Source organism: Bacillus massiliigorillae (assembly GCF_000380245.2).
GTDB lineage: Bacteria > Bacillota > Bacilli > Bacillales > DSM-1321 > Bacillus_AD > Bacillus_AD massiliigorillae.
Genome location: NZ_HG428741.1, coordinates 159,642 through 217,312, shown reverse-complemented (window position 1 = coordinate 217,312; position 57,671 = coordinate 159,642). Strand labels below are relative to the sequence as shown.

Here is a 57,671-nt window from a genome sequence, read left to right as displayed (position 1 = left end):
CGATCTTCTAGCTGTAATTTTCTTTTGCTTCATGTTTGGTATTGCATTAGTAAGTATTCATAAAGAAGCTAAGCCTGTTATAGACGTTTTAGAAGTAGCATCAAAAGCTTCCTTCAAATTAGTTAGTATGGTAATGGCAACCGCTCCAATCGGTGTATTTGCTTTAATGGCAGCAACAATTGGGAAATACGGAATTACTCTATTAATTCCGCTATTAAAATTAATAATCGCAGCCTATGTTGGACTAGCCATTGTACTATTTGTTCTTTTCCCTATTATTGCTTTCTTCTTAAAAATAAAAATTGTCGACGTTTATAAAATGATTTGGGATCTAATGCTGCTAGGCGCCGCAACAGGTAGCACTGAAACTGTAGTACCTGAACTAATGAAAAGACTGGAGAAATTTGGCGTTCCCAAATATATCACTTCATTTGTTATTCCATCTGGAATGCCATTAAACTCTGACGGTACAACATTATATTTAACGATTGCAGCACTTTTTATTGCCCAAGCCTTCGGTATCGAAATGAGTTGGACTCAACAAATAACAATGCTTTTATTATTCATAGTAACAAGTAAAGGTGTTGCTGCTGTTCCTTCTTCTTCAATGGTAATCCTTTTAGCTACAGGTACTGCAGTTGGACTTCCCCCAGAAGGTGTTGCTCTCATTATCGGAATCGATAGAATAATTGATATGGCACGAACTGCTATTAATGTAATTGGTCACGTCTTTTCTTGCGTTGCAGTTGCAAAATGGGAAAAAGTTTTCAATAACAAATTAGCAAATTCTTATTTCTTGAATCCTCCCACTAACAACGATAACAAGGAAATACCTTCCTGATTTGAGATTTTAGCCCTTATATCTTTAAATTGATGATGTAACAATATCAAATTTCTAAAACGGTCATATATTAGGTATCAAAAAGACTTCGGATTAACACCCGAAGTCTTTTTGATACTCTATTATCCACGCAATTCCGCGCCAGCTTTTTCTTTAACTGCATCTAAAACTTTATTATGTGCTTTTGTAATATCTTCGTCTGTTAATGTTTTAGTAGGATCGAAGTATTTTAATGAGAACGCGATTGATTTCTTTCCTTCTTCCATGCGCTCACCTTCGTATAAGTCGAATACAGAAACCTCTTTCAATAACTTGCCACCGGCTTCTGTAATGATTGCTTGAATTTCACCAGCTACAGTTGCTTTATCAACAACAAGTGCGATATCACGAGTGATAGATGGGAAACGTGGAATGCTTGTATAAGCAATCGGTGCTACAGCCGCTTCTAGTAACGCTTTTAATGAAAGTTCGAACACATACGTTGCTTTAATATCATGGTTTTGTTCAACAGTTGGATGTACTTGACCAACATAACCGATATATTCTCCATTAAGTGTTACACTAGCTGTTCTTCCTGGGTGCATTCCTTCAACAACAGCTGCTTGGAATGTAATTTGGTCAGTTAAACCAAGCTTTTCAAACATTCCTTCTAGAATACCTTTAGCTACGAAGAAATCAAGTTGTTTCTTCTCACCTTGCCATAATTGAGAATGCCATAAGCCAGTAATTGCTCCAGCTACATGCTCTCTTTCTGTAGGTAATTCACCAGCATTGTTGTTTAAGTATACTGTACCTGTTTCATATAACGCGATTGTATCGTTTTGACGAGCTACATTGTATTGTAACACTTCTAATAAATGAGGTACTAAGCTTTGACGAAGTACGCTGCGCTCCTCACTCATTGGCATTGCAAGCTTCACTGTATCCGCTTTTTCGATTGCGAAAGTTGTTGCCTTCGCTTCAGAAGTTAAGCCGTACGTTACTGCTTGATAAAGACCAGCACCTTCTAAATAACGACGAACAAGACGACGTTTCGCTTGGTAAGGCGTTAATTGTCCTACTGTTCCAGTTGTATAAGGAAGAGTTTTTGGAATATTATCATAGCCATAAAGACGTGCTACTTCTTCTACTAAGTCTTCTGGAATTGTAATATCTCCACGACGAGTAGGTACTGTTACAGTAATTGTGTTACCTTCTATCGCACTCTCGAATTTCAATGCTGCGAAGATAGCTTCTACTTCAGACATAGTTAAAGAAGTACCTAATAGTGTATTGATTTTATCAATTGTAATTGAAACTACTGCTGGCTCAACAGCTAAAGTATCTACTTCTACTGAACCTGCTAATACTGTTCCACCTGCATATTGCTCCATTAGAGCTACTGCACGATCAGCTGCTGCACGTACACGAGCTGGATCTACACCTTTTTCATAACGAGCGCTTGCCTCACTACGTAGCGCATGATCTTTAGACGTTCTACGCACAGAAGGACCAGTGAAGTATGCTGACTCAAGAAGTACAGTAATAGTTGTATCACTTACTTCTGAATTAGCTCCCCCCATTACACCTGCAAGTGCAACTGGCTCAGTACCATTTGTAATAACTAATTGATGATCTTGAAGCGTGCGCTCTGCATCATCAAGAGTAACCATTTTTTCTCCAGCTTTCGCTTTACGTACAACAATTTTCTTAGAACCTAATTTGTCATAATCGAAAGCATGAAGTGGTTGCCCGTATTCTAATAAAATATAGTTTGTAATATCAACTACATTATTATGTGGACGAATACCAGCTGCCATTAGCGTTGTTTGTAACCAAAGTGGTGATGGACCAACTTTTACATCTTTAATCACGCGAGCTGTGTATAGTGGATTATCTTCGTTCGCTTCCACTTCAACAGCGATGTAATCAGAAGCTTTTTCAGCACTTTCCGTTACGTTGATTTCAGGCCATTTTACTTCTTGACCAAGAATCGCTCCAACTTCATATGCTACACCTAACATACTTAAGCAATCTGCACGGTTTGGTGTTAAGCCAAGCTCTAACACTTCATCATCTAAGCTAAGTTGAACTAATGCATCTGTCCCAACTTCAACATCACTTGGGAATACGAAAATACCAGTGCTGTATTCTTTTGCAATTAATTTCGTTTCAAAACCAAGCTCTTGTAATGAACAAATCATTCCGTGTGAAGCTTGACCACGAAGTTTTGCTTTCTTAATTTTGAAGTTACCCGGTAATACTGCACCTACAGTCGCTACAGCAACCTTTTGTCCAGCATCTACGTTTGGAGCACCACATACGATTTGTACTGGCTCTTCTGCCCCGATATCTACTTGACATACATTTAGTTTGTCAGCCTCTGGATGCTTCACTTTTTCCAAAACGTGTCCAACGACTACGCCTTTGATGCCTTCACTTTTCTTTTCGACACCTTCAACTTCAATACCGCTCTTTGTAATTTTATCAGCTAATTCTGCTGCTGAAATACCGTTTAAATCTACATATTGTTGTAGCCATTTATATGAAACAAACATTGTATAACCCTCCTCTTATTATTCTTCGTTACGCTCGAATTGTTTTAAGAAACGAATATCGTTACTGTAGAAATGTCTAATATCATCAATACCATATTTCAACATTGCAATACGTTCTACACCAATCCCGAATGCGAACCCAGAATATACTTCAGGATCGAAGCCTGACATTCTTAAAACGTTTGGATGAACCATACCAGCTCCAAGTACTTCAATCCAACCAGTTTGCTTACAAACGTTACAGCCTTTACCGCTACAGATTTTACATGAAATATCTACTTCAACAGAAGGCTCAGTGAATGGGAAGAAGCTTGGACGTAAGCGGATTTCACGCTCTTGACCGAACATTTTCTTCGCGAAAACTTCTAATGTTCCTGATAAGTCGCTCATTGCGATGTTCTTATCGACAACTAAACCTTCAATTTGCATAAATTGATGAGAGTGAGTCGCATCATCATTATCACGGCGATATACTTTACCAGGGCAAATGATTTTTACTGGTCCTTTACCAGCGTGCTTCAGCATTGTACGTACTTGAACTGGTGAAGTATGCGTACGCATTAACGTTTCATCTGTAATATAGAAACTATCTTGCATATCGCGAGCAGGGTGACCTTGTGGTAAGTTCAACGCTTCAAAGTTGTAGTAATCTTGCTCTACTTCTGGACCTTCCTCTACTGTATAACCCATACCCATGAATAAATCTTCTGCTTCTTCTACAATTCTTGTTAGTGGGTGAGCCGCTCCAGCTTTCACTGTATAACCAGGAAGTGTCACATCAATTGTTTCTGATGCTAATTTTGCGTTAATCGCCTCTTCTTCCAATACAGCTTGTTTGCTTTCAATACTCTTCGCAATCTCTTCACGGATCACATTGACTAAAGCTCCCATTTTTGGACGCTCTTCAGCTGATAATTTACCCATACCTCTAAGTACTTCAGTAATTGGACCTTTCTTTCCAAGGTACGCTACACGCACATCGTTTAACTCTTTCAAATCCGATGCAGCTTCAATTTTTTGAAGCGCTTCTGCTTGTAGTTGCTTTAACGTTTCTTGCATAACTTTATTTCCTCCTTTATCCGATTCATAATCGGTAATCATCACTTGGAACGATATTAGAAAAACACGACTTGTCGTCCGTAATGGCGAAAGTCGATGTCTTTTCTTATACTTTAAAGAAGTTAATCTTTATTAAAGTACAAAAAAACCTCATCCCTAATAAAAGGGACGAGGTTATCGTCGTGGTACCACCCTTGTTTATGTACAGCTATTCTGTACAATACTTCATTGGAATAACGGTCTTCTAAACCGGAGCATCTTTACGCAATACGCGGTCCCGATGTCAGCTCGAGAGGTGAACTTCACTCTTTCTCTTGATAAAAATGCTTGCAGTCTAAGGCATTTTCTCCCTTAATCATTCAAAAAAAGTTACTTTTCTCTGTCATTGCTTTTCATTTTTAAATTATACTCTCATATTATAGAGACTTTTCCTACTGTATGCAAGAACGGTTCATAAAGTTCTCATCTATTTACAAAATTGATATAACAATATACCCGTTGCTACTGTAACATTTAATGATTCAGCTTCACCTAAAATCGGAATATATAAGTTTTGATTACATTGCTGCAATACTACAGCACTCACACCATTTCCTTCGTTGCCCATTACTAATGCATACCTCTCAGACAACTCTACTTCTCGATAATCCCTCGCATCTTGCAATGATGTTCCATATACAGTAATGCCTTGCGCTTGTAGCTTTGGAATCCACTCTTGTAAATCCCCCTTTATCACTGGTATATGAAAGATAGATCCTTGTGTAGAACGCAAGGATTTTCCATTATACACATCTACGCATCCATTTCCACAAACAATGAGCTCAACACCAGCTGCATCAGCTGTACGAATAATCGTTCCAATATTACCTGGGTCCTGTACACCATCTAATAATAAGACGCGTGAATACGATGACGCATCTAACTGCTTTTGATCACAAATCGCAAAAATACCTTGCGTTGTTTCTGTTTCAGCCAATGCTTTTGCAACCGCCGAAGATACATGATATATTTCCTGATTATCTACATTCCATCCATGTGGGATTTCAATATGTTCGTCTACAATAAGTACACTCACATAATCTTTTTTCAATGCTTCTTCTACTAAATGAAATCCTTCTACGATAAATTGACCAGCTTTATCTCGTCCTTTTTTCGCAGTTAGTTTTTTCCATTCTTTCACTTTTTCATTTTGTACAGATTGAATGAACTTCACGTTTTCATTCACTCCTTTTCTTCTGTCCGATTTTCCTATTATAGCCTAAACATTATACATAATAAATCAACACTTGTGAAAAAATAAGCAGGAGAACTGTGTAAGGAGGAAAAAAGATGAATTTAAACTTGCGACATGCTGTTATTCAAAACGTAGCTGGTAATAGTCAAGATCAATTACAAGATACGATTGTAGATGCCATTCAAAGCGGTGAAGAAAAAATGCTTCCAGGGCTCGGCGTTCTCTTTGAAGTCATATGGCAAAACTCTACCCCTGAAGAAAAGAAAGAAATGTTATATGCATTAGAAAGCGGCTTAAAGAAATAATATGAATTTTAGCTGTACGAAAAATGATTTTTCATCATTTTTTGTACAGCCTTTTACACTTTTTTCACCATTCGAAATCGTTATCAATTAAATCTAATTTTTGCTTAGTAGACTACACAAGATAAATTTTGGTGCTTTTGGTCAAGATAAAACTCGCAAACTCCTTAAAACAACAAAGAATTCCTTTTCCGCACATAATAACTAATAATACGGTCTTGACTTATCAGACAGCCTAATTCTAAAACGTTGGTGATGATTTACATTGCAAAAATATTTGTAAAAGCGTGTCTCTTACGTGAACACCTAACTCTTTCTCTACTAATTGAATCATTTTCTTCGCTATTTTATTTGCTTGTGAGACTAAGTTTTGCTTCAATAACAATTCGATGTATTCAAAATATCCGGTTTCATGATACGGATCTTTCCTCAATATCTTCTCAAAGTACTCAAAACATTTACTATAATCGCATTGCTGATAATAATAACGTGCCAATATCGTCATTGCCTTCATATAAGTGGATTGAAGCTGATTGCGTTCTGGTTCCAAAAATATTTCATATGGGTACTCTTCAAAGAAATCACCTTGATATACTTGTTCCGCTTCCAATAATCGCTGTATATTTCCAGGCGAAAATTCATCACCTACCAACGTAGTTAACACTTGAAAGCGATCCACATCAAGACTCACTTCTGCTGTATTAAACTGATAATGATTATCTAGACGCTTCACATAGCGAGAATGTATTCCTGAAATTAAATTTGGTTCTAATGATTTCCTGAGCACAGATAAAGATACATGAAACTGATTTTGTAGAGAGCGCAAATCTCCATCAGGAAATACTTCTTCTAATAAAAGATCTTTATCAATTTTCTTATTTCTATACGTTATGAAATACTGAAATAATCGTAGACTCGCATTTCTTTTTATCACAACAGGTGTATTTTGATATAATATTTTCAAAGTTCCAAGTGTTTGAATCATAAGTTCTCTCTTCATTTCTTCTTTTACGACTACTTTTGAAGAATGTGAAGGTTCCATAATCCAATGATAATCATGCTCTTCACAAAGCTGCATTAGCTCCATACGTTTAAGCTTCTCCAATTTTGAATTGCCATTTCTAATAAACAAAATGATTTGAGCACTAATTACCCAACATTTATAATACGTATGCAAAGAAAAAGCACGATAAGCTTTCGACAAACATTCCTCTGCTTCTTTCCATTGATTATTACTGCAATAGCTTTTCCCCAATTCTAAATTTGACCATCCTATATCAAAATCAATTCGATTATTTTCTGATATAAAAGTTGCTTTCTTTCCCCATTCAATCGACTGTTCTAACTCACCTTTTTTTCGATATGTTCTACTTAGTGTTGGATACACAAAAATCAACGAAGATAAATCATATTGCAACGCCATATCCAATGCTTGTTCAATGTGAGGAACCGTTTCATCTATTTTGTTCTGATCCAAATAAATCGTGGCTATTGTATCAAGGGCGTGAAGCTGTGTATGTTTATTACCGATTCGATCCGAAATAAATAATGCTTTTCGTACATATTGCAACGCTTTCTCATATTCACCAAAGTATCGATAAATCTCGCCAATTAAATTCAAATTTAATGCACTCATAGGTTGATTATGAAAACGCTCAGACCCTTTTAATGATTCTAAAAAAAGATGCTTTGCTTTTAATACATCTCCTCGCATTAAATAAATAGTGGCCAATCGATGTTGTAGGTTACATAACCATAATTCATTATTCTCTTTTTTTAACATCGCAATATTTTCTTCAAAATGAACTGTTAATTCTTTAAGAATCGTTAATGGAATACATCTTATTAAAAATAATGTATTGTTCGCTAAAGACTCGCCAAGACAAATCTCCTCTAACCAACCATCTAATAAAACAATTGATTCCACTGGATTATAACGATTGCTAATCAGCCCCATTAATTTTGTAGCCCGGACATAATCATTCCCAATCGTCGAATGAGCAAAGGCATACACGAATTGATACCGTTCTTCATAAATAACTGCTAGTTTTAGATGTTCATTCACAATAACATCATTATGTACTAGCTCTTTATATTTCTGATAAAGAAACTGGCGAAATAGATTATGATAACGAATATAACCTTGCTCATCTCGATAAATGAATAAATGTTGTTTTAATAATTGTTTCAAAATCGATTTAGAGTGATTAATATTTAAAAACTGATCAATCACTTGTTCATCTAATTCGGAAAGCAAGCTAGTTCTATATAAGAAGTCCTTTATTTCTTCTCCTTGCGCTTCTAATACTTCGGTTGAAAGATAGTCATAAATGTCTTGAACTTTAGGAAACTCCGACCAGAAGAAAGAGCGTTCCACTACATTCATTTTATTAATGATTTCTAACAAAAGCTGGTAACTAGCAATCCATCCTTCCGTTCTTTTAAAAATTAATAATAATTCTTGATGTTCAAGTAATAAACCATTCATTGTATTAAAAAATTCTTTTGTTTCTTCTAATGTGAATGCTAAGTCAGAGGTAGTTAATTCTTTGTAGCGTTTTTCTAATTTGAGTTTTGTTGTAGATAAATGAGGCTGAACTCGACTGATGATAATAAAAGTAACTGCTGATGAACAATGTGCGAGTATCTTATGAATAATTGTTTCTATTTCTGGGCTTTGATCGACCCACTGATAATCATCTAAAACGATGAATAAAGGCTGCTCTCTTTTAGATAACAATTGAATAATAATCTCTATTTCTTCTTCTATACTATTCGGCTCTATTACATCTCCAGAAATATTTTGATATATTTCCTTATAAAGCCCTGCTTTAAGATGGCTAGTGAAAATTTGTACATATTGGTCCGAAGAATTTAATTGATACCATACTGTAGGTATATTATTCTCTTGAATATAACTGGAAACTAATGTTGTTTTTCCATATCCTCCATCCCCGACCACTGATATAAGTGATAATTGCGGATGATACTCGATAGCTTGAAACAAACGATTTCTAATTATATAAGGAGAGTAATTAGGCACTTTCAACTTGATTTCATCTAATTTCATCGTATCCCCCTCAATCCCCTAAAAAACATATTTCTAATTATATTTTATCTATTTGTAAGAATAATTCCTATCATTTGTAAGAAATCAGTAAGTTTCTCACTTTAACATTGAGTTTATAATAAATTTTCTGATAATTCAAACTTACAAAATAACGAAGGATGATTTATCACAATTTCAAAATTATTAACGAGAAAGGCATTACCCTTTATAATTTCAAATTAAATTCTAGGAGGAATAAGAATGACTAATAATTCTACTATTAGCAAGATTAGTGCTGAAACTTTAAAAGAAATGGATAAGAAGTATTATCTTCATCCAACAACACCATTAAAAGAACAACAAACAAACGGACCTGCTTTTATCTTTTCTGAAGCTCAAGGTATTCATGTAACTGATGTAAATGGAAATCAATATATTGACGGTGTTTCTTCATTATGGAATGTTAATATCGGATATGGTCGTAAAGAGATTGCCGAGGCTGCAAGTGAACAAATTTTAAAACTATCCTATAGCTCTTCTTTCTTTAATCACTCCCATGAAACAGTAATCCGCCTCTCAGAAAAATTAGCAAGCATCGCTCCTGGAGATTTAAATGTTAGCTTCTTTACTTCCGGCGGTTCAGAGTCAAATGAAAGCGCCATCAAAATTGTTCGCCATTATTGGAAATTGAAAGGTCAACCAGAGAAGAAGAAAATCATTACTTTAGATTTAAGTTATCACGGAGTAACAATGGGAGCAACAAGTGCAACAGGCGTTCCTGAATTTAAAGCAATGATTACAGCTATTGCACCTGATTTCCTTCATGCTCTACCTCATCAAACAGAATGTGAACGTGGTGATAAAACAGCACCAGGCTATGAAAGAAGTATTCGTGGCATCATTGAAAAAGAAGGAGCAGAAAATATTGCTGCTGTTATCCTAGAGCCAGTTCAAGGTGTTGGAGGAATTAAAATTCCACCTGCAGGATACTTACAAGCAGTTCGCGAATTATGTACTGAAAATAATATTTTAATGATTACAGATGAAGTAATTTGTGGTTTTGGAAGAACTGGTAAAATGTTCGGCGTAGAGAATTGGGATGTTGTTCCTGATTTAATGTCGATTGCAAAAGGTATTACAAGTGGATATGTACAATTGGGAGCTGTTATGATGACAGAGAAACTTCGTGATGAACTAGCGGAGCTATCTGATAATGTTTTCTTCCACGGCTTTACGTATAGTGGTCATCCGACAGCCTGTGCTGTTGCATTAAAAAATATTGAAATTCTTGAAAATGAAAATCTAGTCGGCAATGCAGCTGAAATGGGCAAAGAATTACTAAAAGGTCTTAAATACTTAGAGCAAAACCATAAAATCACAGCCAAGCCTAGAGCTATTGGCTTAATGGGAGCTATTGAACTATTAAAAGATCCAGAAAATGATGTTGCATTTGATCCATCTATTTACGCTGCTCCAATCGTTGTAGATGAATGTGCAAAGAGAAATCTTATTTTACGCCCACTTGTATTTGGTGGATTAAACGCAGTTGCTATCGCGCCACCACTAATCGTCACGAAACAAGATGTGGAAAAAATTATCGAAACATTATCTGATTCTATTAAAGCTTTCGAAAAGCAGGCTTTATAAAGTGAAATTTTGCTCGGTGGAAAACCTCCACCGAGCACTAGTTGAACCTATCGGGTTCTTACTGTCCCATTTAAACGCTCCTGCTTTTACTTCTAATCTCAGTGCGAGTTTGAACGGGATAAATAATTTGATTAACTAACACTCACATTCTAACTCTAAATAGGTATCCTCCTGTATTCGAGGATACCTATTTGTCTCTCAACTACTTTGCCATGTATTCTTATTTCCTATTTTTAATTGGAGGAGGTACTTAAAATGAAAGACGTCGATGTTACAACAAATGCTCATACTACTCTGTCAAGCAATGGGCAATCTCTTAAAAAAGTATTAAAAACACGAGATTTAGTAATCTTCGGAATGGTATTTATGGCTCCGGTCTCTGCACAAACTCTTTTAGGAGAACTATCTCAAGTATCGCAAGGGCATGCCGTTTTATCTTACTTATTTGGATTAATAGCCATGATTTTCACAGCGGTTTGTTACGGAAAAATGGCGGGTGCATTCCCGAAGGCTGGCTCAACCTATAGCTATACCTCTCAAGCTATTCATCCAAAACTCGGCTTTGTTGCAGGATGGGCTATTTTACTAGACTATTTATTGCTACCGATTCTTTTATATAAAATAAGTGCTGTGTTTCTTATGGAGATTCTTCCTGGCATGCCATTATGGCTTACTGTCCTTTTCTTTGTTGTCACAGTAACACTCACAAACTATTTCGGGGCACACGTGTCTTCACGAGTAAATATTATAATGACCGTTATCATGCTACTAAGCCTTGTCTTATTCATTGTATTCTCCATTAAAAGTTTATTGGGAACAGGCGGTGTAAGCAGCCTATTTTCCTTCAAGGCAATTTATAACCCAGATACATTCTCCATGAACGCCTTACTTACAGGCTCATCTATTGCCGTTCTTTCTTATTTAGGTTTTGATGCTGTAACAACTATGTCTGAAGACTCTAAAGTAACAGGAAAAATGGTTGGTCGAGCTGCTGTACTCTCCCTATTGATTAGTGCATTTTTTTATATTTTACAAGTGTACTTTGCTGCCGTTATTGTACCTGATTTTAATTCTTACAAATCTCAAGAAACCGCCTTCTTCGAAATTGCTGTAGCGGTCGGTGGACATAACTTGGCAACAATCTGTACATTAATTATTGCAATCTCTGGCATTTCAACTGCCTTAGCAGGGCAAGCATCCGCTTCTAGAGTACTGTTCAGTATGGGGAGCGATAGAATGCTACCAGCCTTCTTCTCACACTTACACCCTAAATTTAAAACACCTGTTAATAGTATTTTAATTCTTGCTGTTCTAGGCTACATTGGCGCTGTTCTTATACCGTTACCAGTATTATTTCAACTCATAGTATTCGGTGCTCTATTTGGCTTTATATGTGTAAATCTCTCTGTCATCGTCGAGTTCTATGGAAGAAGAAAAGAACGCTCCGGCATTCATTTCATTACGAATTTAATCTTTCCACTTTTAGGACTGCTAGTATGTGCTTATATTGGATTCGGTATGACAGTTATCGGTAAAATTGTAGGAATTAGCTGGATTACATGCGGCATTTTATTCCTCCTCTTCACAACAAAAGTATTAAAAAAGGATACTCAATTCATGGAAGATATGTAACCGCTCCAACATGATGAGATTTTATTAATGAATTAAAAATCCCCCTTATCCAATTCCATAGATAAGGGGGATTGCTATTAATCAAATGTAATATTATTTACCGCTTCACGATCTAATCGTTTAATCACTTCAGTAATGAGCTTCACTGTATTTTCATAATCATCACGGTGTAGAAGTGCTGCATGAGAATGGATATAACGAGTAGCAATTGTAATAGATAATGCAGGAACCCCATTAGCTGTTACATGAATTGAACCAGAGTCTGTCCCTCCACCAGCCATTGCATCGAATTGATATGGAATTTCTAATTCATCTGCAACATTTGTAATGAAATCGCGTAAGCCTTTATGTGAAACCATACTTGCATCATATAATACAATTCCAGGGCCTTTTCCTAGCTTGCCCATCGCTTCTTTTTCCGTTACACCAGGTGTGTCTCCAGCAATGCCAACATCCACAGCAAAGGCAATATCAGGCTGTACTTTGAATGCTGCTGTTTTCGCTCCACGAAGACCTACTTCTTCTTGTACTGTTCCAACACCGTAAACAACGTTTGGATGTTTCTCATTTTTCAGGTTCTTTAACACATCGATTGCAATAGCACAACCAATTCGATTATCCCATGCTTTTGCAAGTAACATTTTCGGATTGTTCATCACGGTAAATTCAAAATGTGGAACAACCATATCTCCTGGTCGAATACCCCATTCTGTCGCTTCTTCACGAGTTGAAGCACCGATATCGATGAACATGTCTTTAATCTCAACAGGCTTTTTACGCGCTTCTGGAGGTAAAATATGAGGTGGCTTTGAACCCATAATACCTGTGATTTCACCTTTACTTGTTACGATTGTTACACGCTGTGCCAGCATTACTTGTGACCACCAGCCACCAACTGTTTGGAAATATACAAAGCCTTTATCGTCGATGCGTGTAACCATGAAGCCTACTTCATCCAAATGACCAGCTACCATGATTTTCGGGCCGTTTTCTTCGCCCACTTTTTTCGCTACTAAACTTCCTAAACCATCTGTTGTTACTTCATCAGCATATGGCTCTATGTATTTTGTCATTACTTCTCGTGCTTCTTTTTCATTTCCCGGAATAGCTTTCGCATCCGTTAAATCTTTCAGCATTGTTAATGTTGGATCTAATTGCGTCATGCTTGTTCCTCCTTATTGTTCAACTATTCTTATTATACCTTTCCTTTATCACTTCTAGAAGAAAACTATACGTGAACAATGTCTTCTTGTAGTCTTTTTAAGTGTACGTCACTTTTAGCAATATATGCTTCCTCCACTTCTGCTTGTGATAAGCCGAGAAGATCAGCTAAGTGAAGATAGTTAAAATACAATACTCTATATATTTCAAATGTATTCCTTACTCGAAGAATACTTATTGCTTCAAATACATGTAAAACTTGTGTCGCTACATCCTGCTCACCAATATGAATTCTACATTCACTATATAATCTATTTTGAAACCCTAACTCGCAACCTATAGAAAGTATGTAAAACATACCATTCACATATCGTTCTAAGATTTTACCTTTAGAAACTTCTTCTTTCTCATCCCAATATTTATAACAACGTGTAGCATTTGCAATGCTACCTAACTCCGCTAACAAGGCAACTATTTTCTTATCCATTAAGCATTCATCTTGTAATTTATAAGCCTTTTCAATACGTTGATCTAAAACTTCTTGAATGGTAAACAATTTTGCTGTATTCATTTCTGCCTCCTCTAATGGAATATTTCTTATTTAAACTTATTACTAAAAATAGATTTTGCTTTTGAAAATGAAAGTAGTACTAGCATGTCACACAACGTGGAAATGTAAGAGGTTTAACAATTAGAAAAGAGTCCATTTCGTTGAATATACGAAACTAGACCAATTGTAAAAGTATAACTAAATCGATTAAAGCAAGAATCGGTAAACCAACCTTAAAATTTAAATGCTTTGTTTTATGCCGAAAATAGAACATACCGACAGTTGCCCCTATCGCACCACCTATAAACGCAACCGACCACAATGTCGCTTCTGAAATGCGATATTGTCCTTTTCTAGCTTTCTTTTTATCTACTCCCATTATAGTTAGACCAATGATATTTATTACCCCGAAATAATACAAAACAAACAACATTTCGTCTCCCTCCTTATATTGTAAAAATGACAATCTGACCTATGATTTACCATAAATATAATAACCTACTCACTCTATACGTTTTTTAAAAAACTAAACATAAATTAAACAATATACAAAAAAGCCACTCTCTATAGAGAATGGCTTTTTAATCAGCTCTTCGTTTTAACAACGAAAGGGCATCTTATTTTTCTAAATGTTTTTTTGCAGTGTTTGCTAATTCAGTGAATGCAGCAGCATCAGAGATAGCAAGTTCTGATAACATTTTACGGTTTACTTCGATTTCAGCAAGCTTTAAACCGTGCATTAAACGGCTATAAGAAAGACCGTTCATACGAGCAGCTGCGTTGATACGAGTAATCCATAATTTACGGAAGTCGCGTTTCTTTTGGCGACGATCGCGGAATGCATACATTAATGATTTCATTACTTGTTGTTTTGCAACTTTGAATAATGTATGTTTTGAACCATAATAACCTTTTGCTAATTTAAGAACTTTTTTACGACGTTTGCGAGTAACAGTACCGCCTTTTACACGTGGCATGTAATTCCCTCCTATTTAAATCGATCGATCGACGATTACTTAATGTTGTCTAACATGTGGCGAATACGTTTGAAATCGCCTTTGCTTACTAAACCAGCTTTACGTAGTTTACGTTTTTGTTTTGTTGATTTGTTTGCGAATAAGTGGCTAGTGTAAGCTTTTGAACGCTTAAGTTTACCAGAACCCGTTTTTTTGAAACGTTTTGCAGATCCGCGGTGAGTTTTCATTTTAGGCATTTGGATTTCCTCCTCGAATACAATCTATAAAATTACTTTTCGTTTTTCGGCGCTAAGATTAAGAACATGCTGCGTCCGTCCATCTTAGGAGCTTGCTCTACAGTAGCAAGTTCAGTGCATTCCGCAGAGAAGCGGTCCAATACGCGCTGTCCGATTTCTTTATGAGTAATCGCACGACCTTTAAAGCGAATGGATGCTTTCACTTTATCTCCCTTTTGCAGGAACTTATGGGCATTGCGAAGTTTTGTATTAAAGTCATGCTCATCAATTGTTGGGCTCAAACGAACCTCTTTCAAGCTGATGATTTTTTGATTTTTTCGCGCCTCTTTTTCTTTCTTTTGTAACTCGAAACGATATTTTCCGTAGTCCATAATACGGGCTACAGGTGGTTTTGCGTTAGGAGCAACTAGCACTACATCAAGATTTACACGAGCAGCAATATCCAGAGCTTCGAATTTTGTCTTAATGCCCAACTGCTCTCCGTTTTGGTCAATGAGACGAACTTCGCGGGCACGGATGCCCTCGTTTACCATCATGTCTTTACTAATAGTTAGCCACCTCCAAGGTTTATTTCCGAATACATCATTTGGGTCAGTGAAGATTAACAAAACCGCAATAAAAAAGTGTGGATGCATGATACACCCACACTATGATCGACTAATTAGACAAACGTCAAATAAGAAAATCAAAACCTGTAAACAGCTTAAAGCGTTATTCAGGTGAGAAGCGGGTGCTTCTTCTTTCCTCAAATTAGTATTCAATTTTTACCTTTATGACTATATCATAAGGTGACCGGCATGTCAAATGCCAAAATCATTTTCAACAACAAAATTTATATTAACAAAGAGTCCGCTTTTTTGCAACTAGTTTTTTTATAACACTAGCGTTATTAGCGTGTAACCTCTGCTACTACCATGTTTTTAAAGTCTTCGAAAGAAAGAGTTTCTGATTTTTGCTCACCATATTTACGAACATTTACAGTATTTCCCTCAACTTCTTTATCACCTAGCACAAGCATATATGGAATTTTTTGCATTTGCGCTTCACGGATTTTATATCCGATTTTTTCATTACGGTGATCTAAATCTACACGTAATCCAGCAGCTTGTAATTCTTCTTGAACTTTCTTAGCATAGTCAAGATGAACATCAGGTGATACAGGAATTACTTGTACTTGTACTGGAGCAAGCCATGTAGGGAATGCACCCTTGTACTCTTCAATTAAGAAAGCAACGAAACGTTCCATTGTTGATACAACACCACGGTGAATAACAACTGGACGATGTTGTTTACCATCTTCCCCAACGTAAGTTAAGTCAAAGCGTTCTGGTAATAAGAAGTCAAGTTGAACAGTAGAAAGTGTTTCTTCTTTTCCTAAAGCTGTTTTTACTTGAATATCTACTTTAGGACCGTAGAATGCTGCTTCACCATCCGCTTCGAAATATGGCAATCCAAGCTCATCCATTGTTTCTTTTAACATTGCTTGTGCTTTTTCCCACATTTGATCATCATTATAATACTTCTCTGTGTTCTCAGGATCACGATAAGACAGACGGAAAGTATAATCATTTAAGTTAAAATCTTTATACACATCTAGAACTAAGTGAACAACTCGCTTAAATTCTTCTTTAATTTGGTCTGGTCGAACAAAGATATGAGCGTCATTTAAAGTCATTCCACGAACACGTTGAAGTCCAGAAAGAGCTCCACTCATTTCATAACGGTGCATTGTTCCAAGTTCCGCAATACGAATTGGTAATTCACGATAGCTATGAATATCATTTTTGTAAATCATCATATGGTGCGGGCAGTTCATTGGACGTAAAACTAACTGTTCATTGTCCATATCCATTACAGGGAACATATCGTCTTGATAGTGATCCCAGTGACCTGATGTTTTATATAAATCAACACTTCCCATTACTGGTGTGTATACGTGATCGTAGCCAAGACGTACTTCTTTATCCACGATATAACGCTCAATAATACGGCGAATAGTCGCACCTTTTGGTAACCACATAGGTAGACCTTGTCCTACTTTTTGTGAGTTTGTGAAAAGGTTTAACTCTTTCCCGATTTTACGGTGATCACGCTCTTTCGCTTCTTCTAATAAGCGTAAGTGCTCTGCTAATTCTTCTTTCTTGAAGAAAGCAGTTCCGTAAATACGTTGTAGCATTTTATTATCACTATTACCACGCCAATAAGCACCTGCAACGCTTAATAGTTTAAATTCTTTAATTTTACCTGTTGACGGTACGTGTACCCCACGGCAAAGATCAGCGAAATCACCTTGCTCATAAATTGTTACACTTTCCTCTGCTGGAATAGCACCGATAAGCTCTACTTTATACTCATCCGCTTTAAAGAAATCAAGCGCCTCATCGCGTGATACTTCTTTTCGAACAACTTCAATATTTTCATTGATGATTTTCTTCATTTCTTTTTCAATAACAGGAAGATCCTCTGTAGAGATTGGTTGATCAACGTCGATATCGTAGTAGAAACCACCTTCAATAACTGGACCAACACCTAGTTTTACGTTTTCTTGACCATAGATACGTTTAATAGCTTGAGCCATTAAGTGAGCAGTACTATGACGTAAAATTTCTAAAGCATCTTGAGATTCTGGTGTAATAATTTCGATTGATGCATCTTGTTCAATTGGTCTTTTCAAATCATATAATTCGCCGTTTACTTTACCCGCAATTGCTTTTTTGCGTAGTCCTGGGCTGATAGACGCTGCGATATCTTCTGTTGTAGTGTTTTGTGCGAACTCCTTCACAGAGCCATCAGGGAAAGTAATTTTTAGCATTTCAGACATTATTATTTCCTCCTACATAATTATGTTTTATTCAAATGAGGCTAGATTATCTATTTATCCAGCTATCCATGAAGACAATAAAAAAGCCCGCCCCTGTAATAAATACAGGGACGAGCTAGTATAAACTATATAACCCGCGGTTCCACCCTGGTTTCATCTTAATCAAATGGTTTTGAATAGATGACACCTTAAAAACTAATAACGGTAGTTTCCCGTCAGCTATTACTCATGAAATAATTTTCACAGCTGAAGTTTAGAGGTGGTAAACAAAGAGCTCAGAATAGGAAGCTTGCAGCCTGATGGCCTCCCTCTCTACGAATCGTTACAAATTGTTCGTGTCCTCATCATTACTTTTTTCGAATAATGCTTTTGTATGTAAGATATTATAAATTGTTACGGCATTAAAAGCAAGAACATGCTATTTCTTTTCACACTCTTTTTTTATGAATATAAAGCAAACATAATTATAAATGTATTTGATTATTATCAAACATTTCACGTGAAAGAATACTTACTCTTTCTTCGAATATGCGTGTAATTGTTAAGACTAAAGGAATATCTTCTTCATCACTATAAATATATAAGTGTTTTGGAGCTATAGAAATAAGTGGTGCAAGAACATTTGAATCGATATACATTGGATAATCAGAGAACAACCTTCGATCAATGAATCCAGTAAGTTCTTCTCTTTCAATTTTTTTGAAGCAATCATTATAGAACTGAAAATAATGATGATGGAGTAAATGAAGTTTTTCAATTTTCGGAGGTACAGATAACATATAACTACGAAGAGTATGAACAAAACTCTGATAGTCTTGCTCCATTTTGTATTCATCAATCGCTGTTTCAACATACGTAATTAAATAATCCAACATCCCTCTTAATCGAAAAAATAAAAACGATGGAAAGGAAAAAGAAACCTTCCTCTCAAAAATCGATAATAATCCATGATACATTTTTTGATCAATATGATCCCAAAATGTACGACACTTCTCTTTATCTTCTTGCATAATCGAAACGGCTAATTCAACTATTTGAATACTCTCTTCCTGATCAGTAAAGAAAAATTTCTCTTGCACGATTTGTTGTAGCCATTGTGATAATACATCTTTTTGAATATATGTTACAAAAGCTCTACGCATCATATGTAGCATAGCTGTTAATTCTTGCTCCTCCATCGCAAGAGAAATTGTATCACTATGTTCATAATGTATATTTGAAATTAATTTTACACTATTGTTTTGCTGTAAAATAATTTGCTTAATTCGCAGCGCTTGCTGCTCGGTTTCAAAATGAATTTGTAGCAAAAAAACCCCTCCTACCCCAACGTTCCCTATATGTATATGGAATTTATTGTTTGTTTAGAAGAGAAAAACCCATAGAAATCGTCTAGATTTAGAGGATTTTATGGGTTTATGCTTATAATTTTTTAAAAATATATAACTTTGTACAGCATCAAAAGAAACAGGTGCCGTTTTTTACTTATTGCCTTCTGTTTGTACCATCTAATAAATATGGATCAGCCAACGTTTTAATACGCTCCATAATGCGCGCTGCTTTTACTTCTTCTTTTTCTCCTCGCTGTGAATATGTTAAATGGTTTTGCAACTGTGCAAAATCAAAGTTCGAAGTAAAGAATGTTGGTAGCTGATCTGCCATTCGATGCTGTAAGATCGGACCTAATACTTCATCACGAGACCAGCTTGTCATTGTTTCAGCACCGATATCATCCAACATAAGAACAGGAGCATTCTTCACAAACTCAAGCTTTTCATTCAATGTGTTGTCACCGATTGCCGATTTAATTTCACGAAGAAAATCAGGAACATAAACAAGTAAGCTCGAGATATTTTTATCTGCTAAATCATTAGCTATAGCTCCTAATAAATATGTTTTCCCCACACCGAATGAGCCGTAGAAATACAACGCTTTCGGCTTCTTTCCTGACATATAATCATCGATAAAACGATCTGCCGCTTCGACTGCTTTCGCTTTAACAGAACTGTTAATATCAATATCAAATAATGTCGCAGAAAGAATATCCCTCGGAATATATAAGCTTTGAATTAATTTCTCTCGATGACGTCTTTCATCCGCTTTCTTCTTCGTTGGACAAGGTTCATAAAACAATTCAATTGCTTTCCCTTGTAATTTCATATGTGGAATAAAACCCTTTATGGTATTTTTACACTCCGTTAACGAAGGACAATGTGAACAATCTTTCTGTTGAGTCGTATAGTCATAGAATTTCATTAAGCTCTTTTCTACAGTTTCTTCGTCTATCAAAGAGCTATGACGGTTTAAAAACTCTTGAATGTCAGGGTGAGACAACGTTTCCTTCCTAATCGCCTCATACCTTTTTGAGAAATCATTTGTATGGGTGAGACCTGATAAAGCCTGATTGATTTTTCTCATTTATGATCACCCTTTTCTTTTGTATTTTTCTTTTAGTTTAGCTTGTAATTCCGCTTTCTTCGCTTCAAAATCAACATCCTCGTCCGATTTTACTTCTACTTTCTCTACTTTGTCCTTCGTTTCATTATTCTTTAACCACTCTGGAACAATTTCAGTTCGAACAGGCTTTTGAGTTTTTTTCGAATAAGTCGTTTTCCCTTTTGCTTTCCGTTCCTGGGCCTGCTTATATTCGTTTTTCGCTAATTCCATTGCCTCTTTAACTGTCTTAACTTTCTTTCTTGACCACTGACCAGCAATCTTCTCTACATAAGCCTTGGAAAGCTTCATATCTGTCATAATCATCACATATTCCAACAGGACATTCATGACCCCAGGTGACAGTTTCTGCTTCATCATCACTTCTTCAACAATCTGCAAATCAGCCTTTGATGGTTCGCCTCCACCAGCATGTTGAATTAATAATTCTCGAGGTGAAATACTCTCCAAAAGTTGGATTCGTTCTTCTTCCTTCGATAGCGGCTTTTGAACTTCACTTTTATATTTAGCTGGCTGCACTTGCTCGACTAATGTTGGATACTCTTGATTATATTCAATTTGATACCAATCTCTAGCCGCCTTACGTAATTCCTCTACATCAATTTCATTATCAACAGTTACAGCTCGCAAAACAATAGACTGCATAACAATCGGATTAATTCCATAAATAAAAGCTAGTTTAGCAATTGCTGTTTGAATATCAGTAGTAAAAGCCTTTTTCGGAATTAAAGACGATTGCATCCCAGAGAAAAACAAGCCAAAGTCAAACCGTTCACTGAATCCATCAAGATTCTGGACCGTATTTTCACTAATAAACGTACTACCTTGTTCCACTTCTAATTCACTAGTATCATCAGGTGATACATACAGTGAATCTAATTGAGAAGAAAATACTTCAGTAAAAGACTTAGTTTCATCCTTATATTCTGCTACATTCCACGAATCATCAGAAAAGAAACGTTTAAGTTTAGCAAATTGGCTTTTTCCAACTTTTTTATATAAATACACATTTAACATACCATCTGTAAAAAACTGCTCTGGATTCAACGGCGCCATTAGTTCATACAGTAATATTGTTTCATCTTGTTGACCTTGCTTCTTATATACTTTCAGCAACCCAATACCTTCTAATTTACTTCGTGCAATATATATTTCCTTCAAAGGAAGACTCATTGTATTCATTAAACAATAATGGTTGCTTTCCTCTCCCCAAAGTCTATTAGCTTCTAACTCACTCCATAATGTGAAATATAAACTCATACTTAACGGACCGATAAGAGGCTGATAAAGCATCGCAATGATTTTCCGATCATACTCTCGAAGTATACCCTTAGTTGTTACACGGTATTGATCAACTGGAAGAAGCTGTTGCCAATGATTCATCATCGTAAGTTCCAACCTTTCACTCGTTCATAGAAAAAAGAGAGCTTTAAAAATCAGCCCTCAGCGTTCTTTGTTAATTAAATCTTTTAATTCATCAATAAATACATTAATATCTTTAAATTGGCGGTACACCGATGCAAAGCGAACGTATGAAACCTCATCAAGCTTCGCCAAGCGATTCATAACCATATCACCTATTATCTCACTTTTCACTTCAGAGTAGCCGCTACTTCTTAATTCATTTTCTACATCTAATGTTAAATCTTCTAGTTCTTTTAACGAAACAGGACGCTTTTCACACGACTTTATTAAACCGCGTAATATTTTATCACCTGAAAATTCCTCACGTGTTCCTTCTTTTTTCACTACAATTAATGGGCTTACTTCTACTTTTTCAAACGTTGTAAAACGATACCCACATTTCTCACATTCTCTTCTTCTTCTAGTCGCTCGACCCTCATCAATAGGGCGAGAATCTAAAACACGTGTTCCGTTATGTTGACAACTAGGGCATTTCATAGTATCAACTCCATATTTTTCAACATCGACATTTGTTTGCTTACTCTGTCAGAAGTTGTATTGTATCCTTATATTATATAAAACCCTGTGCTAGTACAATAGAAAAAAGTAAAGAATTAAGTCAAATGATTAGCTTTTACTTACTATTCTAAAGGTGTTTTTCTTATTTTACACAAAACGGAAGCTGTCTGTAAAACAGCTTTATAGAAAAATAGTTATTTTTACAAAAAAGCCAATAGAAAAAGAGGTATGTAAACACACCTCTTTGCGATTTAATCTGTATAACATTCGCTTAATCTCCTATTTAAATACGCACATGTTTCATTATTTTTCTACGGACAAAGAAGAGGATACCCAGTTTACGGGCATCCTCTTAGGTTAATTAGAATCCATTAACGTGCAGCTACTTGTTTTTTTTGTAATAATTCTTTCGCTACATAGTTTGTTAAATCTACTACTCGACAAGAATAGCCCCACTCATTATCATACCAAGCTAAGACTTTCACTTTGTTATCTCCAATAACCATAGTAGATAAACCATCAATAATAGCTGATGATGGATTTGTAGTGAAATCAATAGATACTAATGGCTCTTCTGTATATTCAATAATGCCTTTCAACGCACCTTGTGATGCCATTAAAAATGCTTCGTTTACTTCTTCAGCTGTTACATTGCGCTCTAAGTCAACCACTAAATCAACTAATGATACATCAGCAGTTGGAACACGCAAACTCATACCATGTAATTTACCTTTAAGCTCCGGTAAGACAAGTGATAACGCTTTCGCGGCACCCGTAGTTGTAGGAATAATACTTTGTGCACAAGCACGAGCTCGTCTTAAATCTTTATGAGGATTATCAATATTCTTCTGATCATTCGTGTAAGCATGTACAGTAGTCATTAGACCATTTTTAATACCAAATTGCTCGTTTAATACTTTTGCTACAGGAGCTAAACAATTTGTTGTACATGATGCATTAGAAATAACAGTATGTTCTTCAATATTTAAATTGTTTTGGTTAACACCCATAACAACAGTAATATCTTCATTTTTTGCAGGTGCAGTAATAATAACTTTCTTCGCACCAGCTTCGATATGCATTGATGCTTGTTCTTTAGAATTGAATTTGCCTGTTGCCTCAATTACAATATCAACATTCATGTCTTTCCAAGGTAATTGTTTTGGATCACGATTGCTTAATAGTTCAACACGTTTCCCATTGACTACTAAAGCTTTATCTTCCGCAATTACATCCCCTTGAAATCTACCGTGAGTTGTATCGTATTTAATTAAATGCGCTAATGTTTCTGAAGGATAACTTGCATTGATGGCAACAACATTCACTGTATCATCCAAAATCATCTTTCTAAAAACCATTCTCCCAATTCTTCCAAACCCATTGATCGCAACTCTTGCTTTCATTTTTCGGCCCCTCCCGAATTAATGTTATACTTTTTATATGCCGTATTGCTATTAGTATAACATATTATTAAGCTACTGTGACGATAAATATGCTCATTTATGCGAATGTTTTATTTATTACAATAAGAAAAGGCTTTCTAAAGCCTCTTTAGGCTGAAAAATTGGGCAATTCCTAATAAAAAAGGCTGTATCAAAAATGATTTTCAACCACTTTTGACACGCCTCATACGCTTTTTGCACCCTCAAAAGGTATCGTAATTCGCATTTTTTAAAATACGAAGATTTTCTTATAAGTACTTAACATCCCAGTTATCTAATATAGCTCGTAATTGATTCTTTGTCTCTTCAATTGTTCCATTATTATCAATTACTGCGTCTGCAAGTTCCTTTTTCTTAGCAAGCGGCATTTGCGAATGTATTCTTGCTAGTGCATCATCTTTCGATAGTCCATTACGCTCCATCAAGCGCTGTAATTGTACTTCGTCATCCACAAATACCAGAAGGGATAAATCAACAGTTTTATGTGACTTACCTTCGAATAATAAAGGAATATCCATAAAGACTACTTCTTCTCCCCTAGCAAAGGCCGCTTCTTTTTGATCATCCATGTATTTTTGAATAGCAGGATGCATAATGCTATTAAGTAAAAGCCTTTTTTCTTGATCATGAAAAATAATAGCACCTAACTTCTCACGATTTAACGTAGCATCTTCTTTAAAGATCTCCAAACCAAAAGCTTCTTTCAATGGTTCGTAAGCCGCTTCCCCAGGCTCCACCACTTTTCTCGCCACTAAGTCAGCATCCACAACAGTAAAACCTAAATCTACAATCATCTTACTTACTGTACTTTTTCCGCTAGCAATTCCGCCTGTTACTCCAATAACTTTTCTCATCTTTATGGGAATCCTTTCTTCTTTATGTTACTACCATTTTAATATACCGATTAAAATGAGTAAAATTCCAGGTAAAACCGACAGCTTATTCACCCACATTCTATAAGACAATTTGTTTCCAAAAGCCATCCCTGTTTTAATAAGTAAAGAACTCATTACACCGATACAACAAGCTAATAATATCGGATTATAGCCAAGCATTGCCGCACCTAAACCAGCCCCAAATGAATCAAAAGATAAAGCAAAGCCTAATAAAAAAGCTTCTTTACCATTAATCGTTCCTGAACGGTCCATATCTGCTTCTAATGGTTTCTTTAAGATATTAATGGCAATTCCAAAGTATTTCATCTCAAATGTTGCAATGACTTTCTCTTCAATCTTTTCTTTTACCACTTCAACTTCTGATTTCCCATCATCCTGAGAACGAAACGTTTGAAATGTAACCCATATCCCAAGACCAATTAATATAATTCCCCCAATTCGAGCTGCAAATGTAGGAGATAACAGATTGCTCATCACTTCACCAAGCAACATACTTATCAACAAAGTGAAGGCTGACAAGCATGCGATGATGATTATGGATGCCAGAGGTATTTTCATTTTTCGGAGTCCATACGTGAAACCGACACTAAAGCTATCAAGACTGACAGCAAATGCAAGCAATAGAAGTGCCAATAGATTATTCATTAAAGAAGCTCCCTCCTTACAATCATTACGATAGTATAGGAGGGAGCTCGCTTTTTGTTGCACGTCCGCTATAGCTTTTGGCAACTAGGGCAAATATGTGTACCTCTACCAGCCACTTTTGTTTTCTCTAAATACGTTCCACATTCCTTACAAGCCTCACCATTACGTCCATAAACCATTAGCTGGATTTGAAACATCCCGATTTGTCCTTGAGAATTTATATAAGAACGAATTGTACTACCGCCTTGCTTAATCGCTTCTGATAACGTTGCTTTAATTTCCCGAACTAACACAACAAGTTCTTGATCCGTAAGAGAAGAAGCTATTCTTTCTGGGTGAATACGCGCTCTAAATAACGATTCATCCACATAAATATTTCCTACACCAACGACGATAGTTTGATCTAATAAGACTGCTTTAATTTTCCTGGTAGTTTTCGCCAAAGCCGATTTCAAATAATCTACCGTAAAATCATCATCAAGTGGCTCAGGACCAAGCTGTTTAAGTGGAAGTTGATTCAACTCTTCCCCTTTCATAAACAAGTGCATCGTTCCAAACTTCCGCACATCTTTATAGCGTAACTCCGTACCATCTGTAAATGAAAAAATAACATGCGTATGTTTCTCTACAGGTTCTTCTGATGAAAAAACCCCATATTTACCTTCCATTCGCAAGTGAGAAACCATAGCCAAATCTGTTAAATAGAAGATCAGAAACTTACCTCGTCTACCGACAGCTTCAACAATTTGACCTTTTAATGCATCAGAAAATTGTTCATGTTCAGCTGGCTTTTTAATAATATTAGGCCAATGAATTGTTACATCTTTTATTTCTTTACCAATTATTAAATGTTCTAATGTTTTCCGAACCGTTTCAACCTCTGGAAGTTCTGGCATGGATACTCGCCCTCCTAGTTGCTGTTATTTCGCGTGATACCAAGTAGGACCGAATGAATAATCTACTTTTAGCGGTACATCAAGAGAAATCGCATGTTCCATTTCTTCAGGAACAATCACCTTTAATATTTCAATTTCTTCTTCAGGTGCTTCAAAAATTAATTCATCGTGCACTTGTAAAAGTAAGCGTGTTTGCAGTTTTTCTTTCTTTAAACGCTCACTCATATTAATCATAGCTAACTTAATGATATCAGCTGCACTTCCTTGAATCGGCGTATTCATCGCCGTTCTTTCCGCAAAGCTTCGCAAATTAAAGTTACGACTTGTGATTTCAGGTAAATAACGTCTACGATGCAATAAAGTAGACACATAACCTTTTTCCTTCGCATCGATAACGATGTCTGACATAAAGTCTTGAACACCAGGGAAGCTCTTTAAATAACGCTCAATGAAATTAGCTGCTTCTTTTCTTGTAATGCCCAAGCTTTGTGATAAACCGTAATCACTAATACCATATACAATACCAAAGTTAACAGCCTTTGCTTGTCTTCTCATATTTGATGTTACTTCCTCAGCAGTTACACCAAATACATCCATAGCCGTTTTCGTATGAATATCCATATCCGCTCTGAAAGCTTCAATTAACCCTGGATCTTGTGCAATATGCGCAAGTACACGCAATTCAATTTGCGAGTAATCCGCCGCAAATATTGACCATCCTTCAACTGAAGGAACAAAGGCTTGTCTAATCTTTCTTCCTTCTTCAAGACGAATCGGGATGTTTTGTAAATTCGGGTCCGTTGAGCTTAATCTTCCTGTTTGAGTTAGCGCTTGATTAAATCTTGTATGCACTTTCTCCGTTATCGGATCCACTACTTTCAATAATCCTTCAATATAAGTAGATTGCAACTTACCTAATTGACGATATTCTAAAATATGCGCAACAATCTCATGCTTACTCGCAAGCTTTTCCAATACATCAGCGGATGTAGAATAACCCGTTTTGGTTTTCTTTTCAGGTGGCAATTGTAATTTCTCAAACAAGATCACACCTAACTGCTTCGGAGAATTAATATTAAATGTTTCTCCCGCCAATTCATAAATAGTTTGCTCAAGTTTCTCTAACTTAGCAGCAAGCTCTTCTTTCATTTGTTCAAGTGTAGCTTTCTCCACTTTCACCCCATCAATTTCCATTTCAGCTAAAATCAACGAAAGCGGTAATTCCAATTCTTTAAATAACTCCAATTGACGATTTGCTTCTAGCTCATTCAACATTTTATCTTTCAAAGCATAAATTGCTTGCGCTTTTCCTGCTAAATGCTTAGATAACTCTTCCTCACCAGGAACAGCCTTCTTTGCACCTTTTCCATAGAATGATTCATCCGATTGTAAAGAAGTTCCTAATTCTTTTTGAGCAATAGCTGCAACATCGATTCCGTGATCACCAGGATTTAAAACGTAAGATGCAATCAGTAAATCAAAATCGATTCCTTTTACTTCAATCCCTTTCTTATGGAGGGCAACAATTGTTCTTTTCGCATCATATACCGCTTTTTTACACTCTTTGTTTTCCGCCCACTCTTTAAAAACTGATGATTGAAGTGCTATATCTGTCTCAATAAAATAATTTCCTGTTTCATTACAAATACTAAAACCAACAATTTGCCCATGTTGATAGTTTTCCTCAATCATCTCTAAATAGAATGCATTAACATCAGAAAAGATATCCTCAGTTACCTCACTTACAACAGTTAGAGAAACTTCTTCGTAACTTGTTTGATCATCAGTTCCTTCTACTTCACCGAGCTTATCTAATAATGATTGAAAACCTAATTCTTTATAGATACTAATCACTTTATTTACATCATAGCCATTATAAACAACATCTTCTAACTTTACCTCTATAGGTGCTTCTCTAGTAATAGTTGCTAATTGCTTCGAAATTAAAGCTAAATCCTTATGTTCTTCTAGCTTTTCTTTTAATTTCTTACCACTTACTTCATCAATAGAATCTAGCACCTTTTCTACACTTCCAAATTGATGCAGTAGCTTTAAGGCTGTCTTTTCACCTACTCCAGGTATTCCAGGGATATTATCCGAGCTATCACCCATTAACCCTTTCATATCAATAATTTGCAATGGGGTTAACCCATATTTTTCTTGAATATGAGCAGGTGTATACTCTTCAATATCTGTAATCCCTTTACGTGTAATATTAACTGTTGTTTGTTCGGATGATAATTGCGTTAAATCTTTATCACCAGAAATAACTTTTACTTCAAATCCTTCTTTCTCTGCTTCTAAAGAAAGAGTTCCAATAATATCATCCGCTTCATAGTTAGGGAGTTCATATCGACAAATGCCATATGCATCTAATAGCTCACGAATAAACTGAAACTGCTCCGATAATTCAGGTGGCGTTTTTTGACGTCCACCTTTGTATTCTTTGAACGTCTCATGTCTAAATGTGGTTTTCCCAGCGTCAAAAGCAACCAGCATATGCGTCGGCTTTTCTTCCTCAATCATTTTCGAAAGCATCATCGTAAATCCATAGATTGCATTTGTGTGAATACCTTTATCATTATTTAGCAAAGGCAAGGCAAAAAACGCTCGATAAGCAATGCTATTACCATCGATCAACATTAACTTTTTCTTCAAAAATTCGTCCTCCTAACGTTCCTATCTTCTATGTAAAAGCAAAAATTGTTTAACAATAGAAAAATACCACTGTTTCTCTATTTTATCATGTAAGGTAAGACAAAGAAAAACAGTGGTATTAAATATATATGTAATATGCAATAATTACAACAAAAAACAAGGACGGGGTCATGTCCTTGTTTTCTAATAACTCCTTGGATAAAGGGTCTTTCATCAATAATTATAGGTTATTATTGTAAAGAAGACTTAAACCCCATGTTAAAGTAATGTTAAGATAATCGTCTTCGCTTCTTTAGTTTAACAATAAAAGAAGTCCCTTTACCCGGTTCACTTATTACTTGTAGCTGACCTTTATGCGCTTCAACCAAATGCTTCACAATGGCTAACCCCAAACCTGTTCCACCAGAGTTCCTGCTTCGATCACGATTAACCCGGTAAAATCTTTCAAAAATTCGTGGAATTTCTTTTTGTTCAATACCGATTCCTGTATCCTTCACTTCAACAGAAGCAAACTGATCGTTCTCTGAAACAATGACATCTACCTTACCACCCTCTTGCGTATAGTTAATGGCATTGCTGATAAGGTTAATAAAGATTTGTTTCAGTCGATATGGATCACCTTCAATCATAACGGGTTGCATAGCTTCCTCAAGATGAAATTCAATACCTCGTTTAATAGCTTTTTGCTCAAAGATCGTACTTGTTTCAGCTAGCAAATTATTTAAATCCAACTTAGTAGTCGCAATCTTAAACTCAGACTTCTCGATTTTCGAAAGCTCCAACAGTTCTTGAATAAGCGTTTGTAAACGATCGCTTTCATTCAAAATAATCGTCAAGAAATCTCGAATGGTTTTCTCATTTTTTAAATCACCATCTAATAACGTTTCCGAAAATCCTTTAATAGAGGTAACAGGTGTACGTAATTCATGAGAAACATTCGCCACAAAGTCTTTACGCATTTGCTCAAGTTTCTTCAACTCAGATATATCATGAAAAACCAGGACAATTCCCTTCCACTCATCGGTATTACCTATAATCGGTGCACCATATACTTCAAAGTGCTTTCTCTCAATTTGCAAAGAAAGAAACATTTGCTTTTTTATGCTTTTTTCCGTCATAAAAATCTCTTCTATAAGAAGAATTACATCTTGATAAGGCAATGCTTCATAATATAAACGATATAAAAACTGTGAAGGAGAAACATTGAATAGTTGCTTATACGTTTTATTCATTAAAGTAATATAGCCTTTACTATCAATGAGTAAAACACCACTACCAATATTCTCTATTAATGTTGAGAGACGGTCTTGTTGCATCTCTCTAGATGTTTCCATTTCTTGTAGATTTCTCGCTAAAATATTAATGGAGGTACTTAACATTTTCGTTTCATCATTAGGATCTTCATACGTTCTTGCTCGAAAATTCCCTTTAGCTAATTCAATCGCCGTATTAGTAGCCGTTTCGATTGGTTTTGTAAATCTAGTAGCAATCTTTCCTGTTACAACACTTATAAACATAAGAGAAAATACTAAAGCCCCTAACAATAGAAGCCATGACTGCTTACTCAGCTCTTTCATATTTTGAAGTTCGCTTGAAATGACTACATAACCTTCTACTTTCCCAGCTTTCGATTTAACGGGATACCAAAAATAATGATAATCAACTACACCTTTTAATTCATCGTGACCTTTCCTATCATCCTTAATGGCATTTGCGATAAAAGAAGCATGCTGTTTACGCGATATTTCTTTTGGTTGCTTTGATATATATATAATTTCTTTAGACTTTGATACGATTGTCACGTTTTTATCTACTAGCTCTAAACTAGCTCTTGCTTCTGGATTACTTAAGAAATCTGATACTCCACCATTTTCTTTTATGTATTTAACAAGTAAAATGGCTTGTCTTTGAATATCATTCTTGAAGTTTTCATAATGATTACTTTCGAACAATTGTACTAGAAATACTCCTAGAATAAACATAGCGCAGGCAATAAGAGATACGGTTGCCAGCAACAATTTAGAGCGAAATTTAATCATGCATCTTTTGGCTCCTCAAATTTGTAGCCAAGTCCTCTAATCGTTTTAATATATTTTGGCTTACGTGTATCTTGTTCAATTTTTTCTCTTAGATGACTAATATGCACATCAACAATGCGCGTATCACCAGCAAAATCATAATTCCATACCGAGCTTAATAATTGATCCCTCGTATGAACTCTCCCTTTATTCTTCGCTAAATAAAGTAACAGCTCAAATTCTTTCGGTGTAAGCTCTAGTTTTTTATTTTGAAAATATGTTTCGTACTTCTCAGGATAAATCACTAAATCAACAATTTTTATTGCTTCATCTTCATCCTCTTCAACTTGTACGACTTCCTGCTGTATAGTAGCTCGACGTAATATTGCTTTCACACGAGCTATTACTTCCCTCGGGCTGAACGGCTTTGTCATATAATCATCAGCACCAAGTTCAAGACCGAGAATTTTGTCTAACTCATCATCTTTTGCCGTTAACATCAAGATAGGAACATTCATTTTTCTTTGTCTCAATAACTTGCATACTTCAATCCCATCAAGTTTTGGGAGCATCAAATCTAATACAATGAGATTAGGTTTTTCTTGTTCGGCAACTTCAATAGCTTCTTCCCCATCGCTTGCTGTAATGACTTCGAAGCCAGCTTGTTCTAAATTATACTGCAGTAATGTAAGAATCGATTGCTCATCATCTACTACTAAAACCTTCTTTGACATAATTGCCTCCTGAATGTGTATATTAACCCCTCATACGAAAAAGACCCCTCTTTTCCAAAGAGTAATTCCTATCTTACTATGTCAATCTTACATAACTAGAAAACACCGTAGATATTTGGAATAACTATATATTATGTTAATAGAATTATGCACATTCGACAACAAATTTAATGCAGTTAACCATAGTGAAAAAGTCACTCAGTAAACTTTTCATCAATTAACTAGCTCTTACAAATCACAAAATAAAAACGACTTCCCTACACCAAAGATGCAAAGATACGTCGCTTCGAATAGGTTTTACTTTCGTTTTTAAAATTCTATAACGCTTAGTTTTCTGTATTATCTACTGTTTTTGGAGGGCATACTTTCACTTTACCATCCAAAATAAGCTCATCTTCAGCATTATAACTTTGAACAGAAATAATAATGTACCCTTCCGTTACGTTTATATCTATAACTTCAAATATAAATTGGACTGTTTCATAATGAAACACCGGTTTTATATAAGAAATATCTACATGCTTAATATAACTTCCTGGTCCTGGTATATATTTATTAATAGCTGACGTAATAATTCCAGTAAGCATGATGTTAGGTACGATTGGTTTTTCAAATTCCGTCAAAGATGCAAAATCATGCTGTACATATAATGGGTTCGCATCTCCTGTTAAACCCAGATACAATAATAAATCTTTATCTTCAATTGTCTCTGTTAGAGTCAATTTTTCTCCTAGTGGAATTTCTTCAATCTTTCTTCCAAGCTTTCTCTTTTTCCCAAGCAACATTCTAATAATCCACCTCCAAAATATACATTCCCTTTTGTAAAAAAAATCGGGGAATGCATCCCCGATTTTCTTTATTGTATAACTATCTATAAATATGATACCTAAATTCAAGCTAAAACTTTCATTACATTTCTAACAGAATCAGCAGATTTATCAAGGGCTGCTTTCTCCTCATCAGTTAAATCTAATTCGATGATTTTCTCAATACCGTTTGTTCCAAGAATTGTTGGAACACCTAAGTAAATACCATTTAAACCATATTCACCTTCAAGATAAGCGATTGACGGGAGAACACGACGTTGGTCTTTAAGAATAGCTTCAGCCATTTCTACTAATGAAGCTGCTGGTGCATAGTATGCACTACCATTACCAAGAAGGTTTACGATTTCAGCGCCACCATTACGCGTTCGATTAACGATTTGTTCTAAACGATCTTTAGGTATTAATGTTTCTAACGGAATACCACCAGCATAAGAATATCTAACTAATGGAACCATATCATCACCATGTCCACCTAATACGAAACCGGTAATATCTTTTACAGACATGTTAAGCTCTTGTGCAATAAACGTACGGAAACGAGCTGTATCAAGTACACCCGATTGACCAATTACACGGTGTTTTGGAAAACCTGATTCTTGGAATACTGTATATGTCATAGCATCAACAGGGTTTGTTAATACGATAATTGTGCATTCTGGTGAGTATTTTACGATTTCTTGCGTAACAGCTTTCATTACTTTTTGGTTTGTTTGAACTAAGTCATCACGGCTCATACCAGGCTTACGAGCGATACCTGCTGTAATAATTACGATGTCAGAGTCCCTTGTATCTTCGTAGTTTGAAGTACCAATTACATTAGCATCAAATCCTTGAACTGGACTTGCTTCTAACATATCTAACGCTTTACCCTTTGTAGGATTCTCCATTGGTTGAATATCAACTAATACTACGTCTGCTAATTCTTTTTGAGCTAAGAAAAACGCAGTTGTTGCCCCAGTGAATCCTCCACCGATTACAGAAACTTTTTTACGTGCCATTAATTCTTCCTCCCCTATGTATGTATTTAGAGCATATAGACAAGAAAAAGAGATTATTCCTAATAAAATCTCTTTTTACCATTATTGTAAATACAATACATATGCTCTTTTCACATCTAAATTTTAGAGATATTATCAGAATAAATCAAGTTTCAAACTTCAATTTTTTTGAAATAAACACAAAACATCTCTCAAAAGAAATTAAATTACATTTCTTCTGAGAGATGATCCCTTTTTGTGACTATATACTACGTGTGAAGATCAGATAAACCAACTAATAACTTATTTAAAGTTCTTAATTAACTCTTCACCGAATTCAGAACACTTAACTTCAGTAGCACCATCCATTAGACGAGCGAAGTCATATGTTACTACTTTTGATTCGATAGTTTTTTCAACAGATTCGATGATTAATTTAGCAGCTTCATTCCATCCAAGGTGTTCAAGTAATAACACACCAGATAATAGAACTGAAGATGGGTTTACTTTATCAAGACCAGCATATTTAGGCGCTGTACCATGAGTTGCCTCAAAGATAGCATGTCCAGTTTCATAGTTGATGTTAGCTCCTGGTGCGATACCGATACCACCAACTTGTGCAGCAAGTGCATCAGAAATGTAGTCACCATTTAAGTTCATTGTTGCAACAACATCGAACTCTTTTGGACGAGTTAAAATTTGTTGTAAGAAGATATCAGCAATAGAATCTTTTACGATGATTTTACCAGCAGCTTCAGCTTCAGCTTGTGCTTTGTTAGCAGCGTCTGAACCTTGCTCTTCTTTAATACGATCATATTGGTTCCAAGTGAATACTTTGTCACCAAATTCTTTTTCAGCTACATCGTAACCCCAGTTCTTGAAAGCACCCTCAGTGAATTTCATGATGTTACCTTTATGAACTAGTGTAAGAGATTTACGTCCTTCTTTAATTGCATAGTTAAGCGCAGCACGAACAAGACGCTCTGTACCTTCTTTAGAAACTGGCTTAATACCGATACCTGAAGTTTCAGGGAAACGGATTTTGTTTACGCCAAATTCAGTTTGTAGGAAGTTGATTAATTTTTTAACTTCATCTGATCCTTGTGCATATTCGATGCCAGCATAAATATCTTCAGTATTTTCACGGAAGATTACCATATCAGTGTCTTCTGGACGTTTAACTGGTGATGGTACTCCTTCGAAATAACGAACTGGACGTAAGCATACGAATAAGTCCAATTGCTGACGTAGTGCAACGTTCAATGAACGAATACCGCCACCGATTGGAGTTGTAAGAGGCCCTTTAATAGCAATTAAGTACTCATTAATTGCATCTAGAGTTTCTTGTGGTAACCATTCACCTGTTTGATTGAATGCTTTTTCACCAGCAAGTACTTCTTTCCACTCAATTTTTCTTTCTCCATTGTATGCTTTTTCTACTGCTGCATCTAATACACGTGATGCTGCTGCCCAAATATCTGGACCAATTCCGTCACCCTCGATAAATGGGATAATTGGATTGTTTGGTACTTGTAAAGCACCATTTTCAACTGTGATTTTTGCTCCCTGACTCATTATATTCCCTCCAATTTGCTATATCGAAGGTTAGAAGATTCCTAGGAAAGAGACCCCCTAACCTTTCTAACTATTAAGAATTCACAAACTATTATACACATTTAATTGAGAATAATATAGTTTATCTTTCGTTAATTGGTACGTAAGTTTGCATTCCTGGACCTGTATACTCCGCACGAGGACGAATTAAACGGTTATTTTCATATTGCTCAAGAATATGCGCTAACCAACCAGAAGTACGACTTACAGCAAATATAGGTGTAAATAAATCATGATCAATACCTAAGCTATGATAAACTGATGCTGAATAGAAATCTACGTTTGGTGGTAACGGCTTCTTAGCAGTAACAAGCTCCTCAACTTTAACCGACATTTCATAATATTCTGATTGACCAGTTAAAGCAGTAAGCTTTTTCGACATTTCTTTAAGGTGTTTTGCACGTGGGTCACCATTTCTATACACACGATGTCCAAATCCCATAATTTTTTCTTTATTATCTAGTTTGTTTGTAATATATGGTTCTACATTTTCTAAAGATCCAATTTCAGTAAGCATTTTCATTACAGCTTCGTTAGCACCACCATGAAGAGGTCCTTTTAAAGCTCCAATCGCAGCAGTTACTCCTGAATATACATCAGATAAAGTAGCCACACAAACACGTGCAGTGAAAGTTGAAGCGTTCAATTCATGATCCGCATGAAGCACAAGAGCTTTATTGAAAGCTTCTATCTCTACAGGGGATGGCTCTTTTCCACTTAACATATATAAAAAATTAGCTGCAAAACTTAAATCCTTACGTGGTGAAACAGGTTCTAAACCTTTTCTAATTCTTGAAAAAGCAGTTACAACAGCTGGAATTTTTGCTTGAAGACGAATTGCTTTACGGTAATTAGCTGATGTTTCCATTACTTCAGCTTCATCGTCATAAAGTCCTAATAAAGAAATTGCTGAACGTAAAGCTGCCATTGGATGTACGTTTTTAATATCATACATTTTGAAATGTGCTAAAACTTCTTTCGGCAATGCCATATTATTAGCTAATTGAAGCGTCAATTCTTGTAACTCTACTTCGTTTGGCAATCTACGGTGCCATAATAAATAGATTACTTCCTCAAATGATGCATTAACCGCTAAATCATCAATATTATAGCCAGCATATGTTAGCGTATCATCAATAATTGAACTAATTGATGAAGTTGTAGCAACAATCCCCTCGAGCCCTCTAGTTACTGTCATACAGAATCTCTCCTTTTCTATTAATTCCCCTTTTACCCATAAAAAAATAAATATGCCAGTATGACATAATGGACCAATAATGGATAAGAATCTGTCCAATTATGTACAAAATACCCGGAAGTAATTTACTTCCGAACAAAAAAAATACGAAACCTCTTCAATTTTGTTATTATGCTATTCTCTAATGACTTTCCCTATTTTATATGTTTAAAAACATAGTAAACTGAACGAATGTTCAACCTAAAATAAAAGTTCACCTTTTTGTCAACAAGAAATAATATTCAAAAAATTAATAACAGTTAAAAAGATTCCGCTTTCATATCTCATTATAAACAAAAAATAGGTATTTGGAAATTAAAAGCTCATAAATTATTCAAATTTAATAATTTTTTTGAAAAATATATGCTTTTTAAACACTATAACAAAATAATAGACAATCAATCAAATATTTACACTCAATAAATATAAAATTCCATATACACCTTGATAATCCAATAAAAAAAGAAGTGCTATCCTTCCTCAACAGATAGATAACACTTCAAAAAAACGCAATTGTAATATAACAATGTTTTTTTGTTATATAATAATTATTCATCAAGTATGCAATTGTAGGTAGCGCAATGCAATTTAGCATTATTGAAATAAATCAAAAAACCTCATTGCTATATAAGCTATACCTGCTCCAATTAACGGTCCTACTGCAACACCATTAAAAAGGGCAACCGCAAGGACTGTTCCAAACACTAAAGCAGCGGTTATATGTGGATCAGATGCTAAAAGTGTTACACCATTCTTTGCAATGATAGCAACAGCAATACCTGAAGCTAAAGCAATCCATGCGTATGGCGATTTTAAAGCTTCTCCTAATTCCTTAAATCCAATTGCACCTGTAGCAATCGGAACTAAGACAGCAATAGTAATTATGGTAATTCCAATATTTATACCTTTTGTTTGCAGAATCGGAAATATTTTATCTCCTAACCCCATAACCTTTATAATAAGCAGAAATCCCACAGCAACTATTAGTGAACTATTTTTCGCAAAAATCCCCACTATGAGCAATAGTAATAAAAATAATAACGAAGATGTCAAAAATATCATCCTTTTCTAAAGTTACAACTATAGAAGCAACTAAAAACATTTTACTTATCTAATCATTTGTAAACTTTTTCTATATAATTTTATATATAAATGTTAATAACTAATATTTGGTTTATTAACCAATATATGAAACTAGGTAAATCAATATTACGTATATGTATGATACGTATTATTTCAATAAGGAGGCAGGTTTAAAGTGAATCCAGTTTACATTTATAGATTTGTTCGATTATTTATCGTTGTCGCCATCACGACTGTCTGCGCTCTAACATTTGTTTATACCGCTAAATATACATACCCTTTCATAATTGGGTTTGCTATTGCATTTATGATTAATCCCATCGTTAACATCCTACAGAATAAAACCAAAATACCACGTTCAATAGCTGTCATCATTACATTAATAGCAATTGTTTCTTTATTTGCTGGCATCATTACATTACTCATTGCTGAAATTGTATCGGGAGCAAATTACTTAAGTAACAACATCCCTAAACAACTCAATCTTTTAGTATCATTTGGTGAAGATTTTTTCGAGCAGACTATCTTACCACTTTATGAAAAAGTTACATCTATGTTTAATGACTTAGGCTCTGGACAACAACAATCCATCATTGAAAATATTCAAAATGCAGGAAAAACAATCGCAAAAACTGTAGGAGACTTCATTCAAGATTTTTTTCAAAAAATCCCCGTCTTTATCAGTTGGTTTCCTAATGCTGCATCTGTTCTTATTTTCTCCACATTAGCTACTTTTTTTATAAGTAATGATTGGTATCGATTCCAAGGTTATGTGCAACGACTTGTTCCCAAAAAAATAAAAGAAAGCACAGGTACTGTGTTTTCTGATTTAAAGAAAGCATTGTTTGGCTTTATCAAAGCACAATTTACACTCATTTCATTTACAACCCTCATTGTATTAATTGGTTTATTAATACTGAGAGTTGACTATGCTATCACAATAGCATTTGTTACAGGAATCGTAGATATAATACCTTATTTAGGGACAGGTACTGTGTTTGTTCCTTGGATTATCTATGAAATAATAGTCGGTAATATAAGTCTAGCAATCGGTCTTGGAATTCTTTACATCATTGTGATTATCCAAAGACAAGTGATGGAGCCTAAAGTTCTATCATCTAGTATCGGACTAGATCCACTTGCAACACTCGTTGCACTATTTGCTGGCTTTAAACTCATTGGTTTCTTTGGATTAATTGCGGGACCAGTTGTCCTTGTCATAATCAATACATTACATAGAAGTAATGTATTCAAAGATATTTGGATGTTTATTAAGGGAAAAGAAAACTTTAATTAAAAGAATAACAAGTTTCATTTAAAACAGGACTGAAAAACATAAAAGGCGCCTTGTAGGTGAATACAATTCACTTACAAGACAGCCTCCTGATTATCTAATAATTGTAACTGTATTTCTATCAATCCATTTTGTAAACATTTTCTTCAAACCAGGCTTTATCATTTTACGAGTAGGAGGCAAAAGTAACAGAAAACCAAATAAATCAGATAAAAAACCTGGGGCTAATAAGAAACAACCACCTACAAGAACACAAACACCATCAATCATTTCTTCCCCCGGCATAATCCCTCTACTTAACTGTTCTTGAACTTTTTTTACAGTCATTAATCCTTGATACTTTGCAAGATAAGCTCCACCAATACCAGTCGCAATAATTAACAAAATAGTCGGTATTAAACCAAATGTTTTTCCAGACCAAATCAATACGCCGATTTCGAGAGCAGGAACAACAATTAGTAATAATAAAAACAATCTCATATTCATACACCCCCTGCACATTATTAATTATACACTGTCAAAGATTTTATCTATGAAAGAAAAGTGTGCAATAATTGCATATGAATTTCTTCCTAATATATTTATTTTAAAAAAAGAAGGCAAAAATGCCTTCTTTTTTTATTTTTACTATTAAAGGATGCTTGATTTACCGTCGTTGATAATACCACGTTGAGCATCGATTGTTACAATTTGTCCTTCTTCAAGAACTGTTAGTGCATCATCAGCACCAACAATTACAGGAATTCCAAGGTTAACACCAACAACAGCCGCATGGCTAGTTAATCCACCTTCAACTGTAATAAGTGCTGCACATTTTTCGATTGCAGGCATCATTTCTTTATCAGAACCGATTGTTACAAGAACACAGCCTTCTTCAACTTTAGCATTAGCTTCAGCAGCATTTTTAGCAATAACTACTTTACCAGTAGCTTTCTTTCTACCAATACCTTGAGCTTTAAGAAGTGTTTTACCGATCATGTGAATCTTCATCATGTTAGTAGTACCTGTTTCAGCAACTGGCACACCAGCAGTAATTACTACAAGGTCACCGTATTGAACAAGACCTGAGTTTACACTTTGTTGAACAGCATTTTCTAACATTTCATCCGTAGAATTTGTTTTAGGACCAACCATAGCTGTTACACCCCAAACTAACGCTAAGCGACGAACAACTTGATCGTTAGAAGTGATTGCAACGATTGGTGCTTGTGGTCTGTAACGTGAAATCATACGAGCTGTATGACCACTTTCAGTTGGAGTAATGATTGCACTTGCATTAAGGTTTAATGTTGTATGAGCAACCGATTGTCCAATTGCATCAGTAATATTGTGCTCGCTATCTTTACTACGCTTAGAAAGTAATTCTTTATGGTTTAATGCTGATTCAGCGCGTGATGCGATATTGTGCATTGTTTGAACAGCTTCAACTGGGTAAGAACCTGCAGCTGTTTCACCAGATAGCATAATTGCGTCAGTGCCATCAAAGATTGCATTCGCAACGTCAGAAGCTTCTGCACGAGTTGGACGTGGGTTACGTTGCATTGAATCAAGCATTTGAGTAGCTGTAATAACTGGCTTTCCAAGAGCGTTACATTTTTTAATTAATTGTTTTTGTACTAATGGTACTTCTTCAGCTGGAATTTCTACACCTAAATCTCCACGAGCAACCATTAAACCTTGAGAAACTTCAAGAATATCGTCAATGTTATCTACGCCTTCTTGGTTCTCGATTTTTGGAATAATGTTGATGTGTTTACCACCATTGTTATCAAGTAACTCACGGCATTCTAATACATCAGAAGCACGACGTACGAAAGATGCAGCTACAAAGTCAACGTTTTGTTCGATACCGAAAAGAATATCTTGAGTATCTTTTTCAGTAATACCTGGTAAGTTAACAGATACGCCTGGAACGTTAACACCTTTTTTATTTTTTAAAGTTCCGTCATTCAATACTACTGTATGAATTTCGCCGTTTTCTTTATCTAGTTTCGTAACTTCAAGACCAACTAATCCATCATCTAATAGGATTCTTGAACCTACTGTTACATCATTAATTAATTCTGGATAAGTAATAGAGAATTTTTCAGCTGTTCCTAATACTTCTTTTGTAGAAATGATGATGTTCGCACCAGTTTTTAATTCAACTGCACCATTTTCCATATCATTCGTACGGATTTCAGGACCTTTAGTATCTAAAAGGATTGCAACTTGCTTTCCTGTGTGTTTAGAAGCTTCGCGAATTGTTTTAATTCTAGCAGCATGTTCTTCGTGACTTCCGTGTGAGAAGTTTAAACGACATACATTCATGCCAGCTTCCATTAAGTCACAAAGTTTTTCAAATGATTCACTTGCAGGACCAATCGTACATACAATTTTCGTTTTGCGCATTTGGCTAAATAGCCTCCTTTAATGTTGTAAAAAAATATCTTGCACTAAAATTAAATAGATAATTCTTGTGATAATTTGTACATATCCATATTAATTTGGTGTTTTCTTGCTAATGCTTCAATAATATCATAATCAACTAATTGATTCTTCTCAATACCAACAGCACGTCCACCTTTACCTTCAAGAAGCAATTCAACCGCATATGCTCCAAGACGGCTAGCTAGTACACGGTCTACAGCTGTCGGAGAACCACCACGTTGCACGTGTCCAAGAACTGTTACACGCGTATCTAAATTCGTCATTTCTTCGATTTGCTTACCGATTTCAACGCCGCTTCCTACACCTTCAGCTACGATGATAATGCTGTGCTTCTTACCACGCTCGTGACCTCTTTGTAGTTTTTGAACGATATCGTTAATATCATAGTCCGCTTCTGGAATTAGAATACTTTCTGCACCACCTGCAAGACCTGCCCACAATGCGATATCTCCAGCGTTTCTACCCATTACTTCAACTACATATGTTCTTTCGTGAGATGTTGCAGTATCACGAATTTTATCAATAGCGTCAATTACTGTATTTAAAGCCGTATCGAATCCAATTGTAAATTCAGTTCCAGGAATATCGTTATCAATTGTTCCAGGAACACCGATGCATGGGAAGCCATGTTCTGTAAGTGCTTTAGCACCCATGTAAGAACCATCTCCACCAATTACAACTAATCCATCAATGCCATGTTTCTTTAATTGCTCAATTCCTTGCAGTTGTCCTTCTTTTGTTTTAAATTCCAAACAACGTGCAGAGAAAAGCATTGTCCCACCGCGTTGAACGATATCACCAACAGAGCCAAGCTCTAGTTTCTTAATTGATCCATTCATTAAGCCTTGATATCCTTGATAAATACCATATACTTCTATGTTATGGTAGATTGCTTTACGTACAACAGCACGTACGGCTGCGTTCATTCCTGGTGCATCTCCACCACTTGTTAAAACACCTATTCTTTTCAAAATCTTCACCTCTGTAATTTATTCAACTTTTTTAGGAATAAATGGACAAAATGTAAATCATGTGATTTTGCTATGTATGACTTGAACTATTCCAATCATCCTATCTTCGTAATGACAAAAAACATGATACTAATCAAATTTATCATTTGTCACATAACGAAAATTTATGAAAGCTCTTTAAAAAATTCCTTACTTAAGCGAGAGAATCTTTTACTAATAAGGTACATTCTCTTACTAGCTATACATTCTAAATGACTTTTCGCTTTTCGTAAACCCTGTATGTGAATGAATTAACAATATTTAAATTTTCTTAATTCTACTGTTCATTATTTTTTAATTATATTTGTAATAAATGTCTAGATTCCCACTGTAAGCGTAACCAGAGTGCGTTTTTTCAAAATATTATCAATACAATCACTAATGGGAAAAATCACAGATTACAACAATAAATCCCACAGAAATTTTAAAATTTTCTGTGGGATTTGGCATATTTAGAGCGTTGAACAAACTTTATTATTTCACCTCAGAATAAGGCTTAGAAACAGAGAACTGTCCAATATTTCTAAATTTATCATATCTTTCTTGTATTAATTCTGCCTGTTCTTTTTGTAATAATTCCATTAAGTTTGAGTAAAGTACTTCATCAATCAACGCTGCCTGTTCTTCTACATTGCGATGAGCTCCGCCTTTAACTTCCTTGACCACTTTATCTGCAACGCCCACACTCTTAATATCTGGCGCTGTTATTTTCATACTTTCTGCAGCTTTCTTAGAAAGACTAGCATCTTTCCATAGAATTGTGGCAGCACCTTCTGGCGTAATAACCGAGTAAATGGAGTTTTCAAGCATAATAATACGGTCACCAACACCTAATGCAAGTGCTCCACCACTACCGCCTTCTCCAATTACCATTGTAATAATGGGTACATTTAAGCTAGCCATCTCAAATAAATTTCTTGCGATTGCTTCACTCTGTCCTCGCTCTTCAGCAGCTTTCCCTGGATACGCACCTTTTGTATCAATAAAACATATAATTGGTCGGTTAAATTTCTCAGCTTGCTTCATTAAACGAAGTGCTTTACGATATCCTTCAGGATGTGGCATACCAAAATTTCTACGAATATTTTCCTTTGTATCACGCCCACGTTGATGACCTATCACTGTTACTGGCAACCCTCTATAGAAAGCTACTCCCCCAACAATAGCTGCGTCATCACTAAAGCAGCGATCACCATGGCATTCAAAGAAATCTGTAAACAAATGAGAGATATATTCAAGGGTTGTAGGTCTAGAGGGAAATCTAGCAATTTGGACACGGTCCCACGGCTTGATATTTGCATAAACATCATTTTCAAGCTTTTCTAGTCTTTTCTCCAGTTTCTCAATTTCAAAAGATAAATCTACATCTGCTTCTTGTGTAATCTTTTTTAGTTCGTCTATTTTTCTACGCAAATCCATTACTGGACGCTCGAATTCTAGTTCTCCAACCATTGTAATTCACCACCTGGCTGATGTATTTTCAGAACAAACGCTAATTTCCCTTTCATTTCCAAGCGTGGAATCACAGCATCTAGCTGACCATGTTTTAAAACAAATTCAGCAGTTTGAAAATCTTCAGGAAGCTTCTCACCGATGGTTTGCTCAATGACACTTCTGCCAGCAAATCCAATTAACGCTTGTGGCTCTGCAAAGTTATAGTCTCCTAGAGAAGCAAAACTTGCAGACACTCCTCCTGTCGTCGGATGTGTCATTACAGAAATGAATAAACCACCCTCATCACTGAAATGCTTAAGCGCCACACTTGTTTTAGCCATTTGCATTAAGCTCAATATACCTTCTTGCATTCTCGCTCCACCAGAAGCTGTAAAAATAATAAACGGTACTTTTTTCGAGCGCGCCTGCTCAACTGCACGTGTAATTTTCTCACCAACAACAGAACCCATGCTGGCCATACGGAAATTAGCATCCATTACAGCAATAACAACATTAATACCTTCTATTGCACCCTCACCAGTTACAATAGCTTCGTTCATCTTCGTCTTCTTACGATCACCTTCTAGTTTCTTTTCGTAATCAGGGAATTGAAGAGGATTATCAGATATTAAATCAGCATCATATTCAACAAACGTACCATGATCCAACGTACACTCTATTCTTTCGTAAGCATTTAGTCGATGGTGATATCCACAATGTGAACAAACCTTTTCATTTTTGGCTAAGTCTTTTGTATACATGATTTTTTTACATTCTGGACACTTTGTCATAATCCCTTCCGGAACATCTTGTAGACTTCGTTCAGAAGGAATTGTGGCATATTTCTTTTTCTTATTTTTCGGCTTCGAAAATAGCTCTTTAAACAAGAGGATTCCCCCTTTTGTTGTAAATCAACTTACTATAGCATTACGCATGTCCTATATTTTACAGGAAACATTCGGAGAAAATTGCAAAAATATGTCAATCACTTCTCGACATATTTCTTAAATCATTAACATATATGTGTACAACTTTTTGTTCGTTACGTTGTTTAATATTTTTCAGCAACAATAAATAAGGTTCTTTTGTAGTAACTTGAGTGGTAGGAGAAACTGATTTCTCATAGCTTCCAAGTGCCATCCAAATTCGTGCCATAAGACGATTGTCATGTACGGAAGCTATTTGTTGAAAAAAATCGAAATCATCAAATTCATGATTGCTCACCCATTGAATGATTGATTCAATTTCACTGTTTGAAGCATCCTTAATAGCAAGCTGCAAACAGTTCAATTCAATACAATGTTTTGTCTCTGTTAGCTTCTCTTTTGTTTTATCTTCTTTTAAAAAGAATCCACCTAATATTTCTACTAGCTTATGATCTTGAAAGTCTTTTACAAAAGTCCCTTCTCCTCTTTTCGTTTCAATCAAACCGAGAAGTTCCAATGCACGCAAAGCTTCCCTAACAGAAGAGCGTCCTGCTTGCAGACGCTCTGATAATTCTCGTTCAGACGGTATTTTATCTCCTGGTCGAAGACCGTCTTCTTCTATCATATTTTTCAGTTGTTCTACGATGTCTAAATATACTTTAGAAGAGGATTTACAAGTTTTTCCCACTCAAATTTCACTACTTTCCAATAATTGCGAGTTCCGCTGTTTTCGCTTTTACATCTTGTGGGTCCACCTTAATTCTTGCCACACCTGTTTCCATAGCTGCTTTCGCAACCGCAGCTGCAACTTCTGGTGCAACACGAGGGTCAAAAGGTCCCGGAATGACATAATCCGTACTTAATTCATCTGGATTTACCAAACTAGCAATTGCTTCTACAGCGGCCATCTTCATTTTTTCATTAATATGCGTTGCTCGAACGTCAAGAGCTCCACGGAAAATACCTGGGAACGCTAATACATTATTTACTTGGTTAGGGAAATCAGATCTTCCTGTCCCAACAACAAGTGCACCAGCTTCTTTTGCTTCATTTGGCATAATTTCAGGAGTTGGATTCGCCATAGCAAAAATAATTGGATTATCATTCATGCTACGAACGTTATCTGGTGTTAATCCACCTGCTACTGATACACCAATAAAAACATCAGCACCCTTTATTACTTCACTTAGACTACCAGTCAATTTATTACGATTAGTAATCTTTGAAATTTTTTCTTTTATTTCGTTCATACCTTCTTTGCGACCCTCATAAATAGCCCCTTTAGAATCGCACATAATAACATCACGTACACCATACGTGAATAATAATTTGATAATAGCAATACCTGCAGCTCCTGCACCATTAGCGACAATTTTCACTTCTGATAGTGATTTACCTGCAAGTTTTAAAGCATTCAATAAGCCAGCAACTGTTACAATTGCAGTCCCATGTTGATCATCATGAAAAACTGGAATATTTGTTTCCTTCTTTAAACGTTCTTCAATCGCAAAGCAGTTAGGCGCTGCGATATCTTCTAAGTTTACGCCACCAAAATTCGGCTCTAACAATTTAACTGTTTCAACAATCTTATCGATATCTGTTGAACTTAAACAAATTGGGAATGCATCAACACCAGCAAAGCTTTTAAATAACACAGCTTTACCTTCCATTACTGGTAAAGCTGCTTCAGGACCTATATTCCCTAATCCTAGAACTGCTGTTCCATCAGATACTACTGCTACAGTATTCCCTTTCATCGTGTACTCATACACCGTTTCAGGCTTATCGTAAATTTCTTTACAAGGCTCTGCTACCCCTGGTGAATAAGCTAAGCTTAAATCTTCTGCATTTCTTACTGGAACTTTTGAAACTGTTTCTAATTTGCCTTTGTTTATACTGTGTATATGTAAAGCCTGTTCTCTTAAAGTCATTGAATCTCACTCCTTATTATTTACAAAAGGGAAACCAAATCTATACCATCCTTATAGAAACCATTAAGTGGTCAGACCACGTTTCAATATATTTCACTATAACATATCTTCAAAAGATGTAAAGATTAAATCTTTTTCATTATGACATTTTTTTCCCCTATTAGTCTATTTAGCTGCATTATTAAAGAATCTGCTGGTTTAACCCAATCCCACATCGATAGTAACATTGTTCTATTTTCTTTTTCAAAATATAACATCACTCTTGTAGAACCTTTATATTTCTTCAACGTATTTTTTATAGCTAATAAATGCTCTTTTGTATGTTTGCTAGCTACTACTTTTATATAAAGTGTCTCTACAGTAGTTTCTTTCATTTCTTGTAGATACTCTACAGAAAATACGTCTTGAACAACAAATTGTTGCTTACCATTTCGTGACTCTACTGCCCCATGCATCATTACAATATGGTTCTTTTGTATGAGCTGAGCATATTTTTTATAAACAAGCGGAAATACAACTGCTTCCATCTCATCAATTTCATCTGTAATTGTTAAAAAAGCCATAACCTCTCCTTTTTTTGTACGGATGGTTTTTTCCTCTGTTATATAGACTCCGACCGCATATTTAGATTCTTTCCCACGCTTTACTTGCGACAACATTTGAGCACCGAAGTAATTGAACAAATAACTGTATGTAGCTACTGGATGATCTGACAAATAAAGTCCTAAAACTTCTTTCTCAAACAATAATTTAGTCTCTATTGGCATGGGCTCCACTTCTACATACTTTGGTTTTAAATTAAATTCTGAATCTAAAAACAGGTCCAAGCCCGCACCATCTCCAGCCACTAAATCAGCATGATCCAACGCAACATCTAGACTTGCTAATAACGTTGCACGATCCTCTCCCCATTCATCAAAAGCACCCGCGTGGATTAAAGCCTCAAGAACTTTACGATTCACCGCTTTTGAAGAAACACGCATACAAAAGTCAAAAAGATCACTAAATTTCTTGTCTCTTCGTGCCTGCAATATATCTCGAACAGCCGTTCCACCGACACCTTTAATAGCCGCTAAACTATAGCGAATTCCATCAACCTCGGAAATGAAAGCGTATTCACTCTTATTAATAGAAGGAACTAGTAATAAAAGGTCCATTTTTTTAAATTCTCTAGCGTACTGTGCGATTTTACTATCATTTCCGATTGCACTACTCATCAAGGATGCCATAAAGAATTGTGGATAATGAGCTTTTAAATAAGCTAGCTGATAAGCAATATAACTGTAGGCTGCAGCATGACTCAAGTTAAAGCCGTAATTAGCAAACTTCACAATATAATCGTAAATTTGCTCTGCTATGTCTTGTGGATATCCTTGCTTTAAACTTCCCTGTACGAAATAATACCTTTGCTCTTCTAAGACATCCCCTTTCTTCTTCGATACAGCTCGTCGCAATAAGTCCGCTTGACCTAATGAAAAACCAGCAAATTTTGAGGCAATTTGCATTATTTGCTCTTGATAAACAATGATACCATACGTATTTTGCAAAATACTCTGTAAATCTTGATGTAAATATGTTATTTTTTCTTCGCCATGCCTTCTTCGAATATAAGTTGGAATATTTTCCATCGGACCAGGACGATATAAAGCATTAACAGCTACAAGATCTGTAAATTGTTCAGGCTTTAACTGTATGAGTACATTTTGCATACCTTCCGATTCAAACTGGAAAATTCCAGTTGTTTCACCTTTTCCAAGCATTTGAAATGTTTGAGGATCATCCATTGGAATACTCTTAATGTCGAATGACTTTCCGGTTCGCTTTCTAATGGAAGTTAGCACTCTTTCCATTAAGGTCAAGTTTCGCAAACCAAGAAAATCCATTTTCAAGAGTCCAAGCTCTTCCAACGACTCCATTGGAAACTGAGTTAAATGAACATCATTATGTCCTTCTTGAATAGCAATAATTTCTGTTAAAGGTACATCAGATATGATCACTCCCGCTGCATGGGTAGAAGTATGTCGTGGTAACCCTTCTATTTTCATAGCAGTATCAATCAGCTTTTTATTCATTTCATTTTCTTCATAGAATCTTTTCAACGTATGAGATTCTTGGAGTGCTTCCTCAATAGTAATCCCTAACCGATGAGGAACCATTTTCGAGAGAGCATCTAACTCTTTACTGTTTAACCCGAATACTCTTCCTGTATCTCGTAATGACGCTTTCGTTGCAAATGTACCAAACGTAATAATTTGTGCAACATGAACATCCCCATATTTCTTCGCTACATACGCAATCACTTCATCTCTTCGGATATCCGAGAAATCTATATCAATATCTGGCATAGAAATTCGTTCAGGATTTAAAAATCGTTCGAATAGAAGATTATGCTTCATCGGGTCGATATCTGTAATTTGCAATACGTAAGCAACCATTGAGCCTGCTGCTGACCCACGTCCTGGACCAGTTAATATTTTTTGCTGTCTAGCAAACTTCATAAAATCCCATACGATTAAGAAATAATCACTGAAATTCATTTTATTAATAACGGATAATTCATATTGAAGCCTCTTTTGGTATGAGGTTGAAGCATTTGGATATCTCAGCTTGAAACCTTCCAAGCATAATTGCTTAAGCAATTCATTTGCGGGTTGATCCGTTGGGTATTTAGGAAGCAATCTTCTGTGAAACTCAATCATCACATTACATTTTTCTGCAATTTGCACGCTATTTTGTAATGATTGAGGATACTTTTGAAATGCTTCATTCATCTCAGTGATACTCTTAAAATAATGTTCACGTTTTGATTTCGTTTCTTCTTCTGACAATTTCACACCAATCTCTAACGCTCGTAATACATCATAAGCCAGCCCATCACTTTCTTCCATATACATAACAGGATTAGTCGCGACCACTTCTGTTTCTGTTTCATTAGCAAATTGAATGATTTGTTGTAGAGCGATTTCTTCATCAAATTGATTCATATTTTGCAATGATAAATAAAAAGAGTCAGAACCAAATATTTCTTTAAACGTCTGTAATGCGCTCACAGCTTGGTCTTTGTTGCCTTCTCTTATATGTGTTTCAATAATGCCCTCACTACCTGGTGATATCGCAATTATTCCTTCACGATAACCCTTTAACCACCTTAAAGGTAAGCCTTGTTTAGACTTTGTTTGTATACTACTGCTTATTTTTAAAAGATTAGAATAACCTTTTTGATTTTTTGCGAGTAAAAGAAGAGGAAAAGGCTCTTCTTCATGTAACACATCTGTTAACATACCAATTATCGGTTTTATTCCGTTCTTTTTACATGCTTTATAAAAAGGAATGACTCCATACATCACATTTCGATCCGTAAGTGCAAGGCTGTGCATTTTATCAATTTTTGCTCGTTGTACTAATTCTTCAATTTTAACTGTACTTGCAAGCAAACTATAAGACGACTGAACGTGAAGATGCACAAAATCCATACGCTTCCCTCCTGACTAGCTCAATTGGCTCCTTCAAACTGGTACAATATTCCCGATACAAAGCGGAAATATCCAGTACGAACCTGAATAGTTTAACTAATGCTCAGCGGGCAATAAATCGTACCCCTTTGAGCAAAGCCTCACTTTATATAAGCTTTATTATAGTGATTTTTCTTCCAAAAAGAAAATATGTTCTGTATAAGGTAACAAGCATACAAAAACAGCGTTCATCATATACATAGTTGAAGAAAGAATATCGTACAAGCTCTGCATTACATCTACCAAAGGCTAAAGGGTGATCGTCATGAATGAAGCTTTTTTCCCTGTTTTTTTGAACAGTTTTTTCATTGCTTTAGGTGTAATTCTAGGAGGCTCATTAATAGGTGGTGTTTCAGCATTCTTTACGAACCAACCCCCTATTACAGTGGTGAGAGATCTATCAGAAAGTATACGCATATGGGCCATCATTGCCGCAATCGGTGGCACTTTCGATACGGTTTATAGCTTAGAGAGAGGATTACTAAATGGTGAAACAAGAGATATTATTAAGCAAATACTATGGATTATATCAGCTTTTTCTGGAGCACATACAGGATCTGTTATTATTAGCTGGATTACTCAAGGACATATTTCATCATGAAACCGCCCACACTTACCTCTAGAAGAGGCTGGCAACGCTTTATAGCAGGTATAGCGATTGGCGCAATTATCAGTTGGATTTTATATTTTTATATGCATGGTGTTATGCAAGAAAAGCAGATTATGCTTATTGAAGCACAAAAAACAGAAATCGAGGAGTTAAAAACAAAAAATGCCATCTGGGAAAAAGAATATGCAGCGAAAAACGACGAAGCAGAAAAAAAACTAACAATCCAAGAGGTTCAAGTAGCGATTACGAATGGAAATAGTTACAAGCTAAACTTATTATCCATTGTAGAAGCTCAAGAAGAAATTCGCAAAGATTTAAACTCGTTAATAACAAAAGATATTGAAACTGTCTATAAAGGTAAACTACTACTCAAGAAAACGATTGAAAACAAAATCGTTGAAATCAACGATAAAAAATATACGTTCGAAGTTAAAGAAATTTTATTTTACACGAAATTATATATCGAAGTACATGTAAAACGATATTAAGAAATGCGGAATCGACCCATTTAGCTCAGTATGTGCTGGAGCCCGCCGACTGAGATAAAGGAAACACAAAGAGACGTTAGGCGATTCGATGTTAACTTATCGTAGGGAGGTTGGCGAAGCACATATGGAGCTGGGCGCTGGAGCTAGACAATCAGAAAGACCGTCACCGGTCTTTTTTGATTGATGTTTATGCTTCTTGATATACTCCCAATCAAAAAAGAGCTATGCGGCAGAAATAAGACAATCTGTTCTTGAAAACCTGCTCTTGGTTTTCAAAACAGATTGTCTTATTTCTGAGCATAGCAGGTGTAAGGTTGGACATGAAGAAAAGCGGAAGCGACCGTTCTGCTCCGTATGGAGACTGGAGCCCATCGAATGAGATAAAGGAAACACGAAGAGACAATAAGCGATTCAATGTTGACTTATCGTAAGGAGATGGGCGCTGGAGCTAGATAAAAAAACCACACTCGTTTTCAATCGAGTGTGGCAAGTAATTATTCCAATCTATTTCGTATAATCCTGGCATACCTTATCCAGTTCAGCTACTACTTGCTCCGCTTCTTCCCATGTTGAAACCGAAGCTCCTGAAGCCATCGGATGACCTCCGCCATTAAATTTCTTAGCAACCGTATTAATGATTGGTCCCTTTGAACGAAGGCGTACTCGAATTGTATCACCTTCATCAATAAAGAATACCCAAGCTTTAATCCCCTTCACACTTCCTAAATTACTTACTAATAAAGATGCTTGAGATGGCTTGGCATTGTATTTTTCTAATATTTCTTTAGGCAGCACCAATTTTGCTGCTCCAGATGGCAACACTTCAAAATTTTGCATGACATAACCATTTAGGCGAACTACATTTTCATCCAAATCGTACATGCCGTTGTATAACTCAGTTCTAGAGAAATTATAGTGGATTAATTCCCCAGCATACTTAAACGTTTTTTCCGTTGTACTTGGATATAAAAATCTTCCTGTATCTCCAACAATACCAGCATATAATAAACGAGCAGCAGCATCGTTAATAATTAATCCTTGGTCTTTACCCTCTAAATAGAAATCATAAATCATTTCACTTGTTGAACTTGCAGTTGTATCAACCCAAAGAACATCACCATACTGATCATCATTTGGATGATGATCTATTTTAATAATTTTATCAGCTAGCTTATATCGTTGATCACAAATTCTTTCTGCATTTGCCGTATCACAAATAATTGCTAGCGCTCCCGCGTATACTTCATCATCAATCGTATCTAAGCGCTTCAGAAAGTGTAATGACTCCTCTTCCTGCCCGACAACATAAATCTTCTTCTCTGGAAAAGACGCTTTCAAGATTTCCGCTAAACCACATTGAGAACCATAAGCATCAGGATCTGGTCGAACATGACGATGAAGAATAATCGTTTCATATCTCTTAATTATTTCTAGTATTTCCGCTTTCATAAAGAATCCCCTTTCAAATCATTCGTACATTATCTAGTGTTTGTACTTTCAATAAAATGAATGTTTTTCCATAATTGTAGCATTTTTATCCATTTCTAGTTACAATAAGCATGTATAAGATTATAACTGGAGGATTTTACAATGCCTGTTTTGGTCATATTAATTATTATAGCATTAGCTTTTTATGTTTTTTATAAAACAAAATACTTTCGTACAAAATGGCCTATGGAACGAAAATGGTTATCAGCTAAATCTTCTATGGCTTTAGGAGCATTCGTTGCTCTTTTCGGCATAAACCAATTATTTATCTTTCAAACTACTACTACATATATTGTAGCTACCATTTTTATTATCATAGGTGGATTAAGCTTATGGTCTGGAAGTAAAGCCTATAAATTCTTTTTACCACTCGCCATTGAGGAAGCAAGTAATAAATAAAATTCAAAAAGGGGGCTGTGCAGTAGTAATCAACTATCACTATTGCACGCCCCACGTTTTTAGTCATTTATATACCAGTTTTATCTACACAAAACCTTTAACTACGATCTAATAGTTGACACATCATCATTGTCTTGCCAACTAACTTACCTTCATTAAAGACTTCAATATCAACTTTCCCAAACTTCCTACCTACTTCTAGTACCTTAGGAACAATCTCTAATTGACTATCAATCTGTACGGGTTTGATAAAGTAAATCGTCATATTCTCAACTACTAAGTCGCCTCTCTTAAATGAACGAAGAACTCTATTCGCCGCCTCCGTCACAATGGTAGTAAATACCCCGTAAGAAATCGTACCTAAATAATTGGTCATTTGCGGAGTAACTTCACAACGATAAACCTCTTCGCCTTTTCCTTTTCCGCCAATCGCCACTAGTTGTGTAGCAATTACATCATCAATTGTTTCACCCACTTGTGGCTGCCTTTGAATCATTTGCAATGCTTTTAAAACATCTTGACGACTAATAATCCCTTGTAGATTTTGATGATTATCGACTACCGGAAGCATTTCAATGCCTTCCCATACCATCATATGAGCAGATGAAGCTACGCTCGTTTTACCACTTACAGTCATCGGATGCTTTGTCATTACTTTTTCAATCGGCAAATCATGATTTGAACCCATTATATCTTTAGACGTAACCATACCAATAACTTTATTATGCTCATCTACTACTGGGAAACGACTATGGGTTGTTTCTTGATTCAATTCAAACCATTTCGCTACCGTATCACCAGATGTAATAAGAGCTGTCGCATCTACAGGAGTCAAAATATCTTCAACCAGTAAAATTTCTTTCTTAATCAACTGATCGTAAATGGCACGATTAATCATCGTAGCTACTGTAAAAGTATCATAGCTACTAGAAATAATCGGAAGTTGCAATTCGTCAGCTATCTTCTTTACTTGTTCATCCGTATCAAAACCACCGGTAATCAAAACCGCGGCACCTGCTCGTAAGGCAAGCTCATGCGCTTGTGTACGATTCCCGATGATTAGTAAATTTCCTGCGCCTGTATAGCGCATCATCGCCTCAAGTTTCATGGCACCTATGACAAATTTATTCAATGTTTTATGTAGCCCTGCACGTCCACCTAAAACTTGTCCATCTACAATATTTACAACTTCTGCATAAGTAAGTTTTTCAATATTTTCTTTCTTCTTACGTTCAATTCGAATTGTCCCTACTCGCTCAATTGTACTAACATAGCCTTTATTCTCAGCGTCTTTTATTGCTCTATAAGCTGTCCCTTCACTGACAGTTAGTTCTTTTGCAATTTGGCGCACGGAAATCTTTTCGCCAACAGGAAGGTCATCTATGTATTTTAATATCTGTTCATGCTTTGTAGCCAAAGCTCTTCACCCTTTACAAATTGCCTTTTTCTATATTATATAGGTAAAGAGCCCTTATACACAATTATACTATTCATAATCGTGCACTCTTTTCTTTTCTAATTGTCTTTTTCTCATTTTACGAGCACGTTTTCTATTTGGCGTAAATAAAACAGCTGCCATATTCCCCCCCACAGCAAGGAAAGCTAAGAGCAACCAAGAAATAGCAAATAGGCGTTCTTCTAAAGTACCAAAAAAATTCAACTTAGGAATAGCATAGTACAACATCATACCTATCACTAATAAACAAAAAAGCAATCTTTCACGCATAGTACTTCTCCTTTCCCTCATGCTTATTACTACTAATGTATGCAAACTCGGTTCAAAGAAGAAGTGAAAATGAAGACGTATGATAAGTTCTATCACCTATATTTTGTTATATGTACAAAAAGCGCCAAACATAGATACTCTAACAAGTTTATCAGGTTTAGGAAGTTCACGTAATCTCCAGTGAAGAGCTAATAAAGCGTAAAAAGGCGTCTCAAAAGTGATTTGCAATCACTTTTGAGACAGCCGTCTTTTATAAATCTATAGCTTCACCAGGTTGTAGCACTAGTCCAACGCCTTTCGGCAATAATTCAATAAACTTTTGCGGATCTTGTCCAATAACCGGGAACGTATTATAGTGAATTGGTACCACTTGCTTTGGATTTAAAAACTCTACAGCTAAAGCCGCATCTTCAGGCCCCATTGTAAAGTTATCTCCAATCGGAACAAATGCAAGATCAATTGGATGACGTTGACCAATTAACTTCATATCTGAATACAATGCAGTGTCTCCTACATGATAAATCGTCTTTCCTTCTATTGTTAGAAGAATACCAGCAGGTTGTCCTCCATAAACCATTTGCCCATCAATCGTCATCCCAGAACCATGAAAAGCTGGCGTTAGCTTTACCCTACCAAAATCAAAATCATGAGCTCCACCAATACTCATGCCATGTGTATTCTCTACACCTTGCCATCCAAGTATTGTAGCAATTTCAAAGTTGGCTATTACAAGTGAATTATGTTCTTTTGCTAATGTAATCGTATCTCCTACATGATCATCATGCCCATGTGTCAGAATAATCACATCTGGTTTAACATCACTTACTCGTAAGTCTGTTTCACTATTCCCCGTAATAAATGGATCAAAAAGAATAGTTTTATCTCCGGTTTCTACTTTTACAACTGAATGTCCATGAAACGATACTTTCATTATTAAAGTAATCCCCTTTCTACAAAAACATAAAATGGATATATATCCATTTTATAAATATTATAACCGTTTGCAATTCACCTTTTATACTGTTAATCTCAAATATAGATTATTTTTTTAGGAGGAAAGCCCATGAACAATAGATTAGAGCTTTTCAAAAATTGGTTGCAACAAAAAGATATTTCAGCTGCTTTTATTACTTCAACAGAAAATGTTTTTCATTTAAGCGGTTTCTATAGCGACCCCCACGAAAGACTACTATCACTTGCCGTTTTCCCAAATGCTGATCCAATCCTAATCTGTCCTAAGATGGAAGTAGAAGATGCTAAGAAAACTGGCTGGAACTTCGAAATTATTGGCTATACAGATATTGAAAATCCGTGGGAAATGATTAAATCAGCCGTAGAAAAAAGAAATGTACATATTAAAACAGTTGCCATCGAAAAAGAACATATGAATGTAGAACGTTACGAACATATTATGACAAACTTCTCGTCACCTACTCTGGTTTCTGCAGAAGAAAAATTACGTCAGCTTCGTATGATCAAAGATGAGCAAGAATTAGCAATTATTCGTGAAGCATGTCGACTAGCTGATTTTGCTGTACAAGTAGGCGTGAACGAAATTCAAGAAGGCAAAACAGAAATGGATGTTCTTGCTGCCATTGAATATGAATTAAAGAAAAAAGGTATAAACGAAATGGCATTCTCAACGATGGTTCTAACAGGAACAAATGCCGCTTCACCTCATGGTGTACCTGGAAATACAAAGATTCAAAAAGGCGATCTTGTTTTATTTGACTTAGGTGTTGTGTACGAGGGATATTGCTCTGATATTACTAGAACTGTAGCTTACGGCGATATTAACGACAAACAAAAAGAAATTTATGATACAGTTCTACAGGCACAACTAGCTGCCATTGAAGCAAGTAAACCAGGTGCATTATGCTCTGAAATCGATCTTGCTGCGCGTAAATATATAGCTGACAAAGGCTATGGTGAATACTTCCCTCACCGTCTTGGACACGGTCTAGGAATTAGCGTACATGAATATCCTTCATTAACGGAAACAAACGCATTACCGTTACAAGAAGGAATGGTTTACACAATTGAACCAGGAATTTATGTACCAAACGTTGCAGGTGTACGTATTGAAGATGACATCTATGTTACAGCTAATGGCTGTGAAATCTTAACAAAGTTCCCGAAAACACTGCAAATCATTAAATAATTATATCGAAAAACAAAACGACTTCCCTTTAAACATAGAAGTCGTTTTGTTCTTTTATTGCTAACATTATTTTCAAACTTCTATCGTTCTTTTTTTACATTTTTCTTTTTTTCATCACATGATCCTCCACTACAATAAGAATCCATGATTTGTTTCGTTGTATCTTCAATACCTTTTTCGTCATAAATAAATACATTCTTCTTATTCTTTTTCACAGATTTCAGCTCTCCTTCCACATTTTCAAATTTTTAAACCTTTATTTATTCAAAAAATTGTTTATATTTCAATAAATGTCCACAAAATTAGTGTTACAATATTTGTTATAATATAATTATTAGGAGGGATTACTTATGAGTTTAACTTACAAAAAAATTCTTGTAGCAGTTGATGGTTCAAAAGAAGCTGAATGGTCTTTCCAAAAAGCAATCGAAGTTGCAAAACGAAATGACGCAGATTTAGTAATTGCCCATGTAATCGATACTAGAAATTTCGCCACAATTGAAGCATATGATAGAACAATGGCTGAACGTTCTGAATCTTATGCGAAGGAACTTCTAGAAGAATACAAACAACAAGCTGAGCAAGCAGGTGTAAATAAAGTACATATTGAAGTCGAGTACGGCTCTCCAAAAGTAAAAATTCCAAAAGAGCTTGCGAAAAACAATCAAATCGATTTAATCGTATGTGGTGCAACAGGGTTAAATGCTGTAGAACGTTTCCTTATCGGTAGTGTGTCTGAACATATCACTCGTTATGCACCTTGTGACGTATTAGTCGTGAGAACACAAAAGCAAGACTAAACTATATAATAAAAA

The 57,671-nt window shown here is 35.7% G+C and carries 50 protein-coding genes and 2 other annotated features (1 of these 52 only partly in view); of the genes, 10 read left to right on the top strand and 40 right to left on the bottom strand.

Annotation, left to right across the window (positions count from 1 at the left end; genetic code table 11):
* Positions 1-841, top strand: the 3' portion of a protein-coding gene (locus TX86_RS00990) for a dicarboxylate/amino acid:cation symporter (RefSeq protein WP_042345434.1). The gene continues 428 nt to the left of window position 1, outside the view; the window shows 841 of its 1,269 coding nt (coding positions 429-1,269); its start codon lies off the left edge, out of view; the stop codon is at positions 839-841.
* Between the two features lie 122 nt (positions 842-963).
* Here the strand turns inward: TX86_RS00990 and pheT are convergent, their stop codons facing one another.
* The 3 genes from pheT to TX86_RS00975 form a co-directional block, all read right to left on the bottom strand.
* The gene (gene pheT / locus TX86_RS00985; RefSeq protein ID WP_042345433.1) at positions 964-3,378 is read right to left on the bottom strand and encodes a phenylalanine--tRNA ligase subunit beta; all 2,415 of its coding nucleotides are present in this window, start codon (positions 3,376-3,378) and stop codon (positions 964-966) included.
* A gap of 18 nt (positions 3,379-3,396) precedes the next feature.
* On the bottom strand, positions 3,397-4,437 hold the full coding sequence (pheS, locus tag TX86_RS00980) for a phenylalanine--tRNA ligase subunit alpha (RefSeq protein ID WP_042345431.1): 1,041 nt from the start codon (positions 4,435-4,437) through the stop codon (positions 3,397-3,399).
* Positions 4,438-4,598: 161 nt separating this feature from the next.
* Positions 4,599-4,832, bottom strand: a binding site (T-box leader).
* A gap of 71 nt (positions 4,833-4,903) precedes the next feature.
* Positions 4,904-5,650, bottom strand: coding sequence for a TrmH family RNA methyltransferase (locus TX86_RS00975; protein ID WP_081707518.1), 747 nt, complete (start codon positions 5,648-5,650; stop codon positions 4,904-4,906).
* A 116-nt stretch (positions 5,651-5,766) separates the two neighbouring features.
* Here TX86_RS00975 and sspI point away from each other — a divergent pair, with 116 nt between their 5' ends.
* On the top strand, positions 5,767-5,976 hold the full coding sequence (gene sspI / locus TX86_RS00970; protein WP_042345428.1) for a small acid-soluble spore protein SspI: 210 nt from the start codon (positions 5,767-5,769) through the stop codon (positions 5,974-5,976).
* Positions 5,977-6,214: 238 nt separating this feature from the next.
* On the opposite strand, the gene TX86_RS00965 is transcribed toward sspI, so the two are convergent.
* The gene (locus tag TX86_RS00965; RefSeq protein ID WP_042345427.1) at positions 6,215-9,043 is read right to left on the bottom strand and encodes a tetratricopeptide repeat protein; all 2,829 of its coding nucleotides are present in this window, start codon (positions 9,041-9,043) and stop codon (positions 6,215-6,217) included.
* A gap of 240 nt (positions 9,044-9,283) precedes the next feature.
* Here TX86_RS00965 and TX86_RS00960 point away from each other — a divergent pair, with 240 nt between their 5' ends.
* Both TX86_RS00960 and TX86_RS00955 read left to right on the top strand, forming a co-directional pair.
* The gene (locus TX86_RS00960) at positions 9,284-10,669 is read left to right on the top strand and encodes an aminotransferase family protein (protein ID WP_042345426.1); all 1,386 of its coding nucleotides are present in this window, start codon (positions 9,284-9,286) and stop codon (positions 10,667-10,669) included.
* A 255-nt stretch (positions 10,670-10,924) separates the two neighbouring features.
* A complete protein-coding gene (locus TX86_RS00955) occupies positions 10,925-12,301 on the top strand; it encodes an APC family permease (RefSeq protein WP_042345424.1) in 1,377 nt (458 codons plus the stop codon).
* 77 nt (positions 12,302-12,378) lie between these two features.
* On the opposite strand, the gene TX86_RS00950 is transcribed toward TX86_RS00955, so the two are convergent.
* From TX86_RS00950 to TX86_RS00840, 23 genes are all read right to left on the bottom strand, one after another.
* Positions 12,379-13,464: a M42 family metallopeptidase gene (locus TX86_RS00950; protein ID WP_042345422.1), complete on the bottom strand. Its 1,086-nt coding sequence runs from the start codon at positions 13,462-13,464 to the stop codon at positions 12,379-12,381.
* Positions 13,465-13,529: 65 nt separating this feature from the next.
* On the bottom strand, positions 13,530-14,033 hold the full coding sequence (locus TX86_RS00945) for a dUTP diphosphatase (protein ID WP_042345420.1): 504 nt from the start codon (positions 14,031-14,033) through the stop codon (positions 13,530-13,532).
* A 154-nt stretch (positions 14,034-14,187) separates the two neighbouring features.
* Positions 14,188-14,445: a DUF1294 domain-containing protein gene (locus TX86_RS00940; RefSeq protein WP_042345418.1), complete on the bottom strand. Its 258-nt coding sequence runs from the start codon at positions 14,443-14,445 to the stop codon at positions 14,188-14,190.
* Positions 14,446-14,629: 184 nt separating this feature from the next.
* A complete protein-coding gene (gene rplT / locus TX86_RS00935) occupies positions 14,630-14,989 on the bottom strand; it encodes a 50S ribosomal protein L20 (protein ID WP_042345416.1) in 360 nt (119 codons plus the stop codon).
* A gap of 35 nt (positions 14,990-15,024) precedes the next feature.
* Positions 15,025-15,225: a 50S ribosomal protein L35 gene (rpmI, locus tag TX86_RS00930; protein WP_042345414.1), complete on the bottom strand. Its 201-nt coding sequence runs from the start codon at positions 15,223-15,225 to the stop codon at positions 15,025-15,027.
* 32 nt (positions 15,226-15,257) lie between these two features.
* Entirely contained in the window at positions 15,258-15,761 is a 504-nt protein-coding gene (gene infC, locus TX86_RS00925; protein WP_042350004.1) for a translation initiation factor IF-3, read from the bottom strand.
* Between the two features lie 75 nt (positions 15,762-15,836).
* Positions 15,837-15,973, bottom strand: a sequence feature (ribosomal protein L20 leader region).
* Between the two features lie 141 nt (positions 15,974-16,114).
* Positions 16,115-18,046, bottom strand: coding sequence for a threonine--tRNA ligase (gene thrS / locus TX86_RS00920; protein WP_042345412.1), 1,932 nt, complete (start codon positions 18,044-18,046; stop codon positions 16,115-16,117).
* Between the two features lie 464 nt (positions 18,047-18,510).
* The gene (ytxC, locus tag TX86_RS00915) at positions 18,511-19,353 is read right to left on the bottom strand and encodes a sporulation protein YtxC (RefSeq protein WP_052343494.1); all 843 of its coding nucleotides are present in this window, start codon (positions 19,351-19,353) and stop codon (positions 18,511-18,513) included.
* 175 nt (positions 19,354-19,528) lie between these two features.
* Positions 19,529-20,461 (bottom strand): primosomal protein DnaI, encoded by a 933-nt coding sequence (dnaI, locus tag TX86_RS00910; RefSeq protein WP_042345411.1) that lies wholly within the window; start codon positions 20,459-20,461, stop codon positions 19,529-19,531.
* Between the two features lie 6 nt (positions 20,462-20,467).
* Complete coding sequence (locus tag TX86_RS00905; protein WP_042345409.1) at positions 20,468-21,883, bottom strand: replication initiation and membrane attachment family protein; 1,416 nt, start codon at positions 21,881-21,883, stop codon at positions 20,468-20,470.
* Positions 21,884-21,940: 57 nt separating this feature from the next.
* The gene (gene nrdR / locus TX86_RS00900) at positions 21,941-22,399 is read right to left on the bottom strand and encodes a transcriptional regulator NrdR (protein WP_042345407.1); all 459 of its coding nucleotides are present in this window, start codon (positions 22,397-22,399) and stop codon (positions 21,941-21,943) included.
* Between the two features lie 392 nt (positions 22,400-22,791).
* A complete protein-coding gene (locus tag TX86_RS00895) occupies positions 22,792-23,823 on the bottom strand; it encodes a glyceraldehyde-3-phosphate dehydrogenase (RefSeq protein ID WP_042345406.1) in 1,032 nt (343 codons plus the stop codon).
* A 287-nt stretch (positions 23,824-24,110) separates the two neighbouring features.
* Positions 24,111-24,716, bottom strand: a complete 606-nt coding sequence (coaE, locus tag TX86_RS00890; protein WP_042345404.1) for a dephospho-CoA kinase — start codon at positions 24,714-24,716, stop codon at positions 24,111-24,113.
* Between the two features lie 30 nt (positions 24,717-24,746).
* Entirely contained in the window at positions 24,747-25,403 is a 657-nt protein-coding gene (gene ytaF, locus TX86_RS00885; protein ID WP_042345402.1) for a sporulation membrane protein YtaF, read from the bottom strand.
* A 68-nt stretch (positions 25,404-25,471) separates the two neighbouring features.
* Positions 25,472-26,299, bottom strand: coding sequence for a DNA-formamidopyrimidine glycosylase (gene mutM / locus TX86_RS00880; protein ID WP_042345400.1), 828 nt, complete (start codon positions 26,297-26,299; stop codon positions 25,472-25,474).
* A gap of 24 nt (positions 26,300-26,323) precedes the next feature.
* Positions 26,324-28,942 (bottom strand): DNA polymerase I, encoded by a 2,619-nt coding sequence (gene polA, locus TX86_RS00875; RefSeq protein ID WP_042349999.1) that lies wholly within the window; start codon positions 28,940-28,942, stop codon positions 26,324-26,326.
* 284 nt (positions 28,943-29,226) lie between these two features.
* A complete protein-coding gene (pnpS, locus tag TX86_RS00870; protein WP_042345399.1) occupies positions 29,227-30,996 on the bottom strand; it encodes a two-component system histidine kinase PnpS in 1,770 nt (589 codons plus the stop codon).
* A complete protein-coding gene (locus tag TX86_RS00865; protein ID WP_042345397.1) occupies positions 30,993-31,709 on the bottom strand; it encodes a response regulator transcription factor in 717 nt (238 codons plus the stop codon). The genes pnpS and TX86_RS00865 overlap by 4 nt, the downstream gene beginning before the upstream one ends.
* A gap of 326 nt (positions 31,710-32,035) precedes the next feature.
* A complete protein-coding gene (locus TX86_RS00860; protein ID WP_042345395.1) occupies positions 32,036-32,494 on the bottom strand; it encodes a MaoC/PaaZ C-terminal domain-containing protein in 459 nt (152 codons plus the stop codon).
* Positions 32,495-32,601: 107 nt separating this feature from the next.
* Positions 32,602-33,534: a malate dehydrogenase gene (gene mdh / locus TX86_RS00855; protein WP_042345393.1), complete on the bottom strand. Its 933-nt coding sequence runs from the start codon at positions 33,532-33,534 to the stop codon at positions 32,602-32,604.
* Positions 33,535-33,816: 282 nt separating this feature from the next.
* Positions 33,817-35,088 (bottom strand): NADP-dependent isocitrate dehydrogenase, encoded by a 1,272-nt coding sequence (icd, locus tag TX86_RS00850; RefSeq protein ID WP_042345392.1) that lies wholly within the window; start codon positions 35,086-35,088, stop codon positions 33,817-33,819.
* A 121-nt stretch (positions 35,089-35,209) separates the two neighbouring features.
* A complete protein-coding gene (citZ, locus tag TX86_RS00845) occupies positions 35,210-36,325 on the bottom strand; it encodes a citrate synthase (RefSeq protein WP_042345390.1) in 1,116 nt (371 codons plus the stop codon).
* Between the two features lie 633 nt (positions 36,326-36,958).
* The gene (locus tag TX86_RS00840) at positions 36,959-37,426 is read right to left on the bottom strand and encodes a DUF441 domain-containing protein (protein ID WP_042345387.1); all 468 of its coding nucleotides are present in this window, start codon (positions 37,424-37,426) and stop codon (positions 36,959-36,961) included.
* A gap of 196 nt (positions 37,427-37,622) precedes the next feature.
* On the opposite strand from TX86_RS00840, the gene ytvI reads away from it, so the two are divergent.
* Positions 37,623-38,744 carry a sporulation integral membrane protein YtvI gene (gene ytvI, locus TX86_RS00835; protein WP_042345385.1) on the top strand — a complete coding sequence of 374 codons (1,122 nt, stop codon included), beginning with the start codon at positions 37,623-37,625 and terminating at the stop codon, positions 38,742-38,744.
* 90 nt (positions 38,745-38,834) lie between these two features.
* Here the strand turns inward: ytvI and TX86_RS00830 are convergent, their stop codons facing one another.
* The 8 genes from TX86_RS00830 to dnaE all read right to left on the bottom strand — a co-directional run bounded on the left by TX86_RS00830 (position 38,835) and on the right by dnaE (position 49,945).
* Entirely contained in the window at positions 38,835-39,221 is a 387-nt protein-coding gene (locus tag TX86_RS00830) for an FxsA family protein (RefSeq protein WP_042345384.1), read from the bottom strand.
* A 150-nt stretch (positions 39,222-39,371) separates the two neighbouring features.
* A complete protein-coding gene (pyk, locus tag TX86_RS00825; RefSeq protein ID WP_042345383.1) occupies positions 39,372-41,132 on the bottom strand; it encodes a pyruvate kinase in 1,761 nt (586 codons plus the stop codon).
* A gap of 50 nt (positions 41,133-41,182) precedes the next feature.
* Positions 41,183-42,142 carry a 6-phosphofructokinase gene (gene pfkA, locus TX86_RS00820; RefSeq protein ID WP_042345381.1) on the bottom strand — a complete coding sequence of 320 codons (960 nt, stop codon included), beginning with the start codon at positions 42,140-42,142 and terminating at the stop codon, positions 41,183-41,185.
* A gap of 513 nt (positions 42,143-42,655) precedes the next feature.
* A complete protein-coding gene (gene accA, locus TX86_RS00815; protein WP_042345379.1) occupies positions 42,656-43,633 on the bottom strand; it encodes an acetyl-CoA carboxylase carboxyl transferase subunit alpha in 978 nt (325 codons plus the stop codon).
* Positions 43,618-44,502 carry an acetyl-CoA carboxylase, carboxyltransferase subunit beta gene (accD, locus tag TX86_RS00810; protein WP_042345377.1) on the bottom strand — a complete coding sequence of 295 codons (885 nt, stop codon included), beginning with the start codon at positions 44,500-44,502 and terminating at the stop codon, positions 43,618-43,620. Before accD ends, accA begins: the two co-directional genes overlap by 16 nt.
* Positions 44,503-44,596: 94 nt before the next feature.
* Complete coding sequence (locus TX86_RS00805; protein ID WP_081707517.1) at positions 44,597-45,229, bottom strand: FadR/GntR family transcriptional regulator; 633 nt, start codon at positions 45,227-45,229, stop codon at positions 44,597-44,599.
* A 10-nt stretch (positions 45,230-45,239) separates the two neighbouring features.
* Positions 45,240-46,472, bottom strand: a complete 1,233-nt coding sequence (ystJ, locus tag TX86_RS00800) for an NADP-dependent malic enzyme (RefSeq protein ID WP_042345375.1) — start codon at positions 46,470-46,472, stop codon at positions 45,240-45,242.
* Positions 46,473-46,597: 125 nt separating this feature from the next.
* A complete protein-coding gene (gene dnaE / locus TX86_RS00795) occupies positions 46,598-49,945 on the bottom strand; it encodes a DNA polymerase III subunit alpha (RefSeq protein WP_042345373.1) in 3,348 nt (1,115 codons plus the stop codon).
* Positions 49,946-50,249: 304 nt separating this feature from the next.
* Between dnaE and ytrH the strand changes: the two genes are divergently transcribed.
* Together ytrH and ytrI are read left to right on the top strand one after the other, a co-directional pair.
* On the top strand, positions 50,250-50,585 hold the full coding sequence (gene ytrH, locus TX86_RS00790) for a sporulation membrane protein YtrH (protein ID WP_042345370.1): 336 nt from the start codon (positions 50,250-50,252) through the stop codon (positions 50,583-50,585).
* Entirely contained in the window at positions 50,582-51,082 is a 501-nt protein-coding gene (ytrI, locus tag TX86_RS00785) for a sporulation membrane protein YtrI (protein ID WP_042345369.1), read from the top strand. The genes ytrH and ytrI overlap by 4 nt, the downstream gene beginning before the upstream one ends.
* A 504-nt stretch (positions 51,083-51,586) precedes the next feature.
* Here the strand turns inward: ytrI and TX86_RS00780 are convergent.
* The gene (locus tag TX86_RS00780; protein ID WP_042345367.1) at positions 51,587-52,531 is read right to left on the bottom strand and encodes a DHH family phosphoesterase; all 945 of its coding nucleotides are present in this window, start codon (positions 52,529-52,531) and stop codon (positions 51,587-51,589) included.
* A 141-nt stretch (positions 52,532-52,672) separates the two neighbouring features.
* Here TX86_RS00780 and TX86_RS00775 point away from each other — a divergent pair, with 141 nt between their 5' ends.
* On the top strand, positions 52,673-52,969 hold the full coding sequence (locus TX86_RS00775; RefSeq protein WP_042345365.1) for a YtpI family protein: 297 nt from the start codon (positions 52,673-52,675) through the stop codon (positions 52,967-52,969).
* Between the two features lie 97 nt (positions 52,970-53,066).
* Here the strand turns inward: TX86_RS00775 and TX86_RS00770 are convergent, their stop codons facing one another.
* The 3 genes from TX86_RS00770 to TX86_RS00760 form a co-directional block, all read right to left on the bottom strand.
* Positions 53,067-54,386, bottom strand: coding sequence for a CBS domain-containing protein (locus TX86_RS00770; RefSeq protein ID WP_042345364.1), 1,320 nt, complete (start codon positions 54,384-54,386; stop codon positions 53,067-53,069).
* A gap of 69 nt (positions 54,387-54,455) precedes the next feature.
* Positions 54,456-54,695 carry a hypothetical protein gene (locus TX86_RS00765; RefSeq protein ID WP_042345362.1) on the bottom strand — a complete coding sequence of 80 codons (240 nt, stop codon included), beginning with the start codon at positions 54,693-54,695 and terminating at the stop codon, positions 54,456-54,458.
* Between the two features lie 250 nt (positions 54,696-54,945).
* A complete protein-coding gene (locus tag TX86_RS00760) occupies positions 54,946-55,626 on the bottom strand; it encodes a metal-dependent hydrolase (protein WP_042345361.1) in 681 nt (226 codons plus the stop codon).
* Positions 55,627-55,758: 132 nt separating this feature from the next.
* On the opposite strand from TX86_RS00760, the gene TX86_RS00755 reads away from it, so the two are divergent.
* Positions 55,759-56,856: a M24 family metallopeptidase gene (locus TX86_RS00755; protein WP_042345360.1), complete on the top strand. Its 1,098-nt coding sequence runs from the start codon at positions 55,759-55,761 to the stop codon at positions 56,854-56,856.
* A gap of 80 nt (positions 56,857-56,936) precedes the next feature.
* Here TX86_RS00755 and TX86_RS27365 read toward each other — a convergent pair whose 3' ends face one another.
* Entirely contained in the window at positions 56,937-57,071 is a 135-nt protein-coding gene (locus tag TX86_RS27365; protein WP_268258238.1) for a hypothetical protein, read from the bottom strand.
* 135 nt (positions 57,072-57,206) lie between these two features.
* On the opposite strand from TX86_RS27365, the gene TX86_RS00750 reads away from it, so the two are divergent.
* Positions 57,207-57,656, top strand: a complete 450-nt coding sequence (locus TX86_RS00750) for a universal stress protein (protein WP_042345358.1) — start codon at positions 57,207-57,209, stop codon at positions 57,654-57,656.
* The last annotated feature ends 15 nt before the right edge of the window (positions 57,657-57,671 follow it).

Bases quoted from the DNA above. Each gene is read 5' to 3' on its own strand.
- pheT (WP_042345433.1), bottom strand. From the start codon at position 3,378: ATGTTTGTTTCATATAAATGGCTACAACAATATGTAGATTTAAACGGT.
- pheS (WP_042345431.1), bottom strand. From the start codon at position 4,437: ATGCAAGAAACGTTAAAGCAACTACAAGCAGAAGCGCTTCAAAAAATT.
- sspI (WP_042345428.1), top strand. From the start codon at position 5,767: ATGAATTTAAACTTGCGACATGCTGTTATTCAAAACGTAGCTGGTAAT.
- TX86_RS00965 (WP_042345427.1), bottom strand. From the start codon at position 9,043: ATGAAATTAGATGAAATCAAGTTGAAAGTGCCTAATTACTCTCCTTAT.
- TX86_RS00960 (WP_042345426.1), top strand. From the start codon at position 9,284: ATGACTAATAATTCTACTATTAGCAAGATTAGTGCTGAAACTTTAAAA.
- TX86_RS00955 (WP_042345424.1), top strand. From the start codon at position 10,925: ATGAAAGACGTCGATGTTACAACAAATGCTCATACTACTCTGTCAAGC.
- TX86_RS00950 (WP_042345422.1), bottom strand. From the start codon at position 13,464: ATGACGCAATTAGATCCAACATTAACAATGCTGAAAGATTTAACGGAT.
- TX86_RS00945 (WP_042345420.1), bottom strand. From the start codon at position 14,033: ATGAATACAGCAAAATTGTTTACCATTCAAGAAGTTTTAGATCAACGT.
- TX86_RS00940 (WP_042345418.1), bottom strand. From the start codon at position 14,445: ATGTTGTTTGTTTTGTATTATTTCGGGGTAATAAATATCATTGGTCTA.
- rplT (WP_042345416.1), bottom strand. From the start codon at position 14,989: ATGCCACGTGTAAAAGGCGGTACTGTTACTCGCAAACGTCGTAAAAAA.
- rpmI (WP_042345414.1), bottom strand. From the start codon at position 15,225: ATGCCTAAAATGAAAACTCACCGCGGATCTGCAAAACGTTTCAAAAAA.
- infC (WP_042350004.1), bottom strand. From the start codon at position 15,761: ATGATGGTAAACGAGGGCATCCGTGCCCGCGAAGTTCGTCTCATTGAC.
- thrS (WP_042345412.1), bottom strand. From the start codon at position 18,046: ATGTCTGAAATGCTAAAAATTACTTTCCCTGATGGCTCTGTGAAGGAG.
- dnaI (WP_042345411.1), bottom strand. From the start codon at position 20,461: ATGAGAAAAATCAATCAGGCTTTATCAGGTCTCACCCATACAAATGAT.
- TX86_RS00905 (WP_042345409.1), bottom strand. From the start codon at position 21,883: ATGATGAATCATTGGCAACAGCTTCTTCCAGTTGATCAATACCGTGTA.
- nrdR (WP_042345407.1), bottom strand. From the start codon at position 22,399: ATGAAATGCCCTAGTTGTCAACATAACGGAACACGTGTTTTAGATTCT.
- TX86_RS00895 (WP_042345406.1), bottom strand. From the start codon at position 23,823: ATGAAAGCAAGAGTTGCGATCAATGGGTTTGGAAGAATTGGGAGAATG.
- coaE (WP_042345404.1), bottom strand. From the start codon at position 24,716: ATGAGAAAAGTTATTGGAGTAACAGGCGGAATTGCTAGCGGAAAAAGT.
- ytaF (WP_042345402.1), bottom strand. From the start codon at position 25,403: ATGAATAATCTATTGGCACTTCTATTGCTTGCATTTGCTGTCAGTCTT.
- mutM (WP_042345400.1), bottom strand. From the start codon at position 26,299: ATGCCAGAACTTCCAGAGGTTGAAACGGTTCGGAAAACATTAGAACAT.
- polA (WP_042349999.1), bottom strand. From the start codon at position 28,942: ATGTTGATCGATGGTAATAGCATTGCTTATCGAGCGTTTTTTGCCTTG.
- pnpS (WP_042345399.1), bottom strand. From the start codon at position 30,996: ATGATTAAATTTCGCTCTAAATTGTTGCTGGCAACCGTATCTCTTATT.
- TX86_RS00865 (WP_042345397.1), bottom strand. From the start codon at position 31,709: ATGTCAAAGAAGGTTTTAGTAGTAGATGATGAGCAATCGATTCTTACA.
- TX86_RS00860 (WP_042345395.1), bottom strand. From the start codon at position 32,494: ATGTTGCTTGGGAAAAAGAGAAAGCTTGGAAGAAAGATTGAAGAAATT.
- mdh (WP_042345393.1), bottom strand. From the start codon at position 33,534: ATGGCACGTAAAAAAGTTTCTGTAATCGGTGGAGGATTCACTGGGGCA.
- icd (WP_042345392.1), bottom strand. From the start codon at position 35,088: ATGAGTCAGGGAGCAAAAATCACAGTTGAAAATGGTGCTTTACAAGTA.
- citZ (WP_042345390.1), bottom strand. From the start codon at position 36,325: ATGACAGTAACTAGAGGGCTCGAGGGGATTGTTGCTACAACTTCATCA.
- TX86_RS00840 (WP_042345387.1), bottom strand. From the start codon at position 37,426: ATGATATTTTTGACATCTTCGTTATTATTTTTATTACTATTGCTCATA.
- TX86_RS00830 (WP_042345384.1), bottom strand. From the start codon at position 39,221: ATGAGATTGTTTTTATTATTACTAATTGTTGTTCCTGCTCTCGAAATC.
- pyk (WP_042345383.1), bottom strand. From the start codon at position 41,132: ATGCGCAAAACGAAAATTGTATGTACGATTGGTCCTGCAAGTGAATCA.
- accA (WP_042345379.1), bottom strand. From the start codon at position 43,633: ATGGTTGGAGAACTAGAATTCGAGCGTCCAGTAATGGATTTGCGTAGA.
- ystJ (WP_042345375.1), bottom strand. From the start codon at position 46,472: ATGACTTTAAGAGAACAGGCTTTACATATACACAGTATAAACAAAGGC.
- dnaE (WP_042345373.1), bottom strand. From the start codon at position 49,945: ATGGATTTTGTGCATCTTCACGTTCAGTCGTCTTATAGTTTGCTTGCA.
- ytrH (WP_042345370.1), top strand. From the start codon at position 50,250: ATGAATGAAGCTTTTTTCCCTGTTTTTTTGAACAGTTTTTTCATTGCT.
- ytrI (WP_042345369.1), top strand. From the start codon at position 50,582: ATGAAACCGCCCACACTTACCTCTAGAAGAGGCTGGCAACGCTTTATA.
- TX86_RS00780 (WP_042345367.1), bottom strand. From the start codon at position 52,531: ATGAAAGCGGAAATACTAGAAATAATTAAGAGATATGAAACGATTATT.
- TX86_RS00775 (WP_042345365.1), top strand. From the start codon at position 52,673: ATGCCTGTTTTGGTCATATTAATTATTATAGCATTAGCTTTTTATGTT.
- TX86_RS00765 (WP_042345362.1), bottom strand. From the start codon at position 54,695: ATGCGTGAAAGATTGCTTTTTTGTTTATTAGTGATAGGTATGATGTTG.
- TX86_RS00760 (WP_042345361.1), bottom strand. From the start codon at position 55,626: ATGAAAGTATCGTTTCATGGACATTCAGTTGTAAAAGTAGAAACCGGA.
- TX86_RS00755 (WP_042345360.1), top strand. From the start codon at position 55,759: ATGAACAATAGATTAGAGCTTTTCAAAAATTGGTTGCAACAAAAAGAT.
- TX86_RS00750 (WP_042345358.1), top strand. From the start codon at position 57,207: ATGAGTTTAACTTACAAAAAAATTCTTGTAGCAGTTGATGGTTCAAAA.